This is a genomic window from Paenibacillus qinlingensis, from assembly GCF_031455095.1.
GTDB lineage: Bacteria > Bacillota > Bacilli > Paenibacillales > NBRC-103111 > Paenibacillus_E > Paenibacillus_E qinlingensis_A.
Window position 1 is genome coordinate 1 of the sequence record NZ_JAVDSB010000029.1, and the last position, 42,371, is coordinate 42,371.

37 protein-coding genes are annotated in these 42,371 nt (G+C 45.8%); 7 read left to right on the forward strand and 30 right to left on the reverse strand.

Going from position 1 to position 42,371, the window contains the following annotated elements; all coding sequences use genetic code 11:
* Window positions 1–717: 717 nt before the first annotated feature.
* The gene (locus J2736_RS32770; RefSeq protein WP_310502720.1) at window positions 718–2,484 is read right to left on the reverse strand and encodes a methyl-accepting chemotaxis protein; all 1,767 of its coding nucleotides are present in this window, start codon (window positions 2,482–2,484) and stop codon (window positions 718–720) included.
* Window positions 2,485–2,689: 205 nt separating this feature from the next.
* On the opposite strand from J2736_RS32770, the gene J2736_RS32775 reads away from it, so the two are divergent.
* Window positions 2,690–3,631, forward strand: a complete 942-nt coding sequence (locus J2736_RS32775; protein ID WP_310502721.1) for a diacylglycerol/lipid kinase family protein — start codon at window positions 2,690–2,692, stop codon at window positions 3,629–3,631.
* Here the strand turns inward: J2736_RS32775 and J2736_RS32780 are convergent.
* The 6 genes from J2736_RS32780 to pdhA all read right to left on the reverse strand — a co-directional run bounded on the left by J2736_RS32780 (window position 3,628) and on the right by pdhA (window position 11,764).
* Entirely contained in the window at window positions 3,628–5,814 is a 2,187-nt protein-coding gene (locus tag J2736_RS32780) for an AMP-binding protein (protein ID WP_310502722.1), read from the reverse strand. The two genes, J2736_RS32775 and J2736_RS32780, sit on opposite strands and share 4 nt — an antisense overlap.
* A gap of 129 nt (window positions 5,815–5,943) precedes the next feature.
* Entirely contained in the window at window positions 5,944–6,678 is a 735-nt protein-coding gene (locus tag J2736_RS32785) for a glycerophosphodiester phosphodiesterase (protein WP_310502723.1), read from the reverse strand.
* Between the two features lie 175 nt (window positions 6,679–6,853).
* On the reverse strand, window positions 6,854–8,269 hold the full coding sequence (gene lpdA, locus J2736_RS32790; RefSeq protein WP_310502724.1) for a dihydrolipoyl dehydrogenase: 1,416 nt from the start codon (window positions 8,267–8,269) through the stop codon (window positions 6,854–6,856).
* A gap of 4 nt (window positions 8,270–8,273) precedes the next feature.
* The gene (locus tag J2736_RS32795; RefSeq protein ID WP_310502725.1) at window positions 8,274–9,611 is read right to left on the reverse strand and encodes a dihydrolipoamide acetyltransferase family protein; all 1,338 of its coding nucleotides are present in this window, start codon (window positions 9,609–9,611) and stop codon (window positions 8,274–8,276) included.
* A gap of 33 nt (window positions 9,612–9,644) precedes the next feature.
* Window positions 9,645–10,625 carry an alpha-ketoacid dehydrogenase subunit beta gene (locus tag J2736_RS32800; protein WP_310502726.1) on the reverse strand — a complete coding sequence of 327 codons (981 nt, stop codon included), beginning with the start codon at window positions 10,623–10,625 and terminating at the stop codon, window positions 9,645–9,647.
* 56 nt (window positions 10,626–10,681) lie between these two features.
* A complete protein-coding gene (pdhA, locus tag J2736_RS32805; RefSeq protein WP_310502727.1) occupies window positions 10,682–11,764 on the reverse strand; it encodes a pyruvate dehydrogenase (acetyl-transferring) E1 component subunit alpha in 1,083 nt (360 codons plus the stop codon).
* 216 nt (window positions 11,765–11,980) lie between these two features.
* On the opposite strand from pdhA, the gene J2736_RS32810 reads away from it, so the two are divergent.
* The gene (locus tag J2736_RS32810; RefSeq protein WP_310502728.1) at window positions 11,981–12,712 is read left to right on the forward strand and encodes an alpha/beta hydrolase; all 732 of its coding nucleotides are present in this window, start codon (window positions 11,981–11,983) and stop codon (window positions 12,710–12,712) included.
* Here the strand turns inward: J2736_RS32810 and J2736_RS32815 are convergent.
* From J2736_RS32815 to alaS, 11 genes are all read right to left on the reverse strand, one after another.
* Window positions 12,704–13,525, reverse strand: a complete 822-nt coding sequence (locus J2736_RS32815) for a lipoate--protein ligase family protein (protein WP_310502729.1) — start codon at window positions 13,523–13,525, stop codon at window positions 12,704–12,706. The genes J2736_RS32810 and J2736_RS32815 overlap by 9 nt on opposite strands.
* A gap of 78 nt (window positions 13,526–13,603) precedes the next feature.
* Window positions 13,604–15,424 carry a peptidoglycan D,D-transpeptidase FtsI family protein gene (locus J2736_RS32820; RefSeq protein ID WP_310502730.1) on the reverse strand — a complete coding sequence of 607 codons (1,821 nt, stop codon included), beginning with the start codon at window positions 15,422–15,424 and terminating at the stop codon, window positions 13,604–13,606.
* Between the two features lie 137 nt (window positions 15,425–15,561).
* Complete coding sequence (locus J2736_RS32825) at window positions 15,562–17,739, reverse strand: methyl-accepting chemotaxis protein (RefSeq protein WP_310502731.1); 2,178 nt, start codon at window positions 17,737–17,739, stop codon at window positions 15,562–15,564.
* A 298-nt stretch (window positions 17,740–18,037) separates the two neighbouring features.
* On the reverse strand, window positions 18,038–19,321 hold the full coding sequence (locus J2736_RS32830; RefSeq protein WP_310502732.1) for a peptidase U32 family protein: 1,284 nt from the start codon (window positions 19,319–19,321) through the stop codon (window positions 18,038–18,040).
* Between the two features lie 28 nt (window positions 19,322–19,349).
* Window positions 19,350–20,276, reverse strand: coding sequence for a peptidase U32 family protein (locus J2736_RS32835; RefSeq protein ID WP_310502733.1), 927 nt, complete (start codon window positions 20,274–20,276; stop codon window positions 19,350–19,352).
* A gap of 44 nt (window positions 20,277–20,320) precedes the next feature.
* The gene (mltG, locus tag J2736_RS32840; RefSeq protein WP_310502751.1) at window positions 20,321–21,418 is read right to left on the reverse strand and encodes an endolytic transglycosylase MltG; all 1,098 of its coding nucleotides are present in this window, start codon (window positions 21,416–21,418) and stop codon (window positions 20,321–20,323) included.
* Between the two features lie 126 nt (window positions 21,419–21,544).
* Window positions 21,545–21,844 (reverse strand): DUF1292 domain-containing protein, encoded by a 300-nt coding sequence (locus J2736_RS32845; protein ID WP_310502734.1) that lies wholly within the window; start codon window positions 21,842–21,844, stop codon window positions 21,545–21,547.
* A complete protein-coding gene (locus J2736_RS32850; RefSeq protein WP_056610485.1) occupies window positions 21,841–22,149 on the reverse strand; it encodes a DUF1292 domain-containing protein in 309 nt (102 codons plus the stop codon). The genes J2736_RS32845 and J2736_RS32850 overlap by 4 nt, the downstream gene beginning before the upstream one ends.
* Before the next feature lie 6 nt (window positions 22,150–22,155).
* A complete protein-coding gene (ruvX, locus tag J2736_RS32855; protein WP_068665576.1) occupies window positions 22,156–22,572 on the reverse strand; it encodes a Holliday junction resolvase RuvX in 417 nt (138 codons plus the stop codon).
* 17 nt (window positions 22,573–22,589) lie between these two features.
* Entirely contained in the window at window positions 22,590–22,850 is a 261-nt protein-coding gene (locus J2736_RS32860; RefSeq protein ID WP_028555746.1) for an IreB family regulatory phosphoprotein, read from the reverse strand.
* 111 nt (window positions 22,851–22,961) lie between these two features.
* Entirely contained in the window at window positions 22,962–25,589 is a 2,628-nt protein-coding gene (gene alaS, locus J2736_RS32865; RefSeq protein WP_310502735.1) for an alanine--tRNA ligase, read from the reverse strand.
* Between the two features lie 369 nt (window positions 25,590–25,958).
* On the opposite strand from alaS, the gene J2736_RS32870 reads away from it, so the two are divergent.
* The gene (locus J2736_RS32870; protein WP_310502736.1) at window positions 25,959–26,225 is read left to right on the forward strand and encodes a DUF3951 domain-containing protein; all 267 of its coding nucleotides are present in this window, start codon (window positions 25,959–25,961) and stop codon (window positions 26,223–26,225) included.
* A 275-nt stretch (window positions 26,226–26,500) separates the two neighbouring features.
* Here the strand turns inward: J2736_RS32870 and J2736_RS32875 are convergent, their stop codons facing one another.
* The 5 genes from J2736_RS32875 to cymR all read right to left on the reverse strand — a co-directional run bounded on the left by J2736_RS32875 (window position 26,501) and on the right by cymR (window position 30,064).
* Window positions 26,501–27,571: an AI-2E family transporter gene (locus J2736_RS32875; protein ID WP_310502737.1), complete on the reverse strand. Its 1,071-nt coding sequence runs from the start codon at window positions 27,569–27,571 to the stop codon at window positions 26,501–26,503.
* A gap of 155 nt (window positions 27,572–27,726) precedes the next feature.
* Window positions 27,727–27,930: a hypothetical protein gene (locus tag J2736_RS32880; protein ID WP_028555750.1), complete on the reverse strand. Its 204-nt coding sequence runs from the start codon at window positions 27,928–27,930 to the stop codon at window positions 27,727–27,729.
* A 7-nt stretch (window positions 27,931–27,937) separates the two neighbouring features.
* Entirely contained in the window at window positions 27,938–28,459 is a 522-nt protein-coding gene (locus J2736_RS32885) for a PRC-barrel domain-containing protein (protein ID WP_310502738.1), read from the reverse strand.
* Window positions 28,460–28,487: 28 nt separating this feature from the next.
* The gene (locus tag J2736_RS32890) at window positions 28,488–29,636 is read right to left on the reverse strand and encodes a cysteine desulfurase family protein (protein WP_310502739.1); all 1,149 of its coding nucleotides are present in this window, start codon (window positions 29,634–29,636) and stop codon (window positions 28,488–28,490) included.
* Window positions 29,637–29,644: 8 nt separating this feature from the next.
* On the reverse strand, window positions 29,645–30,064 hold the full coding sequence (gene cymR, locus J2736_RS32895) for a cysteine metabolism transcriptional regulator CymR (RefSeq protein ID WP_065851863.1): 420 nt from the start codon (window positions 30,062–30,064) through the stop codon (window positions 29,645–29,647).
* 410 nt (window positions 30,065–30,474) lie between these two features.
* Here cymR and mnmA point away from each other — a divergent pair, with 410 nt between their 5' ends.
* The 3 genes from mnmA to J2736_RS32910 all read left to right on the forward strand — a co-directional run bounded on the left by mnmA (window position 30,475) and on the right by J2736_RS32910 (window position 33,097).
* Window positions 30,475–31,563 (forward strand): tRNA 2-thiouridine(34) synthase MnmA, encoded by a 1,089-nt coding sequence (gene mnmA / locus J2736_RS32900; RefSeq protein ID WP_310502740.1) that lies wholly within the window; start codon window positions 30,475–30,477, stop codon window positions 31,561–31,563.
* Window positions 31,564–31,597: 34 nt separating this feature from the next.
* Window positions 31,598–32,287: an AlkZ-related protein gene (locus J2736_RS32905; RefSeq protein ID WP_310502741.1), complete on the forward strand. Its 690-nt coding sequence runs from the start codon at window positions 31,598–31,600 to the stop codon at window positions 32,285–32,287.
* Window positions 32,288–32,749: 462 nt separating this feature from the next.
* Window positions 32,750–33,097, forward strand: a complete 348-nt coding sequence (locus J2736_RS32910; RefSeq protein WP_310502742.1) for a DUF3889 domain-containing protein — start codon at window positions 32,750–32,752, stop codon at window positions 33,095–33,097.
* Here the strand turns inward: J2736_RS32910 and J2736_RS32915 are convergent.
* From J2736_RS32915 to J2736_RS32945, 7 genes are all read right to left on the reverse strand, one after another.
* Window positions 33,092–34,411, reverse strand: a complete 1,320-nt coding sequence (locus J2736_RS32915) for a replication-associated recombination protein A (protein ID WP_310502743.1) — start codon at window positions 34,409–34,411, stop codon at window positions 33,092–33,094. The genes J2736_RS32910 and J2736_RS32915 overlap by 6 nt on opposite strands.
* Before the next feature lie 128 nt (window positions 34,412–34,539).
* Entirely contained in the window at window positions 34,540–36,069 is a 1,530-nt protein-coding gene (locus tag J2736_RS32920) for an MFS transporter (protein ID WP_310502744.1), read from the reverse strand.
* Between the two features lie 13 nt (window positions 36,070–36,082).
* The gene (locus tag J2736_RS32925) at window positions 36,083–36,610 is read right to left on the reverse strand and encodes a PadR family transcriptional regulator (protein WP_310502745.1); all 528 of its coding nucleotides are present in this window, start codon (window positions 36,608–36,610) and stop codon (window positions 36,083–36,085) included.
* Between the two features lie 158 nt (window positions 36,611–36,768).
* Window positions 36,769–37,527, reverse strand: a complete 759-nt coding sequence (locus J2736_RS32930; RefSeq protein ID WP_310502746.1) for a tRNA threonylcarbamoyladenosine dehydratase — start codon at window positions 37,525–37,527, stop codon at window positions 36,769–36,771.
* A 24-nt stretch (window positions 37,528–37,551) separates the two neighbouring features.
* The gene (gene aspS / locus J2736_RS32935) at window positions 37,552–39,333 is read right to left on the reverse strand and encodes an aspartate--tRNA ligase (RefSeq protein ID WP_310502747.1); all 1,782 of its coding nucleotides are present in this window, start codon (window positions 39,331–39,333) and stop codon (window positions 37,552–37,554) included.
* 43 nt (window positions 39,334–39,376) lie between these two features.
* Window positions 39,377–40,642 (reverse strand): histidine--tRNA ligase, encoded by a 1,266-nt coding sequence (hisS, locus tag J2736_RS32940; protein WP_310502748.1) that lies wholly within the window; start codon window positions 40,640–40,642, stop codon window positions 39,377–39,379.
* 436 nt (window positions 40,643–41,078) lie between these two features.
* Window positions 41,079–41,387: a winged helix-turn-helix transcriptional regulator gene (locus tag J2736_RS32945; RefSeq protein WP_310502749.1), complete on the reverse strand. Its 309-nt coding sequence runs from the start codon at window positions 41,385–41,387 to the stop codon at window positions 41,079–41,081.
* Window positions 41,388–41,535: 148 nt separating this feature from the next.
* Between J2736_RS32945 and J2736_RS32950 the strand changes: the two genes are divergently transcribed.
* Window positions 41,536–41,937: a DoxX family protein gene (locus J2736_RS32950; protein ID WP_310502750.1), complete on the forward strand. Its 402-nt coding sequence runs from the start codon at window positions 41,536–41,538 to the stop codon at window positions 41,935–41,937.
* Window positions 41,938–42,371: the final 434 nt, after the last annotated feature.

Sequence of the window (42,371 nt, forward strand, 5' to 3'; positions counted from 1 at the left end):
CTACCAACTAGCTACTCCAACTCACTTCCAGCCACCGAGACGTCGATTATCAACCGCTCAGCTTCACTCCACTGCACGTTCACCTCCGAGACGTCGGATTTCGACGTCTCGGTCTACCAACTAGCTACTCCAACTCACTTCCGCCTACTCAGACGACGATTATCAACCGCTCAGCGTCACTTCACTGCTCATTCACCCCTGAGACGTCGTATTTCGACGTCTCATACTACCAACTAGCTACTCCAACTCACTTCCAGCCACCGAGACGACGATTATCTACCGCTCAGCGTCACTTCACCGCTCATTCACCTATGAGACGTCGTATTTCGACGTCTCAGATTACCAACTAGCTACTCCAACTCACTTCCGCCTACTCAGCCGTCGAATGCTCAGCGTCACTTCACCGCTCATTCACCTCCGAAACGTCGTATTTCGACTTCTCAGACTACCAACTAGCTACTCCAACTTACTTCCAGCCACCGAGACGACGATTATCGACCGCTCAGCTTCACTCCACCACACATTCCACCTCCGAGACGTCGTATTTCGACGTCTCAGTCTACCAACTAGCTACTCCAACTCACTTCCAGCCACCGAGACGTCGATTATCAACCGCTCAGCTTCACTCCACTGCACGTTCACCTCCGAGACGTCGGATTTCGACGTCTCCGCACAACAAACCAAAAACCCGCAAGCACAATGCCCGCGGGTTCCCAACTACACCTTAAATTTCTGAAGCGAAATTTGCAATTCTTCCGCCAGTCCTGCCAGCGACTTCGCGGAATTCTCAATCTCCTCCGTGGTCGACATTTGCTGCTGACTCGCAGCAGATGTCTCCTGGCTGACGGAGATTCCCGTCTCCGAGACGGAACTCACAATACGCATCACCTGCTCGATCCGCAGGTTCGCATCCACGAGCTGGTGAATGTTCCGATTCACATCTTCCACTTTCATATTTACTTTCTCGACCGAAGTCTCGATATGTACAAACGATTCTTGCGCTTCCTCCGAAATCGTCAACCCCTCTTGCACTTTCCCAGCACCTGTGTGCATGGAACTTACAGCTTGATTGATCTGCCGTTGGATGGATGATACTAGCTCCGTAATATTACGCGCCGAAGTTGATGACTGCTCGGCAAGCTTACGAACTTCCCCTGCAACGACTGCGAAGCCCCGTCCTGCCTCTCCCGCGCGTGCCGCTTCGATTGCTGCATTCAAGGAAAGCAGATTCGTCTGTGTCGAAATCTCATTAATGACATTGACGATTTCACCGATTTTGTGTGCGTTTTTCCCCAAAGCTTCAATTACCACATTCACGTCACGCACCGCGTCTGAAATCTCCGACATCTGCCCCGCGATCGATACGACCGATTGCTTTCCGTTCTTCGCAGCTTTCGTCGCTTGATTGACAAGCGTGGCAACCACTTGCGCCGACTCATCGATCTGCTTCGTACTCGTTACCATCAGACCAACAGCCTCATTCGCTTGCGTCACACCAGCAAATTGTTTATCAAAATCCTCCGACAACTGCTGACTGGACGTTGCAACCTGCCTCGCTGCCAATGAGCTTTGCTCCGAACTTGCCAAAAGTTCTTCTGAGCTCGCGGACAAGGTTAGCGCATTATCTGAAATTTGCATAACTAAGCTTCGCAAGCTCCCTACCATTACATTAAAGGAATTCGTTAATTTACCAACCTCATCCCCATAAGGGTAGTCCATGTTAACCGATAAATTACCACTGGCTGCCTTTTTCATACTTTCTTGAAGCTTCCGAATGGGTGTCGAGATGAGCATATTCAACGTTAACGCACCCAAAGTCATCACAATAATCGCAACGATAATCGTTAAAATAATGACCCAATGCGAAGTCGCTGAATCCGAGCTGCTCGATTTCTGGAATTGTTCCGCAGCAGATTCCTTAAGCCCGACAAGCTTATCTAACGCTTCTACGGTTTTGTCCCCATGCGGAGATACTTCATTGTTGTAAACTTGATACGCCACTTGATTGTTGAGTGTAGCCTGATCGATGGTTTTTGTAACGACTTCGCGGTATTTCAGATTCAGCTCCTCGAAGCTTTTGAAAGCCTTAGCCTCTTCCGCATTCAGGGCGATCCCCGCGATTTTCGAAACTAAATCTTTATTGGTACCGGAGTTCTCATCAAGCTTTGCTTTCAGCTTCGTTTTATATTTCACATCCGTTGACAGCATCATTTCAAGCAAATTAGACTCGGTTTCATTGAAATTTGTTTTTAATTGATTAATCCATTTGACAGATAGCAGACTTTCCTCGTACATTCTAGTAGAATTACTAGACATCTTGTCCATATAATGATAACCAGTAATCCCAACAATTAATAAGAATAGGATTGCAATCGCGTTCATGGCTAACAATTTAAAACGTAGTTTCAGATTACGAAGGATGGACAGGTTGACGTTGAGCTTTCCTGTGCTCTGCATGCCGTTCAATTTTGATGTGAATTTCAAGTTTACCCATTCTCCCCCCGAGTGTAAATCAACAACTTTCTTCTTCATGGCATTAAACCTAACATAGGGTAAATTAATTTACCTATGGTTTATTTTACAAAACAGTCTCTCTTATGTAAAGAAAAATTCGTATAAACCTTACTAGAACAGCCATTTCATCTACCAAATTTTACCACTTCAACTATTACAAAAGGGGAAAATCCACATGTCATCAATTGGAATCATTGTGAACCCACTTTCAGGCAATGACAGAGGAGCTCACATCTGGGGAGAAGTCCAAACCTACCTTCAGACGCATCAAATCTCTTATGTTGCAAAATTGACGACCAAAGCAGGCGAAGCGACCCGGCATGCTATATCTTTGATCCAAGAACATCATGTGGAACGAATTATCATCATCGGCGGAGATGGCACCGTTCATGAAACAGCAGGCGGTGTTTGGCAGCTTCAAAACAGCCTTAATCCCCACCCAATCTGCTCTATCGCCGTGATTCCAGCAGGGACAGGGAATGATTTCGCGAAGGCCTATGGCATACCCAAGCATTCGCTTGAAGCTCTCGAGATTGCATTAACCACACCATCAACGGTGCAAATTGATCTTCTGCATGCCCTTCCTACTCAAGTGGCGGTCAATAGTATTGGCGCCGGCTTTGACGGCATGGTTGCCAAAATTACGAACGAAGCTAGCTACAAAAAATTCCTTAACCGCTTAGGACTAGGCAAGCTGTCTTATTTCATTTCTATTTTGCGAGTGTTCGCAACCTATCAACCTTCCACAGCATGGCTAAAAGTCGACGGCAACGTAACCGAACTACCTGACATGTGGCTGGCAGCGGTAGCGAATATTCCTTTTTACGGAGGCGCGATTCAAATATGTCCAACAGCTAGTCCAACCGACGGTATGGCGGATGTTGTTGTGATTCAAAGCAAAGGCCGCATCCGCCTCTTGCCTGTTCTTTTCACGGTGTATCAAGGAAAGCATACCAAGCATCCAGCCGTATCTTTTTATAAAGGAAAATCCATCTCCATTCAGACAGAAAAGCCACTGCTTGTTCAGGCGGACGGGGAATTCGCGGGCTCCACACCGCTTCAAATCGAACTCCTTCCTGCAGCCATTACCGTCATCCGTGCAAAACCCACAGCCTAAACTGTGGGTTTATCCTCATCTATATTGGCGGCTCCGCTCTTCAGCGCCCATTGCTTTAACGTCACATAGTCAATCTTCCCACTTCCCAATAATGGCAGCTTCTCGATATAACGAAACTCAGAAGGCATATAGATGGCGGGTTGCCCCTCTCCTCTCATCGATTCACGAAGCGTTTCATGTGGACGCACCTTACTGGTATGAAACACAATGATTCGCTCACCTTTTCGTCGATCAGGCACATGTACCGCAGCACAAACCGCAGGTGACATCAAAACCTTCGACACCAGCTCTTCCACCATAAGAAGCGAGACTTTTTCGCCACCAATTTTAGCAAAAGACTGCAAACGTGCTTGAATGAATAGGTACCCTTGATCATCCAAGGTCACAATATCCCCGGTACTATACCACTCAGAAGCAGGAACGAAGCCTTTACTATGAATCAAATACCCCTTCATCACATTCGGACCTCGAACGAGCAAATGGCCTCCTGTCGCAATTCCTTCCACTTCTTCCACCACAGCGTCCATCCCCGGCAGTAATTTACCGACGGAGCCTTTCTTTGTGTACATCGGTGTGTTCAAAGAGATAACAGGGGTAGTCTCCGTTGTACCATAGCCCTCCAATATGCGAATCCCGAATTTATCCTGCCAAATTTGACGTACTTCCTCTTTCAACCTCTCAGCACCCGCTACCACATAACGCAACGAATGGGCAAAATCATAAGGATGGGCCGTTCTCGCATACGCTCCTAGAAACGTTGACGTACCAAATAGTATCGTAATATTCCGATCATATACGAGCTCTGGAATCACTTTGTAGTGCAAAGGATTGGGGTATAATACCAGCTTAACCCCCGAAAGTATCGGGAGCATCGTTCCCGCTGTTAATCCAAATGAGTGAAACATCGGCATACTGCCCAGCACGCTATCGGAACTATTAAAAGCGATAACAAGCCTCGCCTGCTGTAAATTCGCGCATATATTTCGATGTGTCAGCACAACACCCTTCGGTTTACTTTCACTACCTGAAGTGAAGAGAACAACTTCATTCTGTCCAGCACCTACAGGCCCTTTTTTCCGTTGCAAAAAGTCGAACAAACCATGCAGCTTGTCAACTAAAGTGAGCGCTTCCTTCACTTCTTCAAGATAAACAAGTTGATAACAACTACTTGCTGCCTGGACAAAATCCGAAAGACCCGCCTTCACAATGAAAGCCTTCGATGTCAGCACGATGCTCACTTCTGCCGTTTCACAAGCATCCAGCATCGCCTGCCTGCCGGCTGAGTAATTCAATATCGCGGGGGTAATGCCTAATCGAAATAGCGCAAATAACGTCACCACATGCCCCGCGGCATTCGGCAGCAGTAAGGCTACGCGTTTCCGTCCTTGCAATAGCTTTCCTAACGGAACAGCCAGTGTATAGCTAGTCAACTGCAGCTTCCGATAAGTTAAAGCAGAATTACTTAAGACGTCTACACAAATGACGGTGGATTGACCATTTTTATGTGCAGCCGACAGCAGTTCATTAAATAAGTTAACCTCTGGTTGAAGTCGGCTTTCTAGTAAATGACGTAATAATTGGTTTCGAACCGCTTCCGTCGCATGCTCCTTTTGAACTTTACGTGTGAACCGGTCATCCCCCAGTGGAACTCGAAAAGCTTCACCAAACGTAATGTTCACCTGCGGGAACCAGCGTTGTTTTATTTTTCCACGCAGATAAGAGAACTTCGAATATTCCAAACCTTCGATTGCTATCGGCACGATACGCGCTTGGGAGCGGAGGGCTAGGTACCCGATACCGCCATATATTTTCATCATGCCACCTGTAGTAGAAATACGTCCCTCTGGAAAAATAACAAGCGGCGTTTCACTTTGTATGGTTTTCAACATTGTACGAACGGAATAAGGATTCAAGGGATCCACCGTGATATGAGCCCTGAAATGAAGCACCCATGCAAATCGCTTCGCAATATTCGTATTCACAACAAATGCCACATCTTTAGGCAGAATTAGAGCGAGCAGTACCGCATCCAACAACGACACATGATTCGGAATAAGCACCGTTTTTCCCGTCAGCACGAGACTTTCCATCCCTGTTACTTTCACCTTAAAGGCAAACAGCACAAACAGACGCAAGCACGGAAGTAAAAGCCTTACTAACGCAACGAACATCCATTTGATCATGGGAATTCCCCCTATTGGTATCTCTCGCGAGTCTGTCAATAGTTCATTGTATGCGGGAAAAAGAAATAAGACCTCGGCATGTGTATGCTTCGGTCCCAATTATTCTTGCTATGTCGTAAAAATAACTTTTTATGTATTCAAGTATGCTTTCAATCGGCCAGGAAAATCGGTAATAATGCCCGTGACGCCGGCAGTAATCATCATTTGATAGTCAGAAAGTTCATTCACCGTATAGGGATAGACCGCCAACCCCGCTGTCGTTGCCATGGCAATATCCGCTTCAGCGAACGAATGATAATGGGGATGCAGGGAGTAGACATCGACGTCAAGCAATTTGGCATAGCCCGCATGGTCAATGAGATTCGCTGCATACAGCAAGCCCACCTTCAACGCTGGTTCTGCCCGCTTTAAGCGCTGAATCACTTTATGGTCAAAAGAAGAAACGACGACATCTTCGTACCGATCATCCCTCTCTCGCAAGAACGCCAGAAGAGCACTCTCCATGCGTCCTTCATAAGCATCCTTTACTTCCACATTGATGAGCGTCCCCCGCGGCACTAAATCAAATACTTCGCTTAGCAACGGTATGCGTTCCCCTAAGAACTTCTCCGAAAACCAAGCTCCCGCGTCTAGTTTCCGAATGTCTTCCCACGATTGATGAGCAATAAGCCCTGAACCATTCGTAGTTCGATTCAACGTCCCATCATGACATACGACGATCTTCCCATCTCTCGTGAGATGAACATCCAGTTCAATTGCCTGAGCCCCTTGCTCCAAGGCTAATGCAAAAGAAGCTAATGTATTCTCTGGGGCTTCCCCCGCCGCGCCGCGGTGACCAATGATAATTGGTTTCGATGTAGGCATGTTCAACGCTCCCAACGTTTTAACTTCCATGACTTGCTCTACAAATTATATAAGCAGTCGATTCGGGGCGTCAATCCACGTATCTCTATTCATAAAAATAGTCCCGTAGAGTGGCTTTGCAGCCATACTCTCGGGACTTTTATCTAAAGGCATAAATACCGTAAGAAACTAAATCTTATTTGCCAAGTTGGTGAATGGGATGTCCAAGTGCGCCTTCAGCAGCATCCATGATCATTTCAGTCAATGTTGGATGTGCATGAATGGTAAGCGCGATGTCCTCCAGATTAGCCCCCATCTCAACTGCAAGAGCAAGCTCTCCAATCAAGTTTGACGCTTCTGGACCAACGATTTGACCACCAAGCAACTGACCTGTTTCTTTGTCGCCAACAAGCTTCACGAAGCCTTGAGCCGCGTTCAAAGAGTTCGCACGTCCGTTAGCTGCGTAAGGGAATTTACCAATGGTAACATTGATACCTTGTGCTTTCGCTTCGGTTTCGCTTAGACCTACGCCAGCAATCTCCGGATCGGAGAATACAACAGCAGGCATTGCTTTGTAATCAACGATACTTGTCTGACCCGCGATCGCTTCAGCCGCCACTTTTGCCTCATACGAAGCTTTATGCGCCAAAGACATACCAGGGACTACATCACCGATTGCAAAAATGTGAGGAATGCTTGTGCGACCTTGGTTGTCGACTTCGATCAAACCGCGATCTGTCATTTTCAAACCAATGAGGTCCAAACCAAGCTCGCCGTCAGTGTTCGGACGACGACCTACAGTTACAAGAACGTAATCTGCAGTCACTTGTTTTTCTTCTCCTTTTACAGTGAAAGTAACTGTAACATCGTTGTCAGTTTTCGTGCAGGATTGCGCTAACGCTTCGGTATGAACCTCTACGCCAACTTTCTCCAAGTTCTTAGCAACCAGCTTCGTCAATTCTTTCTCGAAACCTGGAAGCACGTGATCAGAACCTTCCAACACCGTTACTTTCGTACCGAATTTCGCGTACGTTTGACCAAGCTCGATTCCGATATAGCCACCGCCGATAACGACCATGCTTTTCGGAATTTCTGGCAAGTTCAAAGCTTCTGTCGAGGAGATGATTCTTCCGCCGTAAGGGAAAGCTTTCAACTCAATCGGACGGGAGCCTGTTGCGATAATACAGTTTTTGAAGCGGTAACGCGGTGCTTCTGCATCATTGAACACACGTGCTTCGTGCTCATTGATAAACATCGCTTCACCTTGGAACGTTTGGATCTTGTTGCCTTTCAGCAATGCACTAACGCCGCCAGTTTGTTTGGCAACGATGCTGTTTTTCCAAGCTTGTACCTTCGCAAAGTCCACTTTCACGTTCTCTACGGAGATCCCGATGCTGTCCGCATGCTGAGCGTGCTCATACGTATGCGCTGCTGAGATCAAAGCTTTGGATGGGATACAGCCGCGGTTCAAACACACGCCGCCCCAAGCGTCTTTATCAACAATTAGAACGCTTTGCCCAAGTTGTGCAGCACGGATGGCAGCTACGTAACCGCCAGGGCCTGCACCGATGACTAACAAATCTATATCTAGAGAAGCATCTCCCACTACCATGTTGTTACACCTCCAAGACGAGAAGCTCTGGATCAGCCAGAAGCTGTTTGATGTAGTTCAAGAAGCTTTGTGCTGTCGCTCCGTCTACGATACGGTGATCGAAACTCAAGGAAAGCGCCATAACGTGTCCAACAGCGATTTCTCCGTTTTTCACAACTGGTTTCTCTGTGATACGGCCTGCACCCAAGATCGCAACTTCTGGGAAGTTGATAACTGGTGTGAAGAACATACCGCCAACAGAACCAATGTTCGTGATGGAAATCGTGCCGCCTTTCATTTCGTTCGGAGACAATTTGCCTTCGCGACCGCGAACAGCCAAATCTTTAATCGCTGCTGCGACGGACCAAACGTTTTTACGGTCAGCATCATGGATAACAGGAACGAGCAATCCGTTGTCTGTATCTGTAGCGATTCCGATGTTGTAGTACTTTTTGTAGACGATTTCTTGCTTCTCTTCGTCGATCATGGCGTTCATAACCGGGAATTGACGGCAAGCTGCTACCAATGCTTTCACGATGAAAGGAAGGTAAGTCAGTTTCACGCCTTTTTTCTCTGCCAGTGGCTTCGTACGCGTACGAAGAGCGACTAGTGCCGATACGTCGATCTCATCCATCAATGTCACGTGCGGAGCCGTGTACACGGATTTAACCATCGCGTTCGCGATGATCTTACGGATGCCTTTGAACGGAGTCCGTTCTTCGACGCGATCGCCTACGACTACCTGCTGCGGTGCGGCAGCAGGTGCTGTTTCACCAGCTGCAGCTGGAGCTGAAGCTGCTTCACTTGCTGCTGGAGCTGCGGCTGCGCCAGCTCCTCCAAAGCCTTCCACGTCCTCGCGTGTCACGCGGCCGTGCTTACCTGTAGGCGTCACCTCTGCGAGTGTGATGCCTTTTTCTCTTGCAAGCTTGCGGACGCTAGGCGTCGCAAGCACTTCACGGCCAGCGCCAACTGATGTCGGCGCTGGAGCTGCTGGAGCAGCTGCCGCAGGCGCTGCTGCTACCGCTACTGCTGCTGGAGCTGGTGCAGCAGCAGGTGGAGCTGTTGCCACGGCTGGAGCCGCGTGGCTGGAGCCTTGATGCATCGAAGCTGCAGGCATCTCGCCAGTTACTTCAATCGTCATCACAAGTTCGCCGATTGTGCAGACTTGTCCATCTTTGACAGCAACGCTGACAACCTTACCTTCAACAGGACAAGGAACTTCAACGACTGCTTTATCATTTTGTACTTCCATAAGAATCGTTTCGTCAGTTACGGTATCACCCGCTTTAACTAACATTTTCACGATCTCGCCTTCATGTATGCCTTCACCAAGCTCTGGGAACTTGTATTCAAACAATGCCACGTGTACGACCTCCTGTACCTTCGACTGGGTGAATTAAAATTCGAGTACTTTCTTAATTCCAGCAATTACGCTAGCTGGACTTGGCAACCAAGCATCTTCGATTTGTGCGAAAGGATATACCGTATCTGGTGGTGAAACACGCAGAACTGGCGCTTCCAAATGAAGAATTGCTTTTTCATTAATTTGAGCAATTACCTCTGCAGCTACTCCAGAAGTTTTTTGCGCTTCTTGAACGATGATGGCACGATTTGTTTTCTTAATGGATGCTACAATCGTATCAATATCCAATGGAAGAAGTGTACGAAGATCGATAACTTCGACTTTCACACCTTCTGTTTTTTCGATTTCTTCAGCGGCTTTCATGGACGTGTGAACCATAGCACCGTAAGTAATAATGGTAACGTCTGAACCTTCTTTAACCACATTCGCTTTGCCTAGCTCGACTGTGTATTCGCCTTCTGGTACTTCGCCGCGGAAAGCACGGTATAAGTTCAAATGCTCCATGAAGAAGACAGGGTCATTATCACGAATTGCTGCGATTAGAAGTCCTTTTGCATCGTAAGGGTTGGAAGGAACAACGACTTTAATTCCTGGCGTTTGAACCAAAAGACCTTCAAGTGCATCCGTATGAAGCTCAGCTGCTTTTACACCGCCGCCAAAAGGCGTACGGAATACGATTGGTGAGTTGTAACGACCACCGGAACGGTAACGCATACGAGCCGCTTGTACGCAGATTTGGTCAAGTGCTTCGTAAATGAAACCTACGAATTGGATCTCAGCGATAGGGCGGAAACCTTGAACGCCTAAACCAACCGCAAGTCCGCCGATTGCGGACTCAGCAAGAGGCGTATCGAATACGCGCTCTTCGCCGAATTCTTTTTGTAAGCCTTCTGTTGCACGGAACACGCCACCAACGTTACCAACGTCTTCACCGAACAAAATAACATTAGGATCTCTTTCTAATTCTACGCGCATCGCGTCTTTTATCGCTTGAATCATTGTCATTTGTGCCATGACTACTCTGTGCCTCCTAAATGTTTTCGTAAGAAAACTTGTTTCGAACGTTCACTCTATTTGTATAATTCTTTTTGTTCTTCCAAATGAGAAGGCGTTACTTCGAACATGGAGTCGATCAAACCAGCGACTGTCATTTTCTCTGTCTCTTCTGCTTTTTTGATGTGCTCAGCAACAGTAGCTTTCGCTTCTTCTTTCACTTGAGCTTCTTCTTCTTCACTCCAAAGGCCTTTTTTCGTCAAGAACAAACGCATACGTGTAAGCGGATCTCTTGGCTCCCAATCGGACTCTTCGTCTTTGGTACGGTACTTCGTTGTATCATCGGCCAAGGAATGTGGACGGAAACGATATGTCAACGCTTCGATCAACGTAGCGCCTTCGCCTCTGCGTCCTCTTTCAGCAGCTTCTGTAACAGCTTGAACAACAGCTAGAACGTCCATACCGTCTACTTGAACGCCTTTGATACCCGCAGCAACGGATTTATGTGCAACAGAAAGCGCTCCTGTTTGTTTCGAGTAAGGTGTTGTAATCGCGTAACCATTGTTTTGTACAAAATAAATGACAGGCAGCTTGAATGCTCCAGCAAAGTTCATGCCTTCGTAGAAGTCACCTTCTGAACTTCCACCGTCACCTGTGTAAGTAATCGCTACACGCGGTTGATTGCGTTTCTTGAACGCCATAGCAACACCAGTTGCGTGAAGAATTTGTGCGCCGATAATAATTTGCGGCATAAGTACATGAACATCTTCCGGAATTTGTCCGCCATGTTGATGACCGCGGGAATACAAGAATGCTTGATATAGCGGAAGACCGTGCCATACAAGTTGCGGCATATCGCGGTACCCTGGGCAGATGAAATCATCTTTATTCAATGCAAATTCGCTGCCAATCATGGATGCTTCTTGACCGGAAACAGGAGCGTAGAAACCAAGGCGTCCTTGACGACCTAGATTTACGGCTCTTTCATCCCATACGCGTGTGAATACCATTCTTCTCATTAGTTCTTTTAGTTGTTCATCGCTAAGTTTAGGCATTTTATCGGGATTTACGATTGTGCCGTCTGGAGCAAGAACCTGCAATGGCTCAACCTTTTCTGTGGTCACTTCATAATTTGCTTGGCTGACAAGTGGCTTACTCATACCATTTCACCTCTTATATGATTTTGGTGCCTACTATCTGGACTTCTGTTATAGTATTATTATAATCCTGTTTTGGTGAATTGTACACCAGCAACGGCGGGGTATCTCACCTTTTTTCACGATCATGAATAGTACAGTTCGCGAAAATATATAATACAGTTTACAAAGAATTAACAACTGCTATAATACACTTTCCCTAAGATAAGGAGATCCACAATGTCAGATGACTCCCGTTTGTATAAGCGTACTATTGTAAAAGATGAAGTAACCTCGAGCTTGCTCGGAGAAAATCGTCCCCTGCGGATCTATCTTCCTCCTGGCTATAACGAGCTGCTCTCCTATCCCGTCATTTACTGTCAAGATGGTGAACAGTTCTTTAATTTCGGTCGGATTGCTACCACGATGACCCGTTTGATCCTTGATGAGGATTTGGAACCTGCCATTGTCGTAGGTGTCGATGTGAATAATGCGAATCGAACATCCGAATATGCGCCTGAAGGCGAACGTCACGATGCTTATTGTCAATTCTTCGCAGAAGAGCTCCTCCCTTATGTAGAAAGTCGTTATCCCGTCCGAACCGAGCGATCCGAACGCATCCTTGCAGGGGATTCACTTGGAGGAACAGTTTCCTTGCATCTCGCCTTAGATTATCCTAGCCTTTTTTGCCGAGTTATATCCTTGTCGGGCGCATTTTTCGACATTACGCGTGAACGCATCAAGCAAGAGGACGACTTATCTTGGCTTGAGATATATATGCTCATTGGAACTGATGAAACAGATGTGACGACGGAACGAGGTACTTTCGATTTTGTTCGAGAAAACAGACTGACACACACTTTTCTTCAAGACAAAAAAGCCACGCTTCACTATATAGAGAAGCCCGGCAAGCATATATGGGGGTTTTGGCAAGTTGAATTGCCAGAAACACTGCATTATTTCTTAGGATGAGATAGCATAACGATCCTTCATCAGCCCAATCATCGCTTCAATCTGGGATTCGTCGGGATAACCGGCGATATCCTCAGCTTGACTGAGCTGTATACCGCGACTAGTCATTACTTGACGTAACTGCTCGACAAACTGCTCTGCTGTTAATGGCAGGTCTAAACACTCTGTAAGGCTCGACATGCTCTCCTGAACGACAATCGGATAATCTTGTTTGCCAGCTGCTTCTGCAGCCCTCTCATAAAACCCTCGAGCTAAGGCAGCCTTCTGCTCGCCGCGGCCCTCTACGATTATGAAAGCTTGTACAGAAATAGCGAGCTGCTGTCTGCGCTGAGCGATTCCACAGAATTTCCGCCCTCCAATGCTCAAATCAAATTCTCCTGGACAGAAAGAACCGATAATCTCCCCTTGGTCAATACGATCCGTAACAGATGCCATGATCTCTCGAATCAACTCGACCATAAGATCAAAATCTTTGCGATGTTCCATCCCTCCAGCTTCTTTCGGAAGCAGTAACGAAATATTTACGACTCCCGCATCTAGGGGCACCGCAGCTCCACCAGAGTTGCGTACAGCTGTATCAAAACCTTGGCTTCGCAGCCACTCGTCCGCTAGTGCTGCATGGGGCAATCTGCTGTCTCTTAGCCCCATAACGAAGGCGCGTGGGTGCCGCCATATATGTAAGATGGGAGGTGCTCCTTGCCCAATTGCACGGCACAAGAGTTCTTCTAAAGCAAAAGCATATAAGATAGGTTTAGGTTCTTGGTCATTGGAACGATCAAGAATTCGTAAGGATGAAGGCAGTTGGATCGCCATAAGGTTTAAGTCTCCTGAGTTTTAGTATATGTGTCACCAGCGTCGGCAGCCAAATAGGCTTATCCTTCATCATACCTGTTATTTGCTGTTTGACAACCCTTGGCTTGCCAAAATGTCCATGATCCCTTTGAATAACGGAATCGCCTTATTACTTTCCGCGGGGTCTGTATTTTTGATAACAACCGAAACGGCATACTTAGGGTTTTCCACGGGGCCATAGCCGATAAACCATTGGTTCACCTTCTCTTGAGTCCCATTTTGAATTTGGGCAGTCCCTGACTTGCCTGCCAGCTTCCACTTGGCATTTTGCAATCCTTGCCCCGTTCCTTCCGTAACGACCTCCCGCATCCAATTGAGAAGTGTACGACTCGTTGCGGCAGATATTTTACCTTCTTTTGCAACTAATGACTTCACAGGAAATGATTCCATCTCACGCCCCGTTTGATAGCGAATTTCTTGCACAATACGAGGCATAAAGCCCTTCCCGTCATTCAATAATGTCACGACCATATTCGACGCTTGCAGCGGTGTCATTCGGACATCCCGTTGTCCAATAGCGGTTTGCATCAGAACACCTTCATCATTCTCAGGGGTGTGAGCAGCAAATAATTGTCCTGCCTCCTCGGCATCGAATTGTTCCAACACGGCTCTTGTATCGGTTTTCCCTGTCCAACCTACTTCATTCAAAACACCAAGTTTATTCGCATACGCCTCTAATTGTGAAGCCGTAAGTCGCTGCATAACGTTCGCAAATACAATATTACAAGATTGTGCAAAGCCCTCTTCTAAGGTTAAAGGCCCATGCCCCTCTTTTCGCCAGCAAGTGAACCCATACTTCCCAAGCGCCCCTTCACAATCAAATGTTTCTGTTGGCGTAACCACTTTCTCATCCAGTGCTGCCGCTGCCACAATGGTCTTGAAAATAGAACCAGGCGCCGTCGCTTTGAGCGTATAATTACTCCAATTCTTACTAGCAAGATCGACTTGCAAGGGATTATAGTTGGGTCTGCTTGCCATCGCTATGACATTGCCATCTGATGCTTCTTGAACGACCGCAGCACCTTCGCGAATCCCTAGCTTATCCATCAGTGCTTCTATTTGCAGCTGTACACGGCTGTCTAACGTGGTAATTAACTTCACAGGGTAAAAGGAGTTGTCCGGGGCTATCATCCGTGCGTCTAATCCCGCCAGAGGCCTCTTGCCCGCATCTGTGAAGTAGGAGATGGAGGTTTCACCAACACCACGAAGCCAAGTGTCGAATGACTTCTCCAGTCCAGACCCTCCAATTTTCGTTGTCAGCGATACCTTTCCTTTGTTCAGGTCCGCGCCGTAGATTTGCATCACACGATCGGGATTTTGCCCAATAAAGCCTACTAGTTGTCGCGCAGTCATTTCAGCTGGATAGCGATTCTCCATTTCAACAACTTTTACGTTCGCTAACCCCAACCCATCGATCTCTGTTACTTGTTGTGCGCTGAGAGAGAGTGCTTCTCCCCCATCTTGCGTTCCCCACACTTGAGGTTCTTTCAGATTACGCGCAAAAGCAACCCATCTATCTGTACTCGTCTGTAAAATACGAGCTAGCTTACTTACCTCCTGCCCATTCATCGCATAGTCGCTGTTAATAGGAAACGCGACCAATGCTTTCACAATTTTCCCAGTCAAAGGTTGAAGATTCCGGTCCAGAATTTCACCTCGCCCACTTTCTAGAACAAGGGCACGTTGTCGCTGGATTACCGAATTTTTCACCAGATTGATTCCCCGAGATGAGTAGCTTTCTGATGCGACGATTTGTATCCAAAATAACTTTCCTAAAATACCAAGAAATAAGAGTAGAATCAAAAAGAGCATCAAAAACATACGCCTTTTTTCCATCGCAGATAATTGATTATCCTTCATAGCATGAACCCCTTTTAACTTCCAAAATAGCCGTCACTCCTTCCAGTATCGGCATTCTGGCATCACAACAAACTGCTTCTACGCTATGAAAAGACAAAAAAATCCACCCTCCTAACGGAGAGTGGATGCATTCGTTATTACACTTCGAATTTGGATAATGTATCAGTCAATGATTGCGACAGTTGGTCTAGCTTGTCCGACAATTTCACCAAGCCATCACTAATGCTCAGCTGTTCGGAGCTCAGGGAAGCAACTTCCTCGGAAGTAGCCAGTGATTCCTCGGCAACTGCACTGACGTTTGTCATGGCATCTGACAGAACCACTTGTGATTGTTCTAACGTAGAAATAGAATCACTCACTGTGCTCAACTGAACAATAAAGCCGCCCATATGATTCGTTACTTGTTTGAAAATCGTATCTGCTTCTTTAACAGCCATAATTTGCTCTTGGAAGATTGGGGTTGCTGTCGAAAGAACCTTAACCGTTTCATCGATCTCGCCTTGAATCGTTTCCGTAATTTGTCCAACAACATCGATGGATTGTTTAGACTGATCCGCAAGCTTACGAATTTCATCCGCGACGACCATGAAGCCTTTACCCGCTGAACCCGCACGTGCGGCTTCAATCGTAGCATTCAAAGACAAGATATTCGTTTGTTTCGAAATGTTATTCAAAAGATCCAAAATTTTACGGATCGAACGTGTACTTTCTTTTAAACGATCGACTTTATCCACCATAGAACGAATCATTTCTTCCGTCAGATTCGTCTTGGCAATGAGCTCCGACATATACTTCGTTCCAAGCTCACTGGACGTTTGTACATCAGCTGCCGCAGTTCCCATCTCAAGGTTGGCTTCAATAACTTGCTTCATTTGAATGCCGATATGGTGAGTCAGCTCATTGCCTTTCTCTGACTCTGTTGCCAAGCCGCCTGCGCCATTGGAAATCTCATCTGTTGCTACCGCAATTTCTCTAGCTGCTGTAGCAGTAACCTTTGAGGAATTCGTTAACTCTTGCGCTGTCTCAAATACCGCTTGAGCAGATGTACTTGTTTGTTGTACAAGTGACGTAATCTGCTGCATCATCACATCGAAGCTTGCACCCAGCTGCCCAATCTCATCTTGCGTCTTATAATTGGCGCGAACGGTTAACTTCCCTTTGGCACCTTGCTGCATCAGATTGCGCAGATTAATGAGTGGAGTTCCAATCATTCTAGCAACGATAATACCGATAATAACCGCAGCAATAGCCGCCAACAAGGCGATTAGGAGCGTGTAGTTATAGATTTTCTTCGCATCTTTCACAAGTGCGCTAACTGGAATATCTCCAACCAAGTTCCATCCCGAAATTGCTGATTTGTAGAAAGCTACTAAGTGATCATCCTTCGTAATAAAGGATCCATGCTCTTCTTCAAGTTGCTCTTTCGTGAGTTGTACGGGTGAGTCTTTCGCAATTTCAGCCAAATCTTTAACAGCAATATTCTTATTCGCCGCATTCGTAATGATGACATTACTGTCATCGCCTAACGACATGCCACTTAACTCTTTCGTCAAAATATCCGTACTAAGCTCAATGACCAGTACAGCAGTTGACGAGTTCGTTAACGTGTTGCGCATCAGACGGCTGATCGCAAATGTATTCGTAGAGCTGCTGGAGTAACCTTTGGTTTGGCTATCCAGCCATGTCACTTTACCTGCGTTCTCAACCGTTTGTTTAAACCAATCCGTTGATGCTGAATTGTCAATCGCAGGAGCGCCTCCAGCGCCTGTAATGACGATCAATTTACCATCTGGACGGTACAAATGAAGTGTTTTAATCGATTTGTTAGAGAACGTAACGACGTTTAATTTTTCCGTTAGTTGACGCGTAACATCCAGTGCCTCATAAGAGGATGCTTCTAATTTTGGAACCTTATCCAACAGTTCTTGCAGCTCTTTGTTAAGCATAATTTGCAGTGAGACATCATCAAAAGTTTGATACAGGAAATCTAACTTCTGACCTGCTTGTGTTACCGTTTGTAAACTGGACTCTGCTACCTTGTTCTTAATGACACTTTTGGAGACTGAATAGGAAATCATCCCTACTGTAAGTACGAAAAACAGGATACTTACGAAAAACATCAGAAATAACTTCATCCCAACTGATTTCACTGGATTTTCGAGCTTAATGTTGCTCGGACCTTTGAATGCATATGTACCATTCGGTGATGCTGAGCCACCATTCGTAGTCTCAACAGTTCGACCCCTTCGAACTTGTCCAGTTGCTTGAACTACTTTGTTTACAATAGCGCGGATACCTTGAAGTTTTTTTGTCATTTCGTTCACCACCATTAGTTTCTAATTAACCTTTTATAATTGCGCTCTTCATGAAAAGGTTTACATGCTTTCGTCATAAACTGATTTCGACATGTATTTCCAATATCCTCTATAAAACGATCTAGAAGCACGAGAAAACTTGCATCGCGTCTACTCAGGGGTGAGTGATCGCATATTGAGGCAATTTTACCACCAATATGACAATTATCGACAAAAAACAACAAGAATCTCGTCATGTTAGGCATAAAAAAGGAAGCTTTCTCCAATATAACCTACACTGGAGAAAGCTTCCATGGTACTATTTGCCTGTTTTCTTCCGCATCATATCCCATTTTTTTACAGGATTCTCGGTTTTTAGTTGAATCAATTGCAAAGGGTGTCTTGCAGCTGTTAATTCTTGGCCTGTTTCATCTTGAATAACGCCAACGGATTGCTTGAAATGCGTGCCATCTGGGCCAAAGAACTCAATCTCTTGACCGGGTTTGAAATGATTTCGTTGCTGTATAAGAGCAATTCCGGTTTCTGCGTTATAGTCCATAACCAAACCTACGAAATCGAAGCCGATAACCTTATCTTCCGGTTCAAAAATATGATCCTCATGACCTGGGGCTTCATAAAAGAATCCATCATTTAAAGGGCGATTCGCTGCTTTATGGATTTCATCCTGCCAGAGTGGATTGGGCTCGAAATGCGTTGGATCCTCGAAATAGGCATCAATCGCTTGGCGATAGGCGTTCACGACTGTAGCCACATAATGAATACTCTTCATTCTACCTTCGATTTTGAAACTGTCTACGCCCGATTCGATCATATCCGCAATGTGGTCAATCATACTCAAATCCTTGGAGCCCATCGTAAATGCATCGTCATCTTCTGCAAACATTGGGAAATCCGTCGCGAGTGGCGCATCCAGCGGCTGATCTTTAGTGAATAAATCATATTTCCAACGGCACGATTGTGAGCAACCGCCGCGGTTCGAATCACGATCTGTAAAGTGATTGGACAAAACACAACGCCCCGAGTAAGAACTGCACATAGCCCCATGAATAAAGGCTTCAATTTCGACTTCGACATGCGCCTTAATTTCATCGATCTCTTGCATGCTAACCTCACGCGCCAGTACGACCCGTTCGATCCCTTGATCTTTCCAGAACTGCACCGTTTGCCAGTTCATGACAGACTGCTGTGTACTCACATGGACTTCTAACTCAGGAGCAACACGTCGGCACGTTTCCATGATGATAGGGTCTGCGGCAATAATCGCCGAGATCCCCACTTCCTGCAGTCCACGCAAGTACTCATCTAATCCTTCAATATCTTCATTATGTGCGTAGATGTTCGTTGCCACGAATACCTTAGCCCCATATTGCTTAGCAAATTCGACGCCTTCGCGCATTTCCTCTTTGGAGAAATTATCCGCATTGGAGCGTAAACCATATTTCTGTCCACCAATATATACCGCATCTGCGCCATAATGGATCGCAAATTTCAGTTTCTCTAAATTACCTGCTGGAGCTAACAGCTCCGGCTTATCAAGTCTTACACGCTTACCCCTGGCTCGTGCTTCTACGGCTGTCGTCATCTGGGAGAGCACCTTCTTTCTTTTTCAATCAATATACCTGTTCTTTATAGAAAAATCCGAAACTCAACTCACGCTCTGGATCCTGCAGCGCTACAATCGCATCCAGCCATTCTTGCTGAAATTCGTAGCCTTCAGGATTCGCAAGATACGCATCAATCGCGGCGCGATAGCTTCTCACGACCGTTTCATTGTATTGGGAGGATTTGAGCAATCCTTCAATTTTCAAGCTATCAATATTCCCATCGATGAACTCAGGCAAATTTTCTAACATACAATAATCTTCCGAGCTCATAATGTGTGTACCATTGCGATCCTCATAGACGGGATAACGTTGGTCGCGGCGTTCATGCTCAATAAGGAATAGCCCCCGCTCCTTCGAGCGATTTTCTTCGGCTTGTTTCCCCTGATGGGCCATATAATTTTTGACAAGTTCACGCTTGGAATGATAAATATTCGTAATCCCATGAACTTGTACTTCAACAGCAATCTCAGCCTTCTCTTTAAAAGCTAGTACTTGCTCCATATTCAGCTCTCTTGCTAATACGACGCGTACTGCGCCTTGTTTCCCCCAATAATTCGCAGTGGCATAATTCGTAGAGGTCATCTCGGCATTCCAGTGCAGAGGCAATGGTGCAGCCAGCTGACGTACCGTCATGACTACCGCTGGGTCGCCGAAAATGATGGCGTCTACGCCATGTGACTGAAGGGCAGTTAAGTAATCTTGTAATCCTTCAAGCGTTTGATTATCTAAAATATTGTTAACCGCCACATAGACTTTCGCATTCCGTTCGTGTGCGTAAGCAACGGCTTCTCCAATTTCGTTCAGCTTCACTTCGCCAGGCAACCGAAGCCCGTAGCGGTCTTCTCCTATAATAACAGCATCTGCACCTGCAAGGATCATTTGTTTCAACTCAGCAATTGAACCGCAGCTGATGACTAATTCTGGTCTTTTCACGTCATGCTCACCTACCTTCTGTCAACTTAATTCGCACGTCTTGCTTAATTTGCAGTCTTCTTACTATTGGCAATATTCTTCTTGTGCTCCTCATAGGTTTCCGCAAACAAATGCCCCATGGTTCCATCCTTCTTCGTTACATAAAAAACATATTTCGTTTCTTCTGGATAAATCGCTGCTTTAATAGAGGCTAGACTAGGACTTGCAATGGGACCAGGAGGCAAGCCTGTATTCAAATACGTATTGTATGGACTTTGAATTTGCAAATCTTTTTCAAGTAAACGTTCCTTCGACTTATCGAATAAATATTGGACTGTCGCATCGATTTGAAGCGGCATGTTCATTTTCATTCTGTTCACGATGACACCTGATACTAGTGCACGTTCCGTATCGACAACAACCTCGCGTTCGATTAAGGAAGCAATCGTCAGCATTTGATGTATGGACAGATTACGAGCCTTTAGCTTGTCCTTCCAATCAGAAGGAAGCGTCGCAAGCATCTTGTCTAATTGTTCTAAAGAACGCTCGACGAATTCCTTTTCCGTAGAGCCTTTCTTGAATTCATAGGTTTCAGGGAAGATATAGCCTTCTAACCGATGTCTTAAATTCTTACTGTCGGGAATCGACGCTGTCGTATCCACTTTGAATTGGGATGGATCATCAACGACTTGCAGAAACGTCTCTTTCTTCCAAGTACTCTGCTCACTCATTTTGGCCGCAATTTGGTCGATGGTATACCCTTCTGGAATTGTGATTCGAATCATTTCTTCCTTCACAACTTCACCTTTGTTGAGCTTATCAATCATATCTTCAAATGTCATGCCAGGCTTCATCGCGTACTCACCAGCCTGAAATTTGGATCCCTGCTTTTTGTACTTTAAATAGTACGTGAAAATGGAAGAATTCTTAATGAGACCTTTGCTTTCTAATTCATTGGCAATCTGTATGGAGCTGGAGCCCTGTGGGATCGAAACCCGGACTTCCTGGTCGGATGCTTCAACTGGCTGCAATGCACTCGCGATAAACAATCCTACGCCCGCTGCCGTGCCCAGAGCTAGCAGCACAACGATACTGATGATAAGCAATACCAACTTTAGTTTACTGCGCTTAGGCTTGACTGATTCTTCTCGTTCATCATCCATATTCACAACGCTTTGATTCCTCCTAAGAATGTCGCTCGTTAAGTCTTTGGCTGTAGGTTACCTTACTCGTATTAACCATATGCACAACAAAACCGAGCGGATAATCTCCGCTCGGTTATCTTCTTCTTACAAGTCGTCTTGCTCAGGAAAAACCATCTCGTCGTATAGCTCCGAAACCGTTTCCCACTCATCGTCATCGTCAATGGTCACTAGTTCGTATTCTCCGTCATCGTTCGAGATAACACGAAAAAGAGCAACTTCCTCATCCTTTTTCAGTGCATCGGACTGCATAACGGCATACGTTTGGTTCTCATAAACGAATTCTTTTAGAAGATGATACACCGTCGACTCACTTTGGTCGTCAGACAACAGAATATCATCCCCGTAAGTTTTGCGCAATACATCAGAAGGTGTTGTCAAACTCATGCTTCTTCTTCCTCATCGAACTCCGCCATTAAGGTGTTGAACGTTTCTTCAACAATGTTCCACTCTTCTTCATCATCGATGGTGAAAAGCTTCAAGTCCTCGCCGTCGTCGTCTTCTTCATAACGGAAGGCATACACTTCATCGGATTCTTCATCTCCGCCATCCGTAGGCACAACCATCATATATTTCTTATCTGAACCGTCCACTTCGAATTTCATGATAACCTCGAACTCTTCTTCGTTGCCTTCATCGTCCGGGATGTAAATGATTTCTGGTTCTTCTTCACGCAATTCTTCTTTGGACATGTTCATTCACCTCTTCATATTGGCATCCATATACCCTTGTAGAATAAGCTGTGCTGCCATTTTATCAATGACTAACTTCCGTTTCTTCCGACTTACATCTGCTTCTAGAAGCGTCCGTGTAGCGGCTACCGTAGTTAAACGCTCATCCCATAGGTGTACAGGTACACTAATCTTTTGTTTTAATTCTTCTGAAAAAGCAATTGCAATCTCGCCGCGGGGCCCAATCGTATTGTTCATATTCTTCGGCAACCCGACAACAACCTGCGATACGCCATATTCATTCACAATCTGTATAAGCCGTTCAATGTCTTCTCCCGGCTTATTACGGCGAATGACTTCAAGTCCTTGAGCCGTCCACCCGAGCTCATCGCTTAATGCGACACCGATGGTTTTATCCCCATAATCCAAACCCATCCATCTCATGCTGGTTCTCTTTTCTTCTATTTGTGTTGGCCCAGATAAGCACGAACTAATTCTTCAATCAGTTCATCCCGTTCCCGTTTACGAATGAGGCTTCTGGCATTATTATGACGCGGAATGTAGGCAGGATCCCCGGAAAGCAAGTAACCAACAATCTGGTTAATCGGATTATACCCTTTTTCCTGAAGAGCATCATACACCGCCAGCAACACATCCTTCGGCGAAGTTTCGATCTCTTCCGCCTTCACATTGAACTTCATTGTTTTGTCCATGGAACTCATCAGGAGCACCCCACTTCCTTGTGACCTTGTAAAATATTTGGTAAAAAACTTGCGTTATACATGTGATATATTCTCTATGGTTTTAAAAATTCCTGTCCATTAGAAAAATAATTATACAAATTGGGAAAGGAGCCCCTCAACACTAGCTAAAGCAGCCTGCAATTTCGATGCATCCTTACCACCAGCTTGTGCCATATCCGGACGACCGCCACCGCTTCCGCCGACTGCCTGTGCAACCTCTTTAATAATTTTACCCGCATGGAAGCCTTTAGAAACGAGATCCGGTGTAACCGCAGCTACCAGATTCACTTTATCTTCTGTCGCAGCACCAAGAATGATGACTGCCGACCCCAGCTTCCCTTTCATCTCATCAACGATGTTACGAAGAGAATCCATATCCGCAGCATTGACTTGTGCAGCTAGAACGGCAACACCAGCAACTTGCTTCACTTGATCCGTCAATGAACCAGCCTCAATACGACCAAGCTTACCACGAAGTGACTCATTCTCACGTGCCAGTTCTTTCATCTGTTGCAATGTCGCATCTACACGTTTGGGAACATCCGTGATGTTCGATTTCAGTAAGCCCGCTGCTTCTTTTAACAATTGCAGTTGACCATCCAAATACTCATACGCGCTGCGTCCAGAAACAGCTTCAATCCGACGTACGCCGGAGCCAATCCCCGACTCACTTACAATTTTGAACAAACCGATTTGGCCTGTATTTTGAACGTGGCAACCACCGCAAAGCTCTAACGAATAGTCTCCTACTTGTACAACGCGAACGATATCGCCGTATTTCTCACCGAACAGCGCCATTGCACCCATTGCTTTCGCATCTGCGATCGCTTTGAGGGAAATATCGACATTCGTGCTATTCCAAATTTGTTGATTCACACGGTGTTCCACGTCTTGCAGCTCTTCACTCGTGATGGAGCCGAAATGGGAGAAGTCAAAACGCAAGCGATCTGGCTCAACAAGGGAACCCGCCTGATTGACATGCGTCCCTAACACTTCCTTAAGTGCTTTGTGCAGCAAGTGCGTTGCCGTATGATTCTTAATAATGTCTGTACGTGGTGCAGAAGCAACTGTAGCGACTACAGCTTCACCTTGACGCAATACACCGGACTCCACGATGACTTTGTGTACATGCTGACCATGAGGAGCTTTCATCACATCAACAACCTGCAAAGTTACCTGATCGTTGCGAATTGTACCATGGTCGCTAACTTGACCACCGCTCTCTGCATAGAAAGGCGTACGGTCTAGAACGACTTGGCATGTTTCACCAACACCAACAAGCTCCACGAGCTCATTCTCATGCACAATAGCTACGATATTAGCAGTAACTACCAATTCATTATATCCAACAAATTCGCTTTTAATCGTTAATTCCGACAGCGGCCCGCCTTGAACCTTCATACCGCCTTCTTTATTGCTTGCTGCACGTGCGCGATCACGTTGCTCTTGCATGGAAGCATCAAAACCAGCACGATCCACAGTCAGCCCTTTCTCAGACGCGAAATCCTCCGTCAAATCAAATGGGAAGCCATACGTATCATAAAGCTTGAATGCGTCCGGTCCGCTGATTTGATTCGTGCCAGCTTGCTGGGTTTTCTGTACCATTTCGGCAAGAATGATCAAGCCATCGCTCAGCGTCTCGTGGAAACGCTCTTCTTCGGTACGAATAACCTTCTCAATGAACTCGCGCTTATCGACAACCTCAGGATAATAGACTCCCATGATGTCCCCAACCGTTGGTACTAGCTTGAACAAGAATGGTTTATCCAACCCAAGCACTTTCCCATAGCGTACTGCGCGACGAAGCAAACGGCGAATGATATAACCGCGACCTTCATTGGAAGGAAGTACACCATCACCTACTGAAAATGCAACCGTACGAATGTGGTCAGCAATGACTTTTAGCGCAACATCATGCTCTTCATTGACATGGTAAGCAACACCTGTTAACTCACATGTTTTCTCAATAATCGGCAAGAACAAGTCAGTGTCGAAGTTAGAATCCACATCTTGTAGAATGGAAGCAAAACGCTCTAAACCTGCACCTGTATCAATATTCTTATTCGGAAGCGGTGTGTAGCTGCCATCTGAATTATGGTTGAACTGCGTGAACACCAAGTTCCACACCTCAAGGAATCGCTCATTCTCGCCGCCTGGCCAGCATTCTGGATCAGACAAATCACCGTATTTATCACCGCGATCGTAGAAAATTTCCGTACAAGGACCACACGGACCTTCCCCAATATCCCAGAAGTTATCTTCTTTCAGCTTGTAGATACGTTCCTCTGGAATGCCAATTTGCTTGTTCCAAATGTCGAAAGCTTCCTCGTCATCTTCATGAACCGTAACCGAGATCCGATTCGGATCAAAACCGATCCATTGCGGATCTGTTAGGAACTCCCATGCCCATGGAATAACTTCCTTTTTGAAATAATCCCCGATGGAGAAGTTCCCCAGCATTTCAAAGAAAGTATGGTGACGACGTGTTTTACCTACGTTTTCAATATCATTCGTACGGATACACTTCTGAGCATTCGTAATCCGCGGATTCTCAGGAATCTCACGCCCGTCTAGATACGGCTTCAACGGAGCAATACCTGCATTAATCCACAAAAGGGACGGATCATTGTGAGGGACTAAAGAGGAGCTAGGTTCAACCTTATGCCCTTTACTTGCGAAAAACTGTAACCATTTCGAACGAATCTCACTTGCTTTCATCGAAGTCAAGCCTCCATATTTAGGATAAGTTTACAAACAAACAAAAAACGCCCCTGCAGCTAACAGGGACGAATCATCGCGGTACCACCCTGGTTATTGTATCCGTACTCCCGTTGCCTTAGAGGCAAGGGCGAATCCAATCTCCTTGTGCGGACTTGTAACGGGTCCAACCGGTGGAGTTCATCCACACTCCGAAACGAGCTTTGGGCCATCCTAACACCGAAAGGTTCTTCCAGCCGACTTCGCAGCGCTATCTGCCAAGTGGAACCTTCTCTCTGATCGATGGGCTATGACTTACTTAGTTTCATCAACGTTTTATTTCACATATAGATAAGGCAAATTATAACTTTATGGATGTTGCCTGTCAATATGACAGTCATCTATATTACAATAGAAACAACGGAGGTGCTTCAAATGGATATATCCACCCTAACACTGCTCGGTCTCATCTTCCCCATTTTCGTATTAATCATTTATATTATGGTGAAGACACTCATCAAAAAACAAATTCCAGACAGTCGTTACAATCCTTTTGACTACATTACTGGGCAATCTCATGTGGAGTTTCAAGAGCAAAAAGAACAAAAAGAGGAAGACGACAGCCAGGGTGAAGATAAAGATAAGCATCTAAAATAAGGACTTGCATCCCATCCCTCACACTGAAAAATTCACCATTGACAATGATTCTCAATAGAAGTATACTAAGTTTATTGATAATGATTTTCATTATCGCACGAAACACTAACAGCTTGCTTATTACTCATTTATTCCGTAGTCCATTTCATGGTTTACGTATGGGCCACAACCTTTTCTAACTCCTCAACCCTCGTGCAAAACCCCTTGGACCATGATCCCGCAAGTCATGGCTCAGGGGGTTTTGTGCGTCTTTTGCCTGTAACGGCAATATCCCGCTAAGTAGTTGGCTTATGTACAAAATGGATGAACACATGCTGGATAATCACTTTCATCACAGCAAAAAACGGAACAGCCAAGATTAAACCAACTACGCCCGCTACTTCCCCCCCAACAAGCAAGGCGAAGATGATAAACAGGGGATGCATGTGCAAGGTTTTGCCAACGACCTGGGGAGAAATCACATTCCCCTCTAGAATCTGCACGGTCAAATTGACCAAGGCTACGAACAGTACCATTTTCAAAGAGACGGTTGAAGCCATAATGATGGCAGGTGCCGCACCAAAGAAAGGCCCCATGTAAGGGATGATATTGAAGATCGCGACCACGCTAGCTAGCAATAACGGATACGGCATGCCAATCAGCCAGTAACCTACATATGCGAGAATGCCAATAATGATGCATACGAGGAGCTGTCCGCGAATATAATTGCCCAGTGCCGTATCTATGTCCATCAGGAGAGAGACGGTTTTTTTACGATGCTTCACTGGCACGATAGCTAGCGCTGTTTTCTCAATAATCTGGAAATCCTTCAAGATGTAGAAAGCGAGGAATGGCACGATAAAAGCAATAAACAGCATATTGATCGTCGTCCCAATCTGATTCATGTAATCGGCGACAGCCATAGAAATCTTTGCTTCCAGCTTACCAATCGAGTGATTAAACCCATTTCGCACACTGTCGGGCAGTAGTTGATTTTGATTAAAACCGTCAACAAGAGACTGTGCGCGCATCGCCATTTGTGGCATATGCTCATTTAATTCCGCAGCCTGCTCGATAAACATCGGGGTCATATTCATGATAATGACCGTCACAGAAGTGATAAACACACTATAAATCAACAGAACAGCAATTGTTCTTGGCACTTTCCGTTTATTCAGTATCGTGACCACTGGATTAAGAATGTACGATATGATGACCGCAATGAAAAACGGCATTACGATGGCTTTGATGAATGTAAAAAGATGAAATAGTATAGGTTTTATCAGTACAAGCAAATATAATCCGACCAGAATGAGTAAGGCATAGACCATACCTACAAACCATTTATTACTCAAAAATCGTTCCATACGACCTCCACCTCTGTCACTAGAAATTCAACGCAGCGTTCATACAGTATGTGTACAACTCACCCAAATTAACCCTTGCTTGCCGCGGAATGACAAAAAAACGTTAGAGCCCAAACGATTTCTCGCTCGAACGCTAACGTTTCCATATGTTATCTTTAGTTCACGTGTTCATGGATATGAGAAACTTCTTCCTCAAAAAACAAATCATCCAGAGAACTTAACGTACCATCTTCTTCAACTTGATAAACGGACATTTTATCTCCGTTTACGCTAAGTTCGATAAAACAACCCCAACAGTAAAATTGGTGGGAACCGATCTTTCCAATATCTTTGGAATTACAGTTTGGACAACGCATCATGCTCACCCTATTCTTCTTTGGATACGAAGAGTTCTTCTACTTCCTGAGCGCAATGTCCAGGCACGATGATCGCATCTTCCCCCATCGTTGCCAATTCTGGCATGGGAAGCCACTTTCGCCCTTCTTTTAAATCAGAAATAAACCCTTCGGACAATTCATAACCTACTATTTGTTTACCCCAATTCTGGTTTAAATAAACATCTTCTACCACGCCTAATTCGTGCCCTCCCACTGTGATGACCGGAAGTCCTTTAATCTTGTCGCTTCCCTCAAGAAAAGCATGGCACTCATTCTTCTGCCCAAATTCGCAAATGACACTTTCGTTCGGTATGGTTATAGCATCTTCTCCGGCTGCGACGATTCCCTCCCATGATATGTATCGTAAGGACGAGAACCACGTCTTCGCTTCGAGCACAATGCCGCTTATGTTCCAAGTTGGGTCGATCAATAAATCCTTTACTTCGCCTACTTGCTTACCCGACTCAACGGTTAACACGGGAAGTCCTATTAATTCATGCGCTCTGCGCAAACACAACGCCTCCTAGAACCGCCCAGTACTACTTATTACGCAACCGATGAATAATGGTTGCAACTTTATGGGCAGCCGTTTCGATTTGTTCTTTAGAATTCCCCATTCCAAAGCTAAATCGCACCGCGGAGTGTGTCACATTTTCTGGAAGTTTCATGGCTTGTAAGACATGAGAGACTTCAAGAGAGCCAGACGTACATGCGGAGCCGCTTGCAGCAGCTACCTCACTTAAATCAAGGTTCATTAAAAGTGTTTCAGTTGAGATACCTGGAAAAGAAATGTTTAGAATATGCGGGACATGCTGTTCCTTGTGCCCGTTAATTGTAAACGCATCACAGCCCAATTGCTGTTCTAGGATAGAAATCATGTGTTCGCGAAGCTCACTTGCCTGTGTGTAGTTGCGTTCTTGGAGCGGAAGAATGGTTTCAACTGCTTTGGCGAAGCCGGCGATGGCGGGGACATTTTCAGTACCTGCACGGCGCTTACGTTCTTGCGAGCCGCCGAATACGTGAGGAAGCAACTTCGTATGCTTGGAGACGTACAGGGCTCCAGCACCTTTGGGGCCATAAATTTTGTGAGCGGACAGACTCATAAGATCGATCGGCAGCTCAGCAAGATTCAAGGGAATCTTTCCTAGTGCTTGCACCGCATCGACATGAAAAGGAATGCCATGCGTTCTAGCGAGCAAGCCAACTTGCTCAATTGGCTGAATCGTACCTACTTCATTATTCACATACATCATAGAGATAAGAGCTGTATCGGGACGAATTGATGCTTCCACATCTTCTAGTTGAATAAGCCCATCTGAACCTACGGGTACGTATGTGACTTCAAATCCAAGACTTTCTAAGTGTTCGCAGGGATGCAGCACGGCATGATGCTCGATCGTAGTTGTCACGATATGTTTCTTGCCGGCTTGTTCCCCCTGCATAACCCCGAAGATCGCCATGTTATTACTTTCGGTTCCACCACTTGTGAAGATCAGCTCACTAGGCATGCAGCCTAGTGATTTTGCCATGCCATCGCGGAAGCGATTCAGCGCTGTTCTTGCTGCACGACCAAAACTATGCGTGCTCGAAGGATTACCATAATTTGCTGTAAAGAAAGGCAACATCGCCTCCCATACATCAGGATGTACCGGCGTTGTAGCAGCGTGATCTAGATAAATGGGTTCCATGAGTCACCTTAAATGTAAAACATGTAATTATCGTTTTTGCCTTTATCCTCAAAAGAGATCAGGTTCGACAATGTTGTGGAGTCCAGCACATCTGCAATGCTATCGCGAATGCGAATCCACAAATCCCGTTTGGCAGGATCATCCTCTTCCGTAAAATCTACAGGGGAGATCGGCCCTTCAAGTACACGAATGACTTCACCAGCAGTTACCTGCTCGGCAGATTTAGAGAGAATATAGCCACCGTAAGCTCCGCGAATACTTTTGACTAAACCCGCATTACGCAATGGAGCTACAAGTTGTTCAAGATAATGTTCCGAAAGCTGATGTCTCTCAGCAATACTCTTTAGTGAAGTTGGTCCTTCACCCACTCGGTTAGCTAGTTCCATCATGATCGTTAGACCATAACGACCTTTTGTGGAAATTTTCAAAATTAACACCTCATTCAACATGATATGCCATCAAGGAGTCTGTATATATTGCTAAAACTTGAGATGCTTCCCAATCTCACTACCCACGTTTTAACAACAGGGTCGTCCCTATCTAGGTAAACAGCGTTTCCATTTTTCGCAAAAACATTCCAAAACATCCGTATATCGTATCTATGTTATCACAAAACCCTAGTATTGTGGGGGAAAAACAATGACATTCTCATGAAATATTTTAATTTTGAGCAATTGGCATGTATAATAGTAGTGTTCAAAATGAACAGCTCCACCAAGTCAATTGAAATAAACGACTACACCGTCCTCCAAGGACGAGAGCGAATATCAAAAATAGAACCAAGTATATGTGAAACATATGCCTGCTACTATTTCAAGATGGAAAAGAGGTTCACGCTATGGAAACAAAAAAACGTGTCATTCTAGGAATGTCTGGAGGTGTCGATTCTTCAGTTGCCGCATTGCTTCTTAAGGAGCAAGGGTATGAAGTTATTGGCATTTTCATGAAAAACTGGGATGATACTGACGAATTTGGTCATTGTACCGCAGAAGAAGACGCAGAGGATGTCAGACGGGTTTGTGACCAACTCGACATCCCTTTCTATACAGTAAATTTCGAGAAGCAGTATTACGACAAAGTTTTTGCCTACTTCTTGGACGAGTACACCAAGGGTCGCACGCCGAACCCAGATGTCATGTGTAATCGTGAAATCAAATTCGGAGAATTGTTGCAAAAAGTTCTCGATCTAGGCGGCGACTACATCGCAACTGGACATTACGCGCAAGTGAAGGAACAAGACGGTGAATTCGTGCTGATGCGTGGAAATGATTCAAATAAGGATCAGACTTACTTCCTTAACGTACTTAACCAAGGGCAACTGGCAAGAGCCATGTTTCCGATCGGTCACCTTCCTAAATCCAAAGTACGTGAAATTGCTGAAGCTGCTGGCTTAGCAACGGCGAAGAAAAAAGATAGTACGGGGATTTGCTTCATCGGCGAACGCGACTTCAAAACCTTCCTCAGCCAGTACCTCCCTGCTCGCCCAGGAAATATGGTTGATATTCGCAATGGTGAAATCAAAGGACGCCATGACGGGTTAATGTATTACACCTTAGGCCAAAGACAAGGCCTTGGGATCGGTGGATCAGGTTCCGGAGAACCTTGGTTCGTCGTAGACAAAAACTTGGAGAAGAATGAATTGCTCGTTGTGCAAGGTGAACAACATCCTGGACTTTACTCCAAGGGGCTGACGGCAACGGATGTGAACTGGATCTCTCCGATAAAACCAGAAGGTGCCTACACCTGTACAGCAAAATTCCGCTATCGCCAAGCCGATCAATGCGTTGTCATCACCTTGCAGCCAGATGGCAGTTGTGAAGTTGTCTTCGACAAGCCGCAAAAGGCTGTTACGCCTGGCCAATCCGTTGTTTTTTACAATGGAGAGATTTGTCTCGGCGGCGGTGTGATTGATAAGGTTCATAAGTGAGCCTAACGAAGTTTAAGTGTGGAGGAGAATGGGTATGAGTATGAACGAGTTAACGCTCAAAGCTGATACGTATGAAGATGCAACGAGGCTTGTTAAGGAAATTGGTATTCTGCCCCTCTCTTCGTTTATCCCTGAGCATCCTTCTCTAGACGCTTTGACACTTCCAGAACAGTGGCATACCGGACTAGAAACAGATCCTTGGCTATGGCGAGACCGCCTTCCGGGGGATGGACTTGCAGCTTATGGACGATTTTTTGCTAAGAAACCTTTGTTGATTTCTTCCGACCTTTTTCCTTTGATCAAAAATTTACTTGAAGATCCCTATTCCGTAGACGAGCGCTACTCCGATGGTGAGCTGTCTAAAGCGGCCGTAGATGTATATCACGCAATTGCTGGCAATGAAGGTATTGATGTAAAAGCTTTGCGAGCTGCGACCGATTTGAAATCTAAGGAATCGAAGGCCGAGTTCGACCGCGCTCTGATCGACTTGCAGAGTAAAGCGGATATCGTAATTGCGGGAATTAGTGAGCGTTTGAATGCCAATGGTACAAAAAACGGCTGGAACGGCACCTGTTATATGACCGCTTCACACTGGATGGAACTGCATCGGATTGAGAAGAACACATTGCCAACTCCCGAAGCTAAAGCTCAGTTGCGAACGCTGCTGAAGGACAAGTATAGCGAAGCTGCAGGGAAGTATTTAACGAAGATTTTTAAATTGTAATGGGGGAGGAGCACTTCGGTGCTCCTTTTTATGTTGGCTCGGGGGGAGCCAACTCGTCTAAGAGGCGAAATATGACTGCTGAGACGTCGATTATTGCTCGCTCGGGAGAGCAAACTCGGCTTAAGGGGCGAAATGACTGCTTGAGAGGTCGATATTTGCTGGCTCAGTTGCTCATCAGCACCATTCTCACTTTGAGACGTCAATAATTGCCGGCTCAGCGGAGCCAACTCGTATAAAAGGCAAAATGACTGCTTGAGAGGTCGATATTTGCTGGCTCAGTTGCTCATCAGCACCATTCTCACTCTGAGACGTCAATAATTGCCGGCTCAGCGGAGCCAACTCGTTAAAAGGGCGAAATGCTGTTATTTACCGATCACAGTGACGCATGCATCCCCTCGCTGTCGCACACGCTACTAACGAAAGGTGTGAGCGATCCTGAGCAAAATCATAGCTATTTTACTCATGTTTGGCTTGAACTGGGTTGGGTTTTCTCCTGCACTTGCACGAGACACCATCCAACATGACAAAAGCGACAATAACGTATTGGCGCCAATACAAGACCCCTCTTATGCCAAGTGGAGCCGACTCGCTTTTCACGAAGCCGGTAAGGTGTATACATTGTTGGATTACAAATACATTGGAAAGTCCAACGTGGCACCAGGTGTCGTACAACAGCAATTCCGTTTCTGGGTCAAAAAGAATGGCGCTGAATTTCCACTCATCGTCTCCATCCGTTATGATCCCGTGACAGAAAAGGTATTCACTATTCTTATGGAGCAAGAAAATAGAGGGACTCTACAGATTCTATGAATCTGTAGGTGTCCCTCTTCTTTTGTGCTGATTGAGCTTCATCTTCTCTTCTGTGCCTTGATTAGTTGCCGCAAAGATCACTTCATGCTGAATCTCATCCGGCAAGTATTGCTGACGCACATAATGACCTGGGTAATTATGTGGATACATATAGCCTTTATGACCGAGCTTCTCTGCCCCTTTGTAGTGGGTATCACGGAGATGCAGCGGAACTTCCGCTGATTTCACCCGCTCCATCAGCTCCTGTGCACGCATAATCGCGAGCGGGATCGAGTTGGACTTCGGACTCTCCACAGCGAATAAAATTGCCTGGGAAATGATGTACTTCGATTCTGGCCAGCCAATCTTATGGTAGGCGTCCATCGCCGTAACCGACTGGATCATCGCCTGCGGATTGGCGAGCCCGATATCTTCGCTGCATGCGACGATCAGACGCCGCAGGAAGGTCATAGGATCCATGCCGAGCTTCTCGACGGCATAGAGGAACCAGAACAGCGCGGCGTCGCTAGAGCCGCGCACGCTCTTGTGAAAGGCGGACAAGACGTCATACTGCGTCGACTCGTCCGCTTTCACGATGGGGCGGCGGATCGACTCTTCCGCCACCTCGCGCGTGATATGAACCGTGCCGTCCGGTTCAGGTGAAGTCGTCAGCGCTGCGAGCTCCAGCGCGTTCAGGGATCGGCGGATGTCGCCATTGGCCATCTGCCCGATGTGTTGCAGCGCCTCCTCGTCCACGTGGAGGCGCATGAAGCCGAGCCCCTTGACGGGATCGGCGATGGCTCTGCGCATGGCGATGAGCGCATGCTCCGCCGTGAGGGGCTCGAGCTGAAACAGCGTCGAGCGCGACAAGAGGGCCCCGTTCACATGGTGAAAGGGGTTCTCAGTGGTCGCCCCGATGAAGATGAGGATACCCTGCTCTACCGCAGGAAGCAGCGCATCCTGCCGCGAGGTGTTGAAGCGATGAACTTCGTCTAGGAATAACGTCGTTTTACGCCCGTACATCGCTTTCGTGCTTTTGGCTAGCTCGATAATTTCACGAACGTCCTTCACGGAAGCATCAACCGCGTTGAGCTTCATAAATTCACCTTGTGTCCGATTAGCAATAATGTTAGCTAACGTCGTCTTCCCTGTTCCCGGAGGTCCATAAAGAAGAATGGAAGTAACTTGGTCAGCCTCAATTGCTCGTCGAAGCAGCTTGCCTTTGCCAACAATTTGTTCTTGGCCGATATATTCATCTAGTGTCGTTGGCCGCATTCGATCAGCGAGCAGCTTGCCCACAGGATTTTGGGATGACGCATATGTAAACAAATCCATGATTAGTTTCCTTTACTTGGAGCTAAAAGTTGGTCTGTCCATTATACCTTGCCTGAATAGGCATGTCATGTCTAATCAAATAAAAAAACTCCTCCAATGCGCTTGAGTTCCGCATGGAGGAGGGATATTTAGTGAGAAATAACTGGCTCCTGCTGAGCATCTTGACGAGGTGCAGGGGCTGCGAACCGCAAAGAACCCGCAATAAAGGCAGCACCTAACCCTACAACACCAAAGGCTATTGCTAAAATAAAGCCATGATTGATCGCTGTTCCTAGCGAGTCGCGCAAAAAGTTCATTGTATCAGGTGGCAGCGCTGAACCTGCACGTATCAACTGCTCGGGGTTCCCCAACGTAGCAAGTTTATCTAGCGGCATTTGATGAGCGGCTGCACCATCTTGGATAAGGCTGTTATAGTTATTGTTTACGATGGTCGCCATAATCGACGCCCCTAGAACCCCGCCAATATTTCGCCAAAACCCAACGATCGATGAGCTGACACCGATATATTTGCGGTCTACACTTTGCGCAACAGCATTTTGAGCCACACTCATTAAGGGTCCGATCGCACCAACGCCTAAAATGACCATAAGCACAATCATATAGAACTTGCTTGCATCATGACTTACTACGCTGAGCAGGTAACTTACAACAATCCCCGCTGTCATACTGAACGCGAAAACAGTACGAAAGCTGAAGTAACGTTGCAGGAACCCAAAGCCAACAGCACCAATCATTAAGGAGAACATCATAGGAGTCAGCAAACTATTCGAATTCGCATTCCCCAGAACAGCTGTTGAGAAAATTGGCAAATACGCAATGGCCGAGAACATAATCGCACCTTGACATAGACAAGCTAAGACCGTGGCTAGAACCATTCGATTTTTGAATAGGGGCAATGGAAGGATAGGTTCATGCGCTCGGCGCTCTACCCCAATAAATAAGAAACCAACAACAACTGCAACAGTAAACAGGCTAATAATTTGCCATGAGCCCCAGGCGTAATCCTTACCACCGAACTCAAGGGCCAACATAAATGAGACCGTTGTTACAATGAGAAACAGCGTGCCTAGATAGTCAATTTTCGGACGACGATCCGAGCGAGATTCTTTTAGAGCAAAGAACAAGACAAGGAACGATAGTACACCAAGGGGCAAATTCACGTAGAAACACCAGCGCCAGCCCCATGATTCAGCCAAGAGCGTACCGATTTGCGGGCCAGCAACTGACGATAATCCAAATATCCCTGCAAAAACGCCTGACAGCTTCGCCGCCTGCTTGGGATCGGCAAATATCGTGTAAATGATCGTAAACGAAATCGGGAAGATCGCACCAGAACCGATACCCTGAATGGCACGGAAAACAATAAGCTGTGTCATATCTTGTGCCATACCGCATAATGCCGACCCGATTAGGAAGATCGAAATGCCAATCATATAAAACAATTTTCTACCGAACATATCCGATAGCTTTCCAAATACAAGCATTGTGCTTGTGGAGGCAAGCATATAGGCGGTGAACACCCAACTTATTTTATCAAATCCATTTATGTCGCTAATGATGTGCGAAATTGCCGCTGATGTCACAGTGTTGTCCAATGCGGACATGAGAAGTCCGAGTGCCATCGCCAAAATAATCAATCCTGTTTTCTTATTCACCATTTTCTAAACAACCTCACTTCTGTTCTACATTTTTTAACCGTGTTATTCCTTGTGTTAGGGTATGGATTTTACTTTCTGAATTATGGATGCCAATCTGAATACAAATTTCCTGTGTAGGCGACATCTCGGGCTGGCAGTCCACGTACAATTGGCGTAGTCTCTCCAAATTTACCTTCGTGCGATTAAGGAACTCTTCTAACACATCAACCATGATATGCGCTTCTACAAACTCGCCAAAAAACAACCGTGTCATCGCATCCGACTTGAACTCATCGTTTTCAATCGGACTATACATGTACTGTTTAAATTGATACTGCCCTGCCTCCGTGATGGAATAGAGGTTTTTATTCGGTTTGCCTTCTTGCATGACACTTTCCTTGGTAATCAAACCCTCCTTCTCCATTTTGCTAAGCATGGGATAAATCGTGCCGAAGCTCGCGTTATTAAAGTAGGAGAGAAACGTCTCCATCTTGTGCTTGATGTCATAGCCAGATAAGCTATGGTGCATTAATAAACCCAAAATCACATCTTGACTATTCATGCTGTGAAGCCTCCATTTGCTTGATTACCGTCTCGATCTACTATCAATTTATCAGATAATATATATCGAGTCAATATATTCTTTGTTAATATATTGTTAATCGATATATGAATGATTGTAAAAAAAGGGACACCCATTTTCACGGGCATCCCTTAATTCTATGCTTTGTTCTTTGCACTAATCTCCAGCAAGTCCTTCACAGCCGCACTCACCATGATAAGTCCCGCTACAGGAGGTACAAAAGAATTACTCGCAGGCGGTTGTTTCGCTTTACGTCTATCCGGTGCATCCGCAGGCACGATTTGCTCAGTCACGTCTTCCCGCGGCTTCATTGGTTCTTCCATCGAGAACACGACCTTAACGCCCTTCTTAATGCCCTCTTTACGTAATCTCTGGCGAATAACACGTGCGATCGGATCCATACTTGTCTTGGAAATATCAGCAATCCTGAATTGCGTAGGATCCATTTTGTTCGCAGCACCCATGCAAGAAATCATCGGGATTTTACGCATCAAACATTGTTTGATCAAATGGATTTTGTACTCAATCGTATCGCTCGCATCCAAGACGTAATCGATTGGATACGCAAATACTTGCTCATACGTTTCCTCTGTATAGAACATCCGAAGGGAGATGACATCGCATTCGGGGTTTATTAAAAGGATACGATCCCGCATAAGATCAGCCTTAGGCTGACCAACTGTCGTCGTAAGGGCATGGATCTGACGGTTCACGTTCGTAATATCGACGACATCCTTATCGATAAGAATCAAACGTCCAACGCCTGAGCGCGCCAAAGCTTCAGCAGCAATGCCGCCGACACCGCCAATACCGAGTACAACGACTGTACTATTTTTCAAAATTTCTAGACCCTCAGGTCCTATCGCAAGTTCAGTTCGCGAAAATTGGTGAAGCATGGGAACACTTCCTCTTCAAAGTTCTTAGGCTTTCGCAGCAGGCTGCTTAAGCGCTAAGCGAATCGATAGTTGTTCTAGTTGTTTATCATCAACTGTTCCCGGAGCGTCCATCAACAAGTCTGTTGCACTAGCTGTTTTCGGGAATGCAATCGTTTCTCTTAGGTTCGTACGACCTGTAATTAACATCACCAAACGGTCAAATCCAAAGGCAAAGCCACCGTGTGGAGGCGTACCGTATTCAAATGCTTCCAGCAAGAAGCCGAATTGCTCATACGCTTCTTCTTTGGAGAAGCCTAGCGCTGCGAACATTTTCTCTTGCACATCACGTTGGTAAATCCGCATGGATCCACCGCCTACTTCATAGCCGTTCAAGACTAAATCGTAGGCTTGCGCACGAATTTGACCTGGATCTGTATCGAAGAAATGAATGTCATCTTCGTTCGGACGTGTGAACGGATGGTGTTCCGCTACATAACGTTTCGCATCTTCGTCATACCCAAGAAGTGGGAAGTCTACAACCCATGCATATTTGAACACGGAGTCGTCGATTAGGCCAAGTTGACGACCGATTTTCAGACGAAGGTTACCTAGTACATCAGCAACGACTTTCTTTTTGTCAGCAGAGAATAGAAGAAGATCTCCCTCTTCAGCGCCTAAACGCTCTGTCAATGATGCGATTTCAGCTTCGTTGAAGAACTTCACGATTGGCCCTTTGAACTCGCCGTCTTTCACTTGAATCCAAGCAAGACCTTTTGCCCCATAACGCGCTGCGAATGGCAGCAAGTCGTCAATTTCTTTACGGCTCCAAGTGCCACAGCCCTTAGCGTTAAGAGCTTTTACTTGGCCTCCGCCTTTTACAACGTTAGCAAATACTTGAACGCCGGATGTGGATACGATATCCGATACATCTTGCAGCTCAAGACCAAAACGAAGATCCGGCTTATCGGAACCGTATTTCGCCATCGCATCGGCATGCGTAATGCGTTGGAACGGACGAGGGATATCAACATTCGCTGTTTCTTTCATCAATTTCACAACAAGCTCTTCAAGAATCTCAAGAAGCTGATCTTGGGACAAGAAAGACGTCTCGATGTCGACTTGCGTGAACTCAGGTTGACGGTCTGCACGAAGGTCTTCGTCACGGAAACAACGAGCGATTTGGTAGTAACGCTCAAGACCACTAACCATCAACAATTGCTTAAAGATTTGCGGGGATTGCGGAAGTGCAAAGAACTCGCCTGGATGCACGCGGCTCGGTACCAAGTAATCACGCGCGCCTTCTGGTGTGCTTTTCGTCAAAATCGGTGTTTCCACGTCAATAAAGCCTTGGGAATCCAAGAAATTACGGAAGATGTTGGACGCTTTGGAACGCAACATCAACGTACGTTGCATCTCTGGACGACGCAGGTCAAGGTAACGATATTTCAAACGAACCGCTTCATCTACTTCAACGCCATCTTCGATGAAGAACGGAGGTGTTTTCGCCGCGTTCATGATTTCGATTTCGGTTACTTGAACTTCGATTTCACCTGTTGGGATATTCTTGTTGACGGTCTCAGCATCACGCTCAACAACTTTCCCCTTCACAGCAAGCACGTACTCATTACGTGCACGATCTGCAATAGCCAGAGCATCCCCAGAGAACTCAGGATTAAATACCGTTTGGATGATACCACTGCGATCACGTAGGTCGATGAAAAGAAGGCCGCCAAAATCGCGTCTTACTTGTACCCACCCATTAAGTATTACTGTTTCGCCTACATGGGCTTTTGTTAGCTGCCCGCAATGATGTGTTTTGAGCATCATAATTGTTGTTGCCTCCTCGAAGTTTTATGAATGATGTTGCTATTTATTCGAATAGTGTCTTTGCAGCTTGTGAGGCAAGATCCACTAAACTTACTGTGATTTGGTTCCCTGTTTCCATCTTCTTCAGCGTAATTTCGCCGCGTGCTAACTCATCATCACCAAGAATGGCTACATACGTTGCTTGGAAACGATCAGCGGACTTCATTTGAGCCTTCATCTTGCGGCCCTGATAGTCCTTCTCAGCTTTCAAACCTTGTACACGCAGTTTGTGTAGAAGCTTCGTAACTTCTTTCTCCGCTGCTTCACCAAGTCCAATCAGGTACACATCAAGCGGCTCAGGCTTCGGAATTTCAACACCTTGCGCTTGTAGTACGAGCAGAATGCGCTCAAGGCCAAGACCCAAGCCTACACCTGGCTGATCAGTACCATGTCCACCAATTTGTTCGACGAGACCATTGTAGCGTCCGCCTCCACCAATCGTGTCAATCGCACCGATACCAGCTGCTTTATATTCAAACGCCGTGTGAGTGTAGTAATCCAGACCACGCACCAAGCGAGGGTTAATACGGAAAGGAATCTCCATCGCGGTTAAGTGCTCTTGCACCTGGGCAAAGTGCGTGCTGCACTCTTCATCCAAGAACTCAAGGATGTCAGGTGCGCCTACGCCAAACTTTTGATCTATTTTGCAATCGAGAATACGCATTGGATTACGGTCGTAACGCGACTGACAATCCTTACACAGCTGATCCTTCACGGGAGCAAAGAAAGCCTGAAGCTGCTCGCGGTACGCTGTTCTAACTGCTGGTGTACCCACCGAGTTAACTTCCACAGTAACTTCTTTGAGACCAATTTCTTTGTAAAAGGTATAGCCCAGCGCAATCACTTCAGCATCAATACTTGGATCTACCGATCCGAATGCTTCAATACCGAACTGGTGGAATTGGCGGTATCTCCCCGCTTGAGGTTGTTCGTAGCGGAACATTGGCCCCACATAGAATAACTTCGTAAGATCAGGAATGCCGTAAAGTTTATTTTCTACATAAGCTCTAACGACGCCAGCTGTACCTTCCGGACGAAGCGTCATGCTGCGATCGCCTTTATCCAGAAATGTGTACATTTCTTTTTCGACGATATCCGTTGTTTCACCAACCCCACGCGAAAAAAGCTCAGTGCTCTCGAAAATCGGCGACCGGATCTCTTTGTAATTAAAACGCTGGCACAAGTCTCTCGCTTTTGACTCAAGGTACTGCCATTTCTCCACTTCGCCTGGAAGCAGATCCTGTGTTCCTTTTGGCTTCTGAATACTCATCTAAGTAACCTCCCTTTGTCTCTAATACAAGCTCATTGAAAAAGCAAAAAATCCCCCACCCCCGACTTACGTCAGGGACGAGAGATTTGATTTATCAAATTCACCCGTGGTACCACCCACATTCAGCATCCCTTGCTTCCTCGCTTGCGCAAGCAAAAACAATTCTGCTCTTTGCGGTTAACGCCCGCCACTCGCACAACTGCTACTTAGCTCATGTTGCCATGTTCTGTTCCCAGTTGGTCCTCAGGGAGGTCTGTTCATTCACTCATCATGGGAAGCTTGCAGCCTGGGCTTCCTTCTCTGTACATGTGGGGGCGAATTACTGTGTCCCTTCAATGGATCACAATCATATCAAATTACATTATGGTTATTGTAAACATTGGTAAGGGCAAAGTCAAGAGACATGGGATACTTATAATGTGCAACCACCTAATAATTAATTAAAAGAGTCCGCCCATTTTTGTACTTCCTCCATAACAGGACGAAGTCCTTTACCTTTTGGCGTTAACTCATATTCGATTCGTACCGGTGTTTCTGGATAAACATGTCGAATAATAATCTCCGCAGCTTCTAATTCCTTGAATCTTTCAGAGAGCATCCGATCGCTCATACTTGGGATTAATACGGAGATATCTTTAAACCGCTTAGGCCCAGATAGCAACACATTAACAATAAGTCCTGTCCAACGTTTTCCCAGAAGTTCGAATGCATGCTCGAATTTGGGACACAGTTGATAGTTTTCCATCTTAATCATCTCCTTCGAGTTCTTGCAGATTACTGCTGCAATCACTTCTGTAAAACTATTTTAACATAGTCGCTTGACAAAAGTAAGTGCTTCGTAATAATATACTAACATAAAGTAAGTTGTTAAACAAAATATATTTACATGGGAGATGTTAGTGATGGCTTTAGGACTTCTTATTATTCGTTTGGTGATTGGGTTAACGATGGCAGCACATGGTACACAGAAATTGTTTGGTTGGTTCGGTGGTTATGGACCAAAAGGAACTGGCGGATTCTTCGATTCCATTGGTATCAAACCAGGCGTCATGATGGCGGTCTTCGCTGGTTTAATCGAATTAGGTGGTGGACTACTATTCGCCGCTGGTTTATGGACAGAAGTTGGCGCGGCTCTTATTATTATTACAATGATCATGGCGATTATTAAAGTTCATGGCAAAAACGGTTATTGGTCAACCTCCAATGGGTATGAATATAATCTTGCCTTACTTGTCATTGCGCTTGGCGTTGCATTAATCGGAGCAGGCGACTATTCCATAGATGCACTTCTGTAATAATTGAATTACCAAACCGTCCAGCTTAGGCTGTGGCGGTTTTTTTGTATGTGATGGGCCGAAGGAAGGGCCGTGGTATTCATTTTAACTAGTTGAAAAAATGACTTACGGCCGCAGGGCGGCGCTTTCTTATGAAAATTGCGAGTTACGGGATGGGGAAAACGGGAAGTAGTTCCTGTAACTTGAAAAATTCGAGTTACTGCACAGGAAAAACGCGAAGGTGATCCTGTAACTCGAAAAATTCGAGTTACGGCACAAGAAAAACGCCAAGGTGCTCCCGTAACTCGTAAAATTCGAGTTACGGCACTAGAAAATCGCGATGGTGCTCCCGTAACTCGTAAAATGAGACTGTCGATTAATTCCCAAGCGTTTGCCCTACAATCGATTTTAATGAGTTAGTTCAAACCGAAAAAATATTTAATCGATTAGAAATG

Excerpts from the sequence above, each read along its gene's own strand:
- J2736_RS32775 (WP_310502721.1), top strand. The coding sequence starts at position 2,690 with ATGTCATCAATTGGAATCATTGTGAACCCACTTTCAGGCAATGACAGA.
- J2736_RS32780 (WP_310502722.1), bottom strand. The coding sequence starts at position 5,814 with ATGATCAAATGGATGTTCGTTGCGTTAGTAAGGCTTTTACTTCCGTGC.
- J2736_RS32785 (WP_310502723.1), bottom strand. The coding sequence starts at position 6,678 with ATGCCTACATCGAAACCAATTATCATTGGTCACCGCGGCGCGGCGGGG.
- lpdA (WP_310502724.1), bottom strand. The coding sequence starts at position 8,269 with ATGGTAGTGGGAGATGCTTCTCTAGATATAGATTTGTTAGTCATCGGT.
- J2736_RS32800 (WP_310502726.1), bottom strand. The coding sequence starts at position 10,625 with ATGGCACAAATGACAATGATTCAAGCGATAAAAGACGCGATGCGCGTA.
- pdhA (WP_310502727.1), bottom strand. The coding sequence starts at position 11,764 with ATGAGTAAGCCACTTGTCAGCCAAGCAAATTATGAAGTGACCACAGAA.
- J2736_RS32810 (WP_310502728.1), top strand. The coding sequence starts at position 11,981 with ATGTCAGATGACTCCCGTTTGTATAAGCGTACTATTGTAAAAGATGAA.
- J2736_RS32815 (WP_310502729.1), bottom strand. The coding sequence starts at position 13,525 with ATGGCGATCCAACTGCCTTCATCCTTACGAATTCTTGATCGTTCCAAT.
- J2736_RS32820 (WP_310502730.1), bottom strand. The coding sequence starts at position 15,424 with ATGAAGGATAATCAATTATCTGCGATGGAAAAAAGGCGTATGTTTTTG.
- J2736_RS32825 (WP_310502731.1), bottom strand. The coding sequence starts at position 17,739 with ATGACAAAAAAACTTCAAGGTATCCGCGCTATTGTAAACAAAGTAGTT.
- J2736_RS32830 (WP_310502732.1), bottom strand. The coding sequence starts at position 19,321 with ATGACGACAGCCGTAGAAGCACGAGCCAGGGGTAAGCGTGTAAGACTT.
- mltG (WP_310502751.1), bottom strand. The coding sequence starts at position 21,418 with ATGGATGATGAACGAGAAGAATCAGTCAAGCCTAAGCGCAGTAAACTA.
- J2736_RS32845 (WP_310502734.1), bottom strand. The coding sequence starts at position 21,844 with ATGAGTTTGACAACACCTTCTGATGTATTGCGCAAAACTTACGGGGAT.
- J2736_RS32850 (WP_056610485.1), bottom strand. The coding sequence starts at position 22,149 with ATGTCCAAAGAAGAATTGCGTGAAGAAGAACCAGAAATCATTTACATC.
- ruvX (WP_068665576.1), bottom strand. The coding sequence starts at position 22,572 with ATGAGATGGATGGGTTTGGATTATGGGGATAAAACCATCGGTGTCGCA.
- J2736_RS32860 (WP_028555746.1), bottom strand. The coding sequence starts at position 22,850 with ATGAGTTCCATGGACAAAACAATGAAGTTCAATGTGAAGGCGGAAGAG.
- alaS (WP_310502735.1), bottom strand. The coding sequence starts at position 25,589 with ATGAAAGCAAGTGAGATTCGTTCGAAATGGTTACAGTTTTTCGCAAGT.
- J2736_RS32870 (WP_310502736.1), top strand. The coding sequence starts at position 25,959 with ATGACAGTCATCTATATTACAATAGAAACAACGGAGGTGCTTCAAATG.
- J2736_RS32875 (WP_310502737.1), bottom strand. The coding sequence starts at position 27,571 with ATGGAACGATTTTTGAGTAATAAATGGTTTGTAGGTATGGTCTATGCC.
- J2736_RS32880 (WP_028555750.1), bottom strand. The coding sequence starts at position 27,930 with ATGATGCGTTGTCCAAACTGTAATTCCAAAGATATTGGAAAGATCGGT.
- J2736_RS32890 (WP_310502739.1), bottom strand. The coding sequence starts at position 29,636 with ATGGAACCCATTTATCTAGATCACGCTGCTACAACGCCGGTACATCCT.
- mnmA (WP_310502740.1), top strand. The coding sequence starts at position 30,475 with ATGGAAACAAAAAAACGTGTCATTCTAGGAATGTCTGGAGGTGTCGAT.
- J2736_RS32905 (WP_310502741.1), top strand. The coding sequence starts at position 31,598 with ATGAGTATGAACGAGTTAACGCTCAAAGCTGATACGTATGAAGATGCA.
- J2736_RS32910 (WP_310502742.1), top strand. The coding sequence starts at position 32,750 with ATGTTTGGCTTGAACTGGGTTGGGTTTTCTCCTGCACTTGCACGAGAC.
- J2736_RS32915 (WP_310502743.1), bottom strand. The coding sequence starts at position 34,411 with ATGGATTTGTTTACATATGCGTCATCCCAAAATCCTGTGGGCAAGCTG.
- J2736_RS32920 (WP_310502744.1), bottom strand. The coding sequence starts at position 36,069 with ATGGTGAATAAGAAAACAGGATTGATTATTTTGGCGATGGCACTCGGA.
- J2736_RS32925 (WP_310502745.1), bottom strand. The coding sequence starts at position 36,610 with ATGAATAGTCAAGATGTGATTTTGGGTTTATTAATGCACCATAGCTTA.
- J2736_RS32930 (WP_310502746.1), bottom strand. The coding sequence starts at position 37,527 with ATGCTTCACCAATTTTCGCGAACTGAACTTGCGATAGGACCTGAGGGT.
- aspS (WP_310502747.1), bottom strand. The coding sequence starts at position 39,333 with ATGATGCTCAAAACACATCATTGCGGGCAGCTAACAAAAGCCCATGTA.
- hisS (WP_310502748.1), bottom strand. The coding sequence starts at position 40,642 with ATGAGTATTCAGAAGCCAAAAGGAACACAGGATCTGCTTCCAGGCGAA.
- J2736_RS32945 (WP_310502749.1), bottom strand. The coding sequence starts at position 41,387 with ATGGAAAACTATCAACTGTGTCCCAAATTCGAGCATGCATTCGAACTT.
- J2736_RS32950 (WP_310502750.1), top strand. The coding sequence starts at position 41,536 with ATGTTAGTGATGGCTTTAGGACTTCTTATTATTCGTTTGGTGATTGGG.